Annotated in this window: 49 protein-coding genes and 1 tRNA gene (1 of these 50 cut by a window edge); 21 read left to right on the forward strand and 29 right to left on the reverse strand. The window is 42.5% G+C overall.

The features are described 5' to 3' along the window. The 3 genes from F4W09_RS07185 to F4W09_RS07195 form a co-directional block, all read right to left on the reverse strand. A protein-coding gene (locus F4W09_RS07185; RefSeq protein ID WP_151504423.1) for an AMP-binding protein crosses the window boundary here: on the reverse strand, positions 1-1,313 show its 5' portion. It extends 349 nt beyond the left edge of the window; only the first 1,313 of its 1,662 coding nucleotides appear in the window; its start codon is at positions 1,311-1,313; its stop codon lies off the left edge, out of view. Positions 1,314-1,398: 85 nt separating this feature from the next. Further along, positions 1,399-2,289, reverse strand: a complete 891-nt coding sequence (gene mmsB, locus F4W09_RS07190; RefSeq protein ID WP_044739130.1) for a 3-hydroxyisobutyrate dehydrogenase — start codon at positions 2,287-2,289, stop codon at positions 1,399-1,401. Positions 2,290-2,300: 11 nt separating this feature from the next. Further along, complete coding sequence (locus F4W09_RS07195) at positions 2,301-3,818, reverse strand: CoA-acylating methylmalonate-semialdehyde dehydrogenase (protein WP_151504424.1); 1,518 nt, start codon at positions 3,816-3,818, stop codon at positions 2,301-2,303. Between the two features lie 168 nt (positions 3,819-3,986). On the opposite strand from F4W09_RS07195, the gene F4W09_RS07200 reads away from it, so the two are divergent. Then, positions 3,987-4,868, forward strand: a complete 882-nt coding sequence (locus F4W09_RS07200) for a LysR family transcriptional regulator (RefSeq protein WP_016168775.1) — start codon at positions 3,987-3,989, stop codon at positions 4,866-4,868. A 23-nt stretch (positions 4,869-4,891) separates the two neighbouring features. Here F4W09_RS07200 and F4W09_RS07205 read toward each other — a convergent pair whose 3' ends face one another. Both F4W09_RS07205 and F4W09_RS07210 read right to left on the reverse strand, forming a co-directional pair. Next, the gene (locus tag F4W09_RS07205; RefSeq protein WP_151504425.1) at positions 4,892-5,356 is read right to left on the reverse strand and encodes a surface-adhesin E family protein; all 465 of its coding nucleotides are present in this window, start codon (positions 5,354-5,356) and stop codon (positions 4,892-4,894) included. A 160-nt stretch (positions 5,357-5,516) separates the two neighbouring features. Next, entirely contained in the window at positions 5,517-6,437 is a 921-nt protein-coding gene (locus F4W09_RS07210; protein ID WP_151504473.1) for a LysR family transcriptional regulator, read from the reverse strand. A 121-nt stretch (positions 6,438-6,558) separates the two neighbouring features. On the opposite strand from F4W09_RS07210, the gene F4W09_RS07215 reads away from it, so the two are divergent. The 3 genes from F4W09_RS07215 (at position 6,559) to F4W09_RS07225 (ending at position 8,370) form a co-directional block, all read left to right on the forward strand. Then, positions 6,559-7,803, forward strand: a complete 1,245-nt coding sequence (locus F4W09_RS07215) for an MFS transporter (RefSeq protein WP_151504426.1) — start codon at positions 6,559-6,561, stop codon at positions 7,801-7,803. Positions 7,804-7,841: 38 nt separating this feature from the next. Then, positions 7,842-8,168, forward strand: coding sequence for a gamma-glutamylcyclotransferase family protein (locus F4W09_RS07220; RefSeq protein WP_151504427.1), 327 nt, complete (start codon positions 7,842-7,844; stop codon positions 8,166-8,168). Positions 8,169-8,294: 126 nt separating this feature from the next. Next, positions 8,295-8,370, forward strand: a tRNA-Thr gene (locus F4W09_RS07225). A 56-nt stretch (positions 8,371-8,426) separates the two neighbouring features. On the opposite strand, the gene F4W09_RS07230 is transcribed toward F4W09_RS07225, so the two are convergent. From F4W09_RS07230 to F4W09_RS07240, 3 genes are all read right to left on the reverse strand, one after another. Further along, positions 8,427-9,266 carry an SAM-dependent methyltransferase gene (locus F4W09_RS07230; RefSeq protein ID WP_151504428.1) on the reverse strand — a complete coding sequence of 280 codons (840 nt, stop codon included), beginning with the start codon at positions 9,264-9,266 and terminating at the stop codon, positions 8,427-8,429. Positions 9,267-9,270: 4 nt separating this feature from the next. Then, positions 9,271-10,569 (reverse strand): FAD-dependent oxidoreductase, encoded by a 1,299-nt coding sequence (locus tag F4W09_RS07235; protein WP_016168781.1) that lies wholly within the window; start codon positions 10,567-10,569, stop codon positions 9,271-9,273. A gap of 433 nt (positions 10,570-11,002) precedes the next feature. Further along, positions 11,003-11,887, reverse strand: coding sequence for a pirin family protein (locus F4W09_RS07240; protein WP_151504429.1), 885 nt, complete (start codon positions 11,885-11,887; stop codon positions 11,003-11,005). 307 nt (positions 11,888-12,194) lie between these two features. Between F4W09_RS07240 and ycaC the strand changes: the two genes are divergently transcribed. Both ycaC and F4W09_RS07255 read left to right on the forward strand, forming a co-directional pair. Then, positions 12,195-12,821, forward strand: coding sequence for an isochorismate family cysteine hydrolase YcaC (gene ycaC, locus F4W09_RS07250; protein ID WP_044738922.1), 627 nt, complete (start codon positions 12,195-12,197; stop codon positions 12,819-12,821). Between the two features lie 74 nt (positions 12,822-12,895). After that, on the forward strand, positions 12,896-13,852 hold the full coding sequence (locus F4W09_RS07255; RefSeq protein WP_151504431.1) for a LysR substrate-binding domain-containing protein: 957 nt from the start codon (positions 12,896-12,898) through the stop codon (positions 13,850-13,852). Between the two features lie 91 nt (positions 13,853-13,943). On the opposite strand, the gene ahpC is transcribed toward F4W09_RS07255, so the two are convergent. The 3 genes from ahpC to gabT form a co-directional block, all read right to left on the reverse strand. Then, positions 13,944-14,507, reverse strand: coding sequence for an alkyl hydroperoxide reductase subunit C (ahpC, locus tag F4W09_RS07260; RefSeq protein ID WP_044738920.1), 564 nt, complete (start codon positions 14,505-14,507; stop codon positions 13,944-13,946). 218 nt (positions 14,508-14,725) lie between these two features. Further along, positions 14,726-16,183 (reverse strand): NAD-dependent succinate-semialdehyde dehydrogenase, encoded by a 1,458-nt coding sequence (locus F4W09_RS07265; protein ID WP_151504432.1) that lies wholly within the window; start codon positions 16,181-16,183, stop codon positions 14,726-14,728. Further along, positions 16,180-17,478 carry a 4-aminobutyrate--2-oxoglutarate transaminase gene (gene gabT / locus F4W09_RS07270; RefSeq protein ID WP_151504433.1) on the reverse strand — a complete coding sequence of 433 codons (1,299 nt, stop codon included), beginning with the start codon at positions 17,476-17,478 and terminating at the stop codon, positions 16,180-16,182. The genes F4W09_RS07265 and gabT overlap by 4 nt, the downstream gene beginning before the upstream one ends. A gap of 156 nt (positions 17,479-17,634) precedes the next feature. Between gabT and pdxR the strand changes: the two genes are divergently transcribed. Next, entirely contained in the window at positions 17,635-19,134 is a 1,500-nt protein-coding gene (gene pdxR / locus F4W09_RS07275) for a MocR-like pyridoxine biosynthesis transcription factor PdxR (RefSeq protein WP_215899322.1), read from the forward strand. A 72-nt stretch (positions 19,135-19,206) separates the two neighbouring features. Here pdxR and F4W09_RS07280 read toward each other — a convergent pair whose 3' ends face one another. The 4 genes from F4W09_RS07280 to F4W09_RS07295 all read right to left on the reverse strand — a co-directional run bounded on the left by F4W09_RS07280 (position 19,207) and on the right by F4W09_RS07295 (position 24,423). Next, a complete protein-coding gene (locus F4W09_RS07280; protein WP_151504435.1) occupies positions 19,207-20,646 on the reverse strand; it encodes an amino acid permease in 1,440 nt (479 codons plus the stop codon). 525 nt (positions 20,647-21,171) lie between these two features. Further along, positions 21,172-21,771: a single-stranded DNA-binding protein gene (gene ssb, locus F4W09_RS07285; protein WP_104441360.1), complete on the reverse strand. Its 600-nt coding sequence runs from the start codon at positions 21,769-21,771 to the stop codon at positions 21,172-21,174. Between the two features lie 51 nt (positions 21,772-21,822). Beyond that, positions 21,823-23,187: an MFS transporter gene (locus F4W09_RS07290; RefSeq protein WP_151504436.1), complete on the reverse strand. Its 1,365-nt coding sequence runs from the start codon at positions 23,185-23,187 to the stop codon at positions 21,823-21,825. A 150-nt stretch (positions 23,188-23,337) separates the two neighbouring features. Beyond that, positions 23,338-24,423, reverse strand: a complete 1,086-nt coding sequence (locus tag F4W09_RS07295; protein ID WP_151504437.1) for a DUF475 domain-containing protein — start codon at positions 24,421-24,423, stop codon at positions 23,338-23,340. A gap of 211 nt (positions 24,424-24,634) precedes the next feature. Here F4W09_RS07295 and tenA point away from each other — a divergent pair, with 211 nt between their 5' ends. The 3 genes from tenA to F4W09_RS07310 all read left to right on the forward strand — a co-directional run bounded on the left by tenA (position 24,635) and on the right by F4W09_RS07310 (position 26,652). Further along, positions 24,635-25,309, forward strand: coding sequence for a thiaminase II (gene tenA / locus F4W09_RS07300; protein ID WP_104441358.1), 675 nt, complete (start codon positions 24,635-24,637; stop codon positions 25,307-25,309). A 71-nt stretch (positions 25,310-25,380) separates the two neighbouring features. Continuing rightward, entirely contained in the window at positions 25,381-25,752 is a 372-nt protein-coding gene (locus F4W09_RS07305) for a MerR family transcriptional regulator (protein ID WP_151504438.1), read from the forward strand. A 93-nt stretch (positions 25,753-25,845) separates the two neighbouring features. Then, the gene (locus F4W09_RS07310) at positions 25,846-26,652 is read left to right on the forward strand and encodes an SDR family NAD(P)-dependent oxidoreductase (protein WP_151504439.1); all 807 of its coding nucleotides are present in this window, start codon (positions 25,846-25,848) and stop codon (positions 26,650-26,652) included. A 43-nt stretch (positions 26,653-26,695) separates the two neighbouring features. Here the strand turns inward: F4W09_RS07310 and F4W09_RS07315 are convergent, their stop codons facing one another. After that, the gene (locus F4W09_RS07315) at positions 26,696-27,037 is read right to left on the reverse strand and encodes a GlpM family protein (protein ID WP_016168795.1); all 342 of its coding nucleotides are present in this window, start codon (positions 27,035-27,037) and stop codon (positions 26,696-26,698) included. A 157-nt stretch (positions 27,038-27,194) separates the two neighbouring features. On the opposite strand from F4W09_RS07315, the gene F4W09_RS17115 reads away from it, so the two are divergent. Next, complete coding sequence (locus tag F4W09_RS17115) at positions 27,195-27,347, forward strand: hypothetical protein (RefSeq protein ID WP_171492407.1); 153 nt, start codon at positions 27,195-27,197, stop codon at positions 27,345-27,347. 68 nt (positions 27,348-27,415) lie between these two features. Here F4W09_RS17115 and F4W09_RS07320 read toward each other — a convergent pair whose 3' ends face one another. The 3 genes from F4W09_RS07320 to F4W09_RS07330 form a co-directional block, all read right to left on the reverse strand. After that, the gene (locus tag F4W09_RS07320) at positions 27,416-27,769 is read right to left on the reverse strand and encodes a DUF1304 domain-containing protein (protein ID WP_131324149.1); all 354 of its coding nucleotides are present in this window, start codon (positions 27,767-27,769) and stop codon (positions 27,416-27,418) included. Positions 27,770-27,838: 69 nt separating this feature from the next. After that, entirely contained in the window at positions 27,839-28,816 is a 978-nt protein-coding gene (locus tag F4W09_RS07325) for a zinc-binding dehydrogenase (protein ID WP_151504440.1), read from the reverse strand. Between the two features lie 3 nt (positions 28,817-28,819). Continuing rightward, on the reverse strand, positions 28,820-29,422 hold the full coding sequence (locus F4W09_RS07330) for a TetR/AcrR family transcriptional regulator (protein ID WP_151504441.1): 603 nt from the start codon (positions 29,420-29,422) through the stop codon (positions 28,820-28,822). Between the two features lie 246 nt (positions 29,423-29,668). Between F4W09_RS07330 and uvrA the strand changes: the two genes are divergently transcribed. From uvrA to F4W09_RS07345, 3 genes are all read left to right on the forward strand, one after another. Beyond that, positions 29,669-32,500 (forward strand): excinuclease ABC subunit UvrA, encoded by a 2,832-nt coding sequence (gene uvrA, locus F4W09_RS07335; protein WP_151504442.1) that lies wholly within the window; start codon positions 29,669-29,671, stop codon positions 32,498-32,500. A 113-nt stretch (positions 32,501-32,613) separates the two neighbouring features. Then, the gene (locus F4W09_RS07340; RefSeq protein WP_151504443.1) at positions 32,614-33,462 is read left to right on the forward strand and encodes an AbiJ-NTD4 domain-containing protein; all 849 of its coding nucleotides are present in this window, start codon (positions 32,614-32,616) and stop codon (positions 33,460-33,462) included. Positions 33,463-33,794: 332 nt separating this feature from the next. Then, positions 33,795-34,589, forward strand: coding sequence for a toxin-antitoxin system YwqK family antitoxin (locus F4W09_RS07345; protein WP_171492408.1), 795 nt, complete (start codon positions 33,795-33,797; stop codon positions 34,587-34,589). 34 nt (positions 34,590-34,623) lie between these two features. Here F4W09_RS07345 and F4W09_RS07350 read toward each other — a convergent pair whose 3' ends face one another. Together F4W09_RS07350 and blaOXA are read right to left on the reverse strand one after the other, a co-directional pair. Next, positions 34,624-36,327, reverse strand: coding sequence for a GGDEF domain-containing protein (locus F4W09_RS07350; RefSeq protein WP_151504445.1), 1,704 nt, complete (start codon positions 36,325-36,327; stop codon positions 34,624-34,626). Positions 36,328-36,529: 202 nt separating this feature from the next. Beyond that, complete coding sequence (gene blaOXA, locus F4W09_RS07355; RefSeq protein WP_418655082.1) at positions 36,530-37,369, reverse strand: OXA-1036 family carbapenem-hydrolyzing class D beta-lactamase; 840 nt, start codon at positions 37,367-37,369, stop codon at positions 36,530-36,532. Positions 37,370-38,430: 1,061 nt separating this feature from the next. Between blaOXA and omp33-36 the strand changes: the two genes are divergently transcribed. Further along, complete coding sequence (gene omp33-36, locus F4W09_RS07360) at positions 38,431-39,309, forward strand: porin Omp33-36 (RefSeq protein WP_044738904.1); 879 nt, start codon at positions 38,431-38,433, stop codon at positions 39,307-39,309. 51 nt (positions 39,310-39,360) lie between these two features. Here the strand turns inward: omp33-36 and F4W09_RS07365 are convergent, their stop codons facing one another. The 4 genes from F4W09_RS07365 to F4W09_RS07380 form a co-directional block, all read right to left on the reverse strand. Then, on the reverse strand, positions 39,361-41,334 hold the full coding sequence (locus tag F4W09_RS07365) for a glycine betaine transporter (protein WP_151504447.1): 1,974 nt from the start codon (positions 41,332-41,334) through the stop codon (positions 39,361-39,363). A gap of 168 nt (positions 41,335-41,502) precedes the next feature. Then, positions 41,503-42,186 carry an ion channel gene (locus F4W09_RS07370; protein ID WP_151504448.1) on the reverse strand — a complete coding sequence of 228 codons (684 nt, stop codon included), beginning with the start codon at positions 42,184-42,186 and terminating at the stop codon, positions 41,503-41,505. 200 nt (positions 42,187-42,386) lie between these two features. Continuing rightward, positions 42,387-44,102, reverse strand: a complete 1,716-nt coding sequence (locus F4W09_RS07375) for a cation acetate symporter (protein ID WP_104441345.1) — start codon at positions 44,100-44,102, stop codon at positions 42,387-42,389. Further along, the gene (locus F4W09_RS07380; protein ID WP_104441344.1) at positions 44,102-44,434 is read right to left on the reverse strand and encodes a DUF485 domain-containing protein; all 333 of its coding nucleotides are present in this window, start codon (positions 44,432-44,434) and stop codon (positions 44,102-44,104) included. Before F4W09_RS07380 ends, F4W09_RS07375 begins: the two co-directional genes overlap by 1 nt. A gap of 184 nt (positions 44,435-44,618) precedes the next feature. Between F4W09_RS07380 and F4W09_RS07385 the strand changes: the two genes are divergently transcribed. Together F4W09_RS07385 and F4W09_RS07390 are read left to right on the forward strand one after the other, a co-directional pair. Next, positions 44,619-48,110, forward strand: a complete 3,492-nt coding sequence (locus F4W09_RS07385) for a hybrid sensor histidine kinase/response regulator (protein WP_104441343.1) — start codon at positions 44,619-44,621, stop codon at positions 48,108-48,110. Positions 48,111-48,546: 436 nt separating this feature from the next. Beyond that, entirely contained in the window at positions 48,547-49,314 is a 768-nt protein-coding gene (locus F4W09_RS07390; RefSeq protein WP_104441342.1) for a hypothetical protein, read from the forward strand. A 64-nt stretch (positions 49,315-49,378) separates the two neighbouring features. Here F4W09_RS07390 and F4W09_RS07395 read toward each other — a convergent pair whose 3' ends face one another. Beyond that, positions 49,379-50,029 (reverse strand): response regulator, encoded by a 651-nt coding sequence (locus F4W09_RS07395; RefSeq protein WP_016168813.1) that lies wholly within the window; start codon positions 50,027-50,029, stop codon positions 49,379-49,381. A gap of 369 nt (positions 50,030-50,398) precedes the next feature. On the opposite strand from F4W09_RS07395, the gene msuE reads away from it, so the two are divergent. Further along, positions 50,399-51,133 carry an FMN reductase gene (gene msuE, locus F4W09_RS07400; protein WP_016168814.1) on the forward strand — a complete coding sequence of 245 codons (735 nt, stop codon included), beginning with the start codon at positions 50,399-50,401 and terminating at the stop codon, positions 51,131-51,133. 26 nt (positions 51,134-51,159) lie between these two features. Next, positions 51,160-52,257 carry a dimethylsulfone monooxygenase SfnG gene (gene sfnG / locus F4W09_RS07405; protein ID WP_044738897.1) on the forward strand — a complete coding sequence of 366 codons (1,098 nt, stop codon included), beginning with the start codon at positions 51,160-51,162 and terminating at the stop codon, positions 52,255-52,257. Between the two features lie 151 nt (positions 52,258-52,408). Here the strand turns inward: sfnG and F4W09_RS07410 are convergent, their stop codons facing one another. Then, entirely contained in the window at positions 52,409-52,744 is a 336-nt protein-coding gene (locus F4W09_RS07410) for a hypothetical protein (protein WP_151504449.1), read from the reverse strand. A gap of 211 nt (positions 52,745-52,955) precedes the next feature. Further along, entirely contained in the window at positions 52,956-54,905 is a 1,950-nt protein-coding gene (gene acs, locus F4W09_RS07415) for an acetate--CoA ligase (RefSeq protein WP_151504450.1), read from the reverse strand. 290 nt (positions 54,906-55,195) lie between these two features. Between acs and F4W09_RS07420 the strand changes: the two genes are divergently transcribed. Next, entirely contained in the window at positions 55,196-55,777 is a 582-nt protein-coding gene (locus tag F4W09_RS07420; protein ID WP_016168818.1) for a DUF805 domain-containing protein, read from the forward strand. A gap of 153 nt (positions 55,778-55,930) precedes the next feature. Beyond that, positions 55,931-56,866, forward strand: coding sequence for a mechanosensitive ion channel family protein (locus tag F4W09_RS07425; protein ID WP_044738935.1), 936 nt, complete (start codon positions 55,931-55,933; stop codon positions 56,864-56,866). On the opposite strand, the gene F4W09_RS07430 is transcribed toward F4W09_RS07425, so the two are convergent. Further along, positions 56,846-57,553, reverse strand: a complete 708-nt coding sequence (locus tag F4W09_RS07430) for a 16S rRNA (uracil(1498)-N(3))-methyltransferase (RefSeq protein WP_151504451.1) — start codon at positions 57,551-57,553, stop codon at positions 56,846-56,848. The genes F4W09_RS07425 and F4W09_RS07430 overlap by 21 nt on opposite strands. Between the last annotated feature and the right edge of the window lie 118 nt (positions 57,554-57,671).

The following is a 57,671-nucleotide window of genomic DNA, read 5'->3' on the forward strand; positions in this document are numbered from 1 at the left end:
CTGCGTCCGACAAAACTCATGCTGCCATCGGCATGTATTTCAGCGGTATCACCCGTTAAATAATAATGTCCGATAAATGGCGATTTACGACTTTCTTGATAACCGCCAAACCACATCATCGGAGACTGACTTATGTCTACAGCTAAAATTCCTGGGGTATCTGCACCTAACTCCCGACCCTGTTCGTCTAGTGCCACAACACGATAGCCGGGACTGGCAAAACCTGCCGAGCCTGCTCGAACCTCATGTTCCAATGCATGATGATTACACACCACCATCCCGACTTCGGTTTGGCCATAATGGTCATAGATTGGCGCATCTAATACTTGTTTGAACCAGCGAAACACTTCAGGATTCAATGGCTCACCTGCACTGCTGACCACACGGAATTTGCCATGTAATTTCGCCATTTGCTTCAAGTCGGCCGCCATCATCATACGGTAGGCTGTGGGTGCTCCTGCCAAGTTATTCACGCCATAGTCATTTACAATCTGGCATAGACTGTCGGCAGTAAATGCGCCTTCATAAAAAATGGTCGGATGACCCAATAAGAGCGGACCCGTAATGCCGTAATACAATCCATAGGCCCAACCCGGATCGGCAATATTCCAAAACGAATCTTCAGCTCTTAAACCAATCGCATCTTGCATATAGCCACCAAATGCAATCAGCGCTTTCAGTGGCACTTGTAAGGGTTTGGCAGGGCCTGTCGTCCCTGATGTGAACATCAACAAGAATGGATCTTGGATGTTCATCATCTCCAATTCACATTGATCAGACTGGCGGTTTACTTCTGCCCAAAAGCTATAATCCCCTTGATACAGCCCTGTGCCTTTGGCTCCCGTGACCGTCACAATTGCAGGGCAACCCTCTACGTCGTGCAATTTGTCACGATTGCCCACATCGGTCACCACCAGTTTGCTTTGTGCCAACTGTAAGCGGTGCTCAATGGCTTTCGGGCCAAACGCAGTAAATAGCGGTTGATAAACCGCACCAATCCGCCATGCAGCTAAAATGGTAATAATCAGCTCTGGGGTACGTGGCAATAAGCCCGATACACGGTCACCTTTAGACACGCCTTGAGACTTTAAAAAGTTGGCAAATTGGCTGGCACGTTGTTGTAACTCTCGAAAGGTATATTGCTCTTTACGAGCATCTTTACCCTGCCAAAACAAGGCAATCCGCCCCGGCAAAGCATGTCGATCGCAACATTCATAACATGCATTCAGGGCATCGATTGAACCTGATAGAAACCGTTGCGCAGCCTGTTGCAAATCAAAATTTTGCTGCGCTTGTAGATAATTTGAAGCCATCCTTTCACCTCAGTCACATTTTTGTTATTCACGACAAGGGTTTTTTTATAGGGTGCATTCATTGCACCCTTTCATTTCTTTTAAATCAATTTTCTCGGGGTAAATACTGCTGGATAATGCTAGAAAAATCTAAATGTGCATTGCCTTGCAAACACAATTGTTGATAGAGCTGCTGTGCCAACCCCCCGAGTAATACAGGTTGCTTGACTTGGCCTGCCGCTTCAATGGCCAAACCTAAATCTTTAAGCATGAGTTGTGAGGCAAAACCGTCGGTATAACCTCGTCCTGCGGGTGCATTCGGGCTAATATCGGGCCAAGGATTACAGATTTCAGAACTCCAGCAACGACCACTTGAACTATTGATCACGCCTGCCAGTGCATGGGTATCAATGCCCAATCGACTGCCCAAAGCCATGCCTTCTGCCACGGCCGCCATAGAAATACCGAGAATCATGTTATTGCAAATTTTAGCAATTTGCCCTGCACCCACTGCACCACAGTGCACCGTATTTTTGCCCATAAAGCTTAAAATCGGCTGCACACGCTCATAGGTCACGTCATCGGCGCCGACCATAAAGGTCAAGGTCCCTGCTTTAGCACCAATGGTGCCACCAGACACAGGCGCATCGCAGACTTGAACTTGATGCTTCAAGCCCTCAGCAGCAACATCTTTAATGGTTTGCGGGTCGATGGTACTCGAGTCAATACAGAGACTGCCTGCACGCATTACCGCCAGAATTCCCGTCTCACCCAAATACACGTCACGTACATGCTTAGCTGCGGGCAACATACTGATGACCACATCTGCCTGCTCAGCCGCAGCTTGGGGGCTGTCACAGACGATTCCGCCACTTTCGGAAAACTGCTGCAAAGCTTTTTCACTTAGGTCATAACCTAACACCGTTTGCCCTGCTTTGAGCAGGTTCTGTGCCATCGAACCGCCCATATTCCCTAAACCAATGAAAGCTATCTTCATCTCGCTACTCCTTAGCGTAAACTGATGGTGGTATTGACTTCCCCTGCTTCTTGACTGTCTTCAAACCAACGACTGGTAATGGTTTTGGTTTGCGTATAGAACTGTACCGCCTGTTTACCATAAGGGCCTAGGTCACCGAGCTTTGAGCCACGCGAACCTGTGAAACTAAAGAATGGCACAGGGACTGGAATTGGAATATTGATGCCCACTTGACCAATATCAATACGGTTTTGGAAGGTCCGTGCCACTGCCCCACTTTGGGTAAATAAGCCCACGCCATTGCCAAATGGATTGGCATTGACCAGCTCAATCGCTTCATCCAAAGTCTCCACACAGAGAATCGTGAGTACTGGCCCAAAGATTTCTTCTTTATAAATACGCATATCCGTGGTGACATTGCTAAACACCGTTGCCCCAACAAAGTTGCCATTTTCATAGCCTTTGACTTGAATATCACGACCATCCAATAACAATTCAGCGCCTTGTTCTACACCACTGTTAATTAAATCAATCACACGGGCTTTGGCACGCGGTGAAATCACAGGACCAATGTCCGTATTTGGCTCATGTCCCGCATTCACACTCAAGGTTTTGGCTTTTGCAACCAATTCATTGATCCAGTGTTTACTGTCACCGACCATGACTGCAACTGAAAGCGCCATGCAACGTTGCCCTGCCGCACCAAAGGCTGCTCCGACCATGGCATTTAAGGTTTGTTCTTTATTGGCATCGGGCATGACCACCACATGGTTTTTCGCACCCATCATCGATTGCACGCGCTTGCCATGTTGACCTGCCAAGTTATAGACATGTGTGCCGACAGCAGTCGAACCAACAAAGGAAATGGCTTTGATGTCTTGATGGGTACACAACGCATCGACCACATCTTTGCCACCATGCACCACATTCAGTACGCCTGCGGGAATACCTGCTTCGATTGCCAACTCGACCAACATCATGGTGGAGAGCGGATCTTGTTCAGATGGCTTCAAAACAAAGGTATTACCGCAGACGATTGCCATGGGAAACATCCACAAAGGAATCATCGCAGGAAAGTTAAACGGGGTAATCCCCGCACAGACACCTAAAGGTTGTTGCAAGGTATAAGTATCTACGCCACGTGCCACCCCTTCGGTATATTCGCCCATTTGCAAGGTGCCAATTGAACACGCATGTTCCACCACTTCCAAACCACGCTGAATATCACCTTCCGCATCCGCCAAGGTTTTGCCCTGTTCAGCAGTGAGTACCTGTGCAATTTTCTTGGCATTGGCACGAATGAGTTCCTGCAATTTCAACATAATGCGCATTCGGGCTTGAATCGGGGTTTCTCGCCAACTGGCAAATGCCGCTTTTGCCGAAGCAATTGCAGACTGTACTTCTTCAGGTGTTGCAAAAGGGACTAAACCAATGACTTCTTGAGTTGCTGGATTAACAATGTCTTGCCATTGCTGGGTTTTAGACTCGACAAACTCACCGTTAATCAATAATTTAGCTGTTGATAATTGGATTTTAGAAACCGTATTCATAACCTCTCCATAGGCATTCATTTTTATTGTGTTGCTGCTGAACCCTACGACTTAAACCGTATGTTCAATTTGTGATTTTCAAATCAGACTAGCAAAGAAAACTTTGACCACCAATGCAGATTGGTGCACGATGGTTGTGCAATTTTGCACAGGATGTGGAAAATAAAAATGAAAGTAGATTGGGATCATCTGCAATTTTTTTTGGTCTTGGCACGTGCCAAAACATTGACCAATGCAGCACGGATTATTGGGGTTGAACACAGTACTGTGGCTCGACGGATACAGTCTTTAGAAGTCGCGTTAGGTACACCCTTATTTAAACGTGAAGCCACAGGATATGAACTTACTGTCGATGGTATGGCACTGGTGCCGCGCGTAGAGCAAATGGAACAGGCTTTTTTGCAAATTCAAAAACCGCAACAGCCACTTGAAGGTCGCGTGCGAATTGGTGCACCCGAAGGTTTTGGCACAGCGTTTTTGACCCAGTTATTGGCAGAACTGTCGCAGCAATTTCCGCTGCTCACGATCGACCTGATTCCTGTTCCCAAGATGATGAAGCTGTCCCATCGCGAAGCCGATATTGTCATTTCGATAGACCGTCCGAAATCGGGTCCTTATATCATTACCCGACTGACCGATTATTGTTTAAAAATTTACGGCAGCAAAAGCTATCTGGCACAACATCCGCCCATTCAAAATATGGAAGATTTAGCACGCCACCGCTTTGTGAATTATATTGATGATCTGATTTATAGCTCAGAACTGTATTGTTTGGAACGCCTGCCGATTCCACTGACCGCCAATTTTCGCAGTAGTAGTATTTTAGCGCAGCAAATTGCGGTGAATGCAGGCGCTGGCTTGGCCATCTTGCCGCAATTTCTAGCCCATAATCAGCCCAATTTAGAACAAGTGCTGGCCGAGCAAGTGCGCTTTACCCATACCTTTTGGATGCTGACTTTTGTCGATTTACAACACGAGCCACGGATTAAATTGGTCTGGGATTATTTACGTAAACAGGCTGACCTTAAGCAAGGTATTCTTATGGATTAAGGCTGACGAAGTTGATTGCTTGATCAGTATTCTCCCATTGCAATACGTCGGGTGAGCTGTTCCAGACGATCGACTTTCTGACTTTGTGGCAAAACACGGCAGACCATTGCAGCAGTATAATCGAGTGCAGTATTGGGAATAATCGGGCGAGCCTGACTGGCAGCATAATTCTGGCTACTCATTAAGGAACCATTTTTCTTGAAATTAGCCGAGGAGCGAATGCTATATTGTTCACTCTCACAGCCCACACGGTACAAGGCCAAGGAATAATCACCCAGTTCCAAGCCATCTTTTTCTTTGTCATTTTTAATTAAATACTTGACCCAGTATTCAACTTCATTGCTTTTTGCATCAAGTACTCTCACCCGATTAAAATCGACATAAATATATTGCGAGTGATCATAATTTGCATTGACGTAGGTCCACTCGGTACATGCAAACACACTCCAAAATAAACTGACAAAACTGATCAGCACACGATTTAACACAATACTATCCCCCCAGATAGGCGCAAGGGATTATAGCAACTCCACCGCTTAAATCACATGATAAAATCAAACTAAGATACTGAAATAATTAAATTAATATAAATTTTATTTCAGCATTTTCAGCACAGATTCAGTGATATTACTATGACTGGTTGGCACTCTAAATCGACTCTGAGGAATATTTAGCACCCTGATGGCAAACCATTTGTAAAATGCTGGCGAAATTAATCGCCAGTTGGGTGGCTAAATGCTGCTTATAAATTACAGCCAGCCCAACTGTAGGTACAGGCTCGGCAAAAGGCCGATACACCACGCCCTGAATTTGTAATTGCTGCGAAGATTCTGGCACCATCGATACCCCCAAATTAGCCGCCACCAAAGATAAAATCGAGACAATCTGTGGTGCACTCTGACCCATTTTGGGTTCAAAGCCTGCTTGCTGACAGGCATCAGTCACCGCATCATATAAGCCTGCACTGACGCTGCGCGGGGACAAAATCATTTCATGTTCACGTAAGCAGGTCACCTGTAAAGGTTGTTCACCATGCGCTAAATCACGGCGTACAGAAACCGCTGCAATTAATGCTTCATTCAACAACTGTTGCATGGCTAAACTGCTATGAATTTGTCGAGGTGGACGAATAATGGCAATATCTAGGCGGTCTTCCAGCACATAGTCAATTAATTTGAGGGAATTGGCTTCTTCTAGTTTTAGCCCAACTTTAGGGTACTGCTGCTGATAACGGCGAATGCTTTCTGGAATTAGAGGGTTCAGCATTGAAGTGCCTGTAAAGCCTAAACGTAACTGTCCCACTTCACCATTAGCAACATGGCGTGCCAACTGAATCGCATCATCCAATTGATGTTGCAGAGGTTCCACCGCAGCGAGAAAAGCTTGTCCAACTTCGGTCAGCACCACTCCCTGCGAAGTTCGTAAAAACAGCTCTGCGCCAATACTCTCTTCCAAATCACGAATTTGCATACTCAAGGGCGGCTGACTCATACACAAGCGTTGTGCCGCACGGGTAAAGTTTTTTTCTTCTGCCACGGTTAAGAAGTAGCGAATATGGCGCAGCTCAATATTCATATATAAAACATATATTGCTATAGACTTAAATATATTAGAAGGATGACCTTCTCGCTGCTAGGCTTATTCTGTAAATGATTACGCTAGCCAAACCGTTTGGCTGTTGGAAATTCAAATGCTTAGCCCCGCTTCTTCAAGTCCAGAACTTGACCCCATCTCCCCTTTATCCAAATCATGGATTGAATCGGGTACGAGTACATATTACCGTGCAGGGCTGGCCCTGTTCTTGGTGGGATTTGCCAGTTTCTCCCTGATTTATTGTGTACAACCTTTACTGCCTGCTTTTACCCAAACCTTTGCGGTGAGCCCTGCCAATAGTGCACTGGCATTGTCGCTGACCACTGCTTTCTTAGCCATTTCGATTGTACTCTCCAGTGCTTTTTCACAGGCTTTAGGTCGGCGTAATGTCATTTTCATGTCCATGGCTTGTGCGGCTGGACTGAATATCTTGGCGATGTTTATTCCCCACTGGCATACCTTTCTTGCCACACGTGCACTGGAAGGATTTGTATTGGGTGGGGTTCCTGCCGTCACCATGGCATGGATTGCAGAAGAAATGGACCCCAAAGCCTTGGCACAAACTATGGGGCTGTATATTGCGGGAACGGCTTTTGGCGGCATGATGGGACGGGTGGGCATGGGGATGCTGATTGAATGGGTCAACTGGCAAACAGCCTTAGGTTTACTAGGCCTCTTGTGCTTGCTCTGTGCCTGTGGTTTCTTATATTTACTGCCCCCTTCTCGCCATTTTGTTGTAAAAAAAGGGCTAAATTTAAATTTCCATGTGCAAGCATGGTGGTCACATTTACGCAATCGCTCATTACTGCGTCTCTATACGTTGGGCTTTGTGTTGACCAGTATCTTTGTAACCCTATTTAACTACATTACTTTCCGTCTCGATGCAGCTCCATATTTTTTGAGTCAAACTCAAATCAGCTTAATTTTTCTCTCTTATAGTTTAGGTATGGTGTCTTCATCACTGGCAGGCCGTTTGGCACAGCGCTATGGTCGGCAAAGCATGATCATAGGCGGCTTTATCTGTATGGGATTGGGTATTGCCTGCACCTTGGCGGCAAACCTCTGGGCAATTATTTTAGGTGTGGCATTGATTACCACAGGCTTCTTTATTGCCCATGCCCTCTGTAGTGGTTTGGTGGGAGCTGCTGCCCAAGACAACAAAGGACATGCAACTTCGTTATATTTACTGTTTTACTACCTCGGTTCCAGCATCATCGGTTCAGCAGGAGGATGGTTCTGGTTATATGCAGGATGGTTAGGCGTTGTTCTCTTGGCAATGCTCTTGGTGCTTGCAGGTATTGGACTGAGCCTCATTCAAATTCGTCCACAACACCCTGCTTAAAAGTTCTTAATACATCTCAAAAAGAACACTTAGTCGTCATGTTGAGTATATTTTTTTATGGCAGCTTGGGACCGAATCGTCCCAATGCACACATTCTAGAAAATATCGGTGGAACATGGGCAGAGGCCTATGTACATGGCGAGCTACAGGACAAAGGTTGGGGCGCAGACTTAGGCTTTCCAGGCATTGTACTCAATGAAAATGCTTCTGCTGTACAAGGTTTTGTGTTTTTCTCAGAAAATTTATCCCAACATTGGGCAATGCTCGATGAATTTGAAGGCGAAGGTTATGTCCGTAGCCCAGTACAGGCCACTTTAATCGAGACAGGTGAATGTATTAACACTTGGATTTACAGTCTAAAATAGCTTTCTTTTTATACAAAAATAGCTAATAAGTCGAAACTTAGATTCAGTTCATAACGCTGAACATTCAATCGGTTATTTTTTGGCTTGCATTCAAAACAACTTAATGTAAAATGCACAGCACAAGATGCCGGCATAGCTCAGTTGGTAGAGCAACTGACTTGTAATCAGTAGGTCCACAGTTCGAATCCGTGTGCCGGCACCATTCACTTAAGCTCACTATTTATTAGTGGGCTTTTGTTGTTTTTGAACCTACATTTTTTATTTCTTCTGTGCTGTCACTTGCACATATTGCACTACACCTTGGGTCCATAATTTCTGACACAGTTTTGCTGTCAACTGAATCTTCATTACATCAAAAGCTGTATATTGCGCTTCAGTCTGCGGTGCTATGGTCTGCTGCTGAATATATTGGGAAAAACCACCCAATACAGCTTCAGAAAAATCTTCAATTTGAATCTGTTCAAAACCTGCTTGTACCAACTGTTGCTGTACAGCAACTTCATCAGACAAGTTTTTTAAATTCACATCGGCAGCTTTAAGCAACAAGGCCAACTGTATTTTTTCTGCGACATTTAAATTCAAAAACTTCGGGCTTAAAATTAGATAATGAAATCCCAAACGCCCTTTTGAATTTAAAACGGGTGCAACTGAATTTAAAAACGAATTCAAACTACTGTGATAAGCCGCATCGATACACAGCACCACATCAAAAGCTTGCTGAAAGGAAATTTGTTTTAAATTTAAAAAAGAGTGGCCATGAATAGCCTTTAGCTGAGGAATGGCTGTTTGAATTTTTTGTATATATTTAGGTTGTAATTCAACCGCTTCAATATGTTGTATCTGATACTGTTGTTGCCAATGCAACAGGCTCGCCCCCTGTCCACAGCCCAAATCCAGTACATGATCGGATGTAGTTAATTGCACATTGTGGGCCAAATGATCGGCAAGGGCACGGCAAGCGTCGGGATAGGTCTGATGAGTTTCAGACCAGTATCCCAGATTGCTCCAAGCCAGTTCGCTGCTGTCCCCTAATAATTTTGCATTGATGGCATATTTATGTTGGTAAACCTCTGTGCGAAGCTGTTGGAGCCATTTCATGAATTTAGTAGCCGAGTTGCGGAGCAACCTCTACTTTAGGCTTTAAGCCAACGAACGGCAATGGTGCACCAAAAATCTCAGCAATATTCATGGCAGAGGTCACTGCCGATTCCAAGATTGGCAAACCATCACACGACCAAGAACCACAATAGAATACTTTGCGATCAGGTTGCTTATGACGTTCTTGCAATTGCTTATTCAACGCGACTGTTTCCGAGTTCACTACCGCACGGGTTAACGTTACGCTTGAAATGATCTTTTTCGGATCAATTTCAGTCACAGGACGCCAAGTTTGGAACACAGGATTTTTACCCACTAGGCTTGGCTCAACTGCGTTTAACCAGACTGTGAATTGCTGACGGGTAAACTTGCGATCCATCATATAACTCAACACTGCCCAGTCTTTACGCTTCGGTGGCATAACAGACGTGTCGGTATGAATGACCAATTGACCTTGTTCAAATTTAAATTGCTTTAATAAATCAATGTCGTCTTTAAATTGTGCTTGATCAAGGAAAGTGTCAATTTTGTTGGTTGGTGTTGCAATCACAGCACGATCAAACTGGTAGGTTTCACCTGCCGAATTTTCAACCTGTACTTTATCGCCTTGTTGTTTCACATGGGTGATGGCAGAGCCACTGCGGATTTCAATACCTTGTATCAACTTATCAACTAAGGCTGGTGTACCACCCTGCATACGCAATAAGGCATCCCCATCCGTGAGTTGACGCAAGAAGGTCAACAACGGTTTTGCGGGCCAATCACCAATGGTTTTTGGATTACAAGTACAAATGGTATATAGCACTGGCATTACCGCACCATGCCAGAAGACTTCTTCAATATCATTCTGATTAATGAATTCTGCCAAGGTAATCTCTTGATTCTCAGATTTGAAAAATTGAGAAATCGCGGTTTTTAACTGCAACATGCCTTTAACCAAGCGCCAACCATATTGTTTGATGCCTTTACGGTTATTGATAATTGGAAAATTACCAATACGGGTACGTGTGGTGGTAAGCCATGTTTCAGTTTTATCTTCAAATAACCAGCTACATGCCATATAGGTTCGCACTGGATAAGTTTGAATACCTAAATACGTTGCTAAACTTAAGGTGTTTTTCCATAAATGCGGATTCATGACACGCAAAGGTGCATCAATCAACCCACCTTCAAACTCGGTACTGTGACTGTCCATTCCACGCCCTGGTAGGGCTTCAAAAATTGTAATGTTATGTCCAGCATCTTTAAGAATTCTCGCAGTAGCCAGTCCAGCCATGCCACTACCAATAACTGCAATATCCAAAGTTATTATCCGTCAGTTACACATTAAGGAAATTATGTACTACGGGGCGACAAAACAGACTATTAAAAAATGCCAGAATCCATGCTTTTAAAATTCGTTAACAATTTAATTTTAGCTTGCCCGCTTTATCCCACATTCATGATTATTTTTCAAACAAAGTCTTTTTTTAAAGAATGGATACTTTATTTTTTGTTTAAAATTAGTAAATTAGATTCATTCACTTTTCACAGCCAATTTTACAAATAACAAAAAAGTAGGTATCATGCACCACATAAAAATGACAACTTCATCACACTAACCAAAATATGGCACTATGCAAATTTAGATAACATCTGTGTCATCTACAACAAAGCTTAAAGCGCAAAAAGCCCCGAATGACTTCGGGGCTTCTTCTTTTTTCTAGCAGTTACTACATTAGGATTGGCTGAATTGCTTAGCGATGATGTTCCTGAACTGGAATCTCACCAAATTTACCTTGATTGAAATCTTCAAATGCCTGAATGATTTCCTGTTTGGTGTTCATCACAAACGGGCCATAACCCTGAATCGGTTCATTCAAAGGTTTTCCTGTCAAAATTAAGAATTTCGCATCAGTAAGCGCTTCCAATTGAATGTGTGATTCAGCATCATGTGCAAATAACACGATCGAGTTATCCAACACTTTTTGATGACCGTTCAGCAGCATTTCACCTTGTAACACCACCACTAAGGTGTTGTGATCGACTGGCACAAATACATCTTGGCGGTGACCTGCTTTCAGCATGCCATCCCAAACATTGACTGGACTAAAGGTTGACGCTGCACCTTGTTGCTCTGCATACGTACCCGCAATCACACGTAAATGCCCAGCTTCATCTTCAAAATGAATCACAGGAATCTCTTGAGCTTGAATGGCCTGATATTGCGGGGCTGTCATTTTATCGGCTGCGGGTAAATTCACCCACAACTGAACCATTTCAAACAAACCGCCTTGCTCCGCAAATTCAGTCGAGTGAAATTCCTCATGCACCAAGCCTGAACCCGCAGTCATCCACTGTACATCGCCCGTTTGGATCGTACCACCACCGCCACTAGAATCTTTATGTGTGACTGCACCTTGATAGGCAATGGTCACGGTTTCAAAGCCACGGTGCGGATGTGAACCCACACCATGCTGCTCTTTGGTAGGTGTAAATGGATACGGCGCAGCATAATCTAATAACAAAAACGGGCTAATCGCTTGTCCTAAACGGTCATAAGAAAACAGGTTTCTCACTGGAAAACCATCACCGACCCAATGCATATTTTGGTTACGGTACACACCTGTAATTTTTTTCATTTCAAAACTCCTATCTCTAGGATCTAACATGCAGCCATGTTAAGCATTTTAAAGTGCAGGACATAGTGAGCTTATGCGATACACCATCCTATTTTTACAACAATCTCTCCAGAGTATTGAATTTATATGTTTTTATTTTCGTATCGAGTGCAACAACAAAACTATCTCAAAAATAAGACAATCTTTCCCAAGATCATCCTTTAAGCTTAATTACAACTCTGCTTAATATAACAACAACGCAACCATGCGCTAAACATAATTATGAGCATGGCTGAGTTTTCTATTCATCCACTAAAGGAATAAGAAAATGGGTAAACCTTATACTCGCTTAGATAAAAATAATGCTGCCGTTTTGCTGGTCGATCATCAAACTGGACTGTTGTCCTTGGTACGTGACATCGATCCCGATAAATTCAAAAACAATGTACTGGCTTTGGCCGATGCTGCTAAATATTTTAATTTGCCTACCATTCTGACCACCAGTTTTGAAAATGGTCCAAACGGCCCTCTGGTACCAGAATTAAAAGAAATGTTCCCCGATGCACCATATATTGCCCGCCCAGGACAAATTAATGCATGGGACAATGAAGACTTTGTCAAAGCCATTAAAGCCACAGGTAAAAAGCAACTGATTATTGCAGGTGTCGTGACCGAAGTCTGTGTGGCTTTTCCAGCGCTATCTGCACTGGAAGAGGATTTTGAAGTGTTTGTCATTACCGATGCTTCAGGCACGTTTAATGCCTTGACCCGTGATGCCGCATGGGAGCGTATGTCACAAGCAGGTGCACAACTCATGACATGGTTTGGCATGGCGTGTGAACTGCATCGTGACTGGCGAAATGATATTGAAGGCTTGGGGACTCTCTTCTCCAACCATATTCCTGATTATCGCAACCTTATAAATAGCTATAATCAAAATACAGGGCAAAAATAAACCAGAATAAAGTACGTTACAGCATCGCATTCATGCTGTAACGTACTTGAAAACATCACGAACAGAGGTGGCAAATGCGTTCATTTGATGACTACTATTATTTTTATTTAGTGGTCAAGCATGGTGGATTCAGTGCAGCCAGCGAAGCCAGTCAAATGACCAAGTCTAAGCTCAGTCGACGGATTCTTGATTTAGAGCACCAATTTAACATTACACTGATTCAACGTTCGACCCGACATTTTAAAGTGACCGCGTTGGGACAAGCATTTTATGAAGAATGCTGCAAAGTAATTGCACAAGTCGAATGTGCTGAAAATGTCCTGCTTCAACAGAAAAATGAACCTCAAGGTTTAGTCAAAATCAGTTGTCCCTCCGTGATGTTGCAATACCAAGTCCGTCATATTCTCACCCAATTTCTAAAAGATTACCCACGAGTTGAGGTGGAACTCGAATTAACTAGCCGTCGAGTTGATGTCTTACATGATGATATTGATCTTGCGCTACGAACCAACTTTTCGGTCAATGAAGATGCCAACATTGTCGTACGTGATGTGATGCAAACCACGCATTGCTTGGTCGCTAGCCCCTCTTTATTACAAGGTCATCACATTCAGCTGATTACCGAACTTGGTGATTATCCCAGCGTTGTACTAGGGACACAAAAAAATCAGTATGCTTGGCATTTACATCATCGGGGTCATAATGAAAGCATTGAAATACCCTTACAGCCACGCCTGAAATGTAATGACTTGGCGGGGGTTTATTTTGCTGCACTGGATGGTTTAGGGATTGCAGATCTACCTTATTTAACTGTTGAACACGATATCGCTTCAGGAAAACTGATTCATATTTTACCTGAGTGGTGTTCCAACATTGGTACGGTACAATTGGTTTATGCTTCTCGTAAAGGACAACGTCTAGTTGTAGAGAAATTAATTCAGGTGCTCATGACAGGTTTACGCGCATTGGCACAGGAGCAACCAGGCTATCTATCCCCAATGAATCACCCTGTGCCATTTAGTAGACCGTAAACAGCAAGTTCAATTTGAATTGAATTATCTTTGAATTCAAAAAAAATCCAGAACCAAAGTTCTGGATTTTTTAAATTCAAAGTGCTTTGACTTAGATTTTACCAATCAGGTCAATCGATGGTGCCAAAGTCGCATCACCTTCTTTCCATTTTGCTGGGCAAACTTCACCAGGGTGTGCATGCACATACTGGGCTGCTTTAACTTTACGCAATAACTCCTGCGCATCACGCCCCACACCTCCCGCATTAATTTCAATAATTTGGATTTTCCCTTCAGGGTCAATCACAAATGTGCCACGATCAGCCAAGCCTTCTGCTTCAATCAGCACTTCAAAGTTTTTCGCCAAGACCCAAGTCGGATCACCAATCATGCTGTACTGAATTTTCTTAATTTCTTCTGAGCTGTCATGCCATGCTTTATGCGTGAAATGGGTATCAGTCGAAACGGAATAAATCTCCACACCCATGTTTTGGAATTCAGCATAATGATCGGCTAAATCGCCTAATTCAGTTGGACAGACAAAAGTAAAATCGGCAGGATAGAAAAACACAACCGACCATTTGCCATAAAAATTCTGTTCAGACACTTGAACAAATTCACCATTTTTATAAGCTGTTGCGTTGAAGGGTTTGATTTCAGTATTGATTAAACTCATGTACGGTTCCTCGGTATCAGTGACTGTATTTGTTTAACTTGAAACCAAGAATAAGAAATTTTCCCATATAGGTAAAACCGTAGTTTTTTATAATTTTAATCGGTTTTATAGATTTAAAATTTAGATGCTATTTTCCTTTTTAATGATTTTATCCGATACAAATAAAAATGCTGGTGACCACCAAAGCCATCACCAGCATTTTCTATCAACAGCAAAGATTATGCTGAAGGATCGGTCACATCGATACACATGTACTTCATTTCTAAGTACTCATCGATGCCCCACTCTGAACCTTCACGGCCTAAGCCTGACTGTTTCACACCACCAAACGGAGCAACTTCATTCGAAATCGCGCCTGTGTTTACACCCACCATGCCATATTCTAACGCTTCGCCCACACGCCATTGACGTGCAGCACTTTGGGTAAAGATATAGCTAGCTAAGCCAAACTCAGTGTCATTTGCCAGTGCAATCGCTTCTGCTTCAGTTTCAAAGCGGAATAAAGGTGCCAATGGGCCAAAGGTTTCTTCTTTCGAAACACGCATGTCTTGCGTTACATCACGCAGAACAGTTGGTTCAAAGAAAGTTTTACCCAAGGCATGTAATTGACCACCGATCAGTACTTTCGCACCTTTCGTTTTCGCATCATCAATATGTGATTGCACCTTAGCCACGGCTTTCGCATCAATCAATGGACCTTGCGTCGAGCCTTCGACACGACCATCACCCACTTTTAATTTTGCAACTTCAGCCACTAAGCGCTCACAAAGTGCATCATAAATGCCTGCTTGCACATAGATACGGTTGGCACACACACAAGTTTGACCGCTGTTACGGAATTTGCTCATCATGATGCCTTGCACAGCTTGATCAAGATTCGCATCATCAAAGACGATCACAGGTGCATTACCACCCAACTCTAAAGAGAGTTTTTTGATGGTTGGTGCACATTGCTGCATCAAAATACGGCCCACTGGCGTCGAACCTGTGAAGCTCAGTTTGCGTACCACATCGCTGTTACACAATGTTTGACCCACTTCAGCAGCATCACCCACAATGTTTAACAGAAGATCTTGTGGCAAGCCTGCTTGCAAAGCCAATACTTCTAATGCATAGGCAGATAACGGGGTCTGTTCTGCTGGTTTCACCAACATTGAACAACCCGCTGCAAGTGCAGGTGCTGCTTTACGCGTAATCATGGCTGCTGGGAAGTTCCACGGCGTAATGGCCGCAGTCACACCAATCGCTTGCTTGATCACCACCAAACGCTGATGCGCTTGAGTTGGAGGAAGAACCGCACCATCAATACGACGGGCTTGCTCTGCAAACCAACGAATAAACGAGGCTGCATAGGCAATTTCACCACGTGCTTCAAGCAAAGGTTTACCTTGTTCAGCCGTTAACAACTGCGCCAAGTTTTCCTTATGCTCGAGCATCAATTCATACCATGCCCACAAGATGTCGGCACGATGTAAAGCGGTTTGCTTTTTCCAAAGTGCTTGTGCTTGTTCAGAACGAGTAATGGCTGCTTCAACGCCCGCTTGGTCATAGGTTTTTACCCATGCCAGACTTTCGCCAGTCGCTGCATCTTGAACTTCAATAAAGCCGCTTGAAGCAGGTGCTTCAAGGGCAATATCAGGATGTGCCAATAAATATTGCAATCCTTGTTGAATCATGCTGATTGCTCCGCAGTTTGCGCCCCAACAGTTGCTGGCAATGCTAAAGAATCAAAACCTTGTTTTAAAATGTCTAAAGCTTGACGGAATTGTTCTGTTGGAATGGTCAGTGGATATAAGAAACGAATTACGTTACCGTTTTTACCACAAGTTAATAACAACAAACCTTTCTGCATTGCAAAAGTTTGTACAGCTTTTGCGATATCCGCATTTTCAACTTCAACAGCAACCATTGAACCTAATGCACGAACATCATTCACGATGGTCGTTTCTGATTGAATTTGTTTCAATACCGCAACTAATTCTGCACCTAAAACATTGGCACGGTCACAAAGCTTTTCTTCTTCAATCGCATCAATCACTGCATGTGCTGCTGCAACTGCAATTGGGTTACCAGCGTAAGTACCACCTAAACCGCCTGGGTTTGGTGCATCCATCACGTCGATACGACCCACAACACCTGAAATTGGGAAACCACCGCCAAGACTTTTCGCCATAGTGATCAGGTCAGCTTTAGTTTCGTAATGATCCATTGCGAACAATTTACCAGTACGTGCAAAACCAGTTTGTACTTCGTCTGCAATCAACAAAATACCGTGTTGGTCGCAAATGGCACGTAAACGTTTTAAGAAGTCAGCAGGAACAACGTTAAAACCGCCTTCACCTTGTACTGGCTCAAGCACAATGGCTGCTACATCATGTGCAGATACATCTTCACTGAAAATATTTTCAACGCTTTCAATGGCTGCATCAACAGAAATACCTTTAGATGCTACTGGGTAACGCGCATGGAATACGCCACCAGGCATTACACCAAAATCGCGTTTGTATGGTGCAGTTTTACCTGTCATTGCCATCGTCATGAATGAACGACCGTGGAAACCGTTACCAAACGTAATAATACCGTGACGGCCTGTATAAGAACGTGCGATTTTTACCGCATTTTCAACCGCTTCAGCGCCTGTCGTGAAAAATGCAGTTTTTGCTTGACCCGCAATTGGTGCGCGTTCATTGATACGCTCAGCCAAAGATACATAGCTTTCGTATGGTGTTACTTGGTAAGCGGTATGGGTGAACTTGGTTAACTGTTCAGTCACAGCCGCAATCACTTTTGGATGACGGTGACCTGTATTCAATACCGCAATACCACCCGCAAAGTCGATGTATTCGTTGCCATCTTTATCCCAAATTGTGGCATTTTCTGCTTTTTCCGCATACCACTGACACATCACGCCTACGCCGCGTGGGGTTGCTTGCTGTTTACGCGCATTGAGTGCAGAATGATTAGCATCCATTATTTTTTCCTCATTTTTTCATCGTCAATTACAGCTTTGGTCTATGCATCCGTTCGCCTAATTTCAGGATGCTTTACAATGACTGCCTATGACTGTAATTTCGCGCTTCTTGGGTCAACTGACCAGAGCCACTTTTTAACTGTAGGAGAGAGCCAATTGCGCAGTTTGTTAGGTGATCATTTATTACAACGTCTCCAGCAAGATACGGAGGGTAAGCTACATCAACGCCTATTCCGTTGCTTGAGAGGTGCGATTACCGAAGGTGTGATTCAGCCCAAAACGCGCTTACCTGCATCTCGTGATTTGGCCAATGAAGTCAAGGTATCGCGCAATACCGTGCTGTCTGCTTATGAGCAACTGCAAGCCGAAGGCTATTTGGAAGCACGTACGGGTCACGGTACTTGGGTTGCGGAGCACTTACCCGAAGTATTTTTAAATACCATTCATGGCAAGAAAGTTGAAGGAATTGCCAAAGCCAAAAAAAATGCATCTTTATCACAACGTGGTACACAAGTGATGGGACATGCCGCGGCATCTCCACATCAATGGGGTGCTTTTGTACCGGGTGCACCTGATGTGACTGAATTTCCACATCATATTTTTAGTCGGATTCAAGCACGTTTAAACCGTGAACCCAATATTGAACAATTAATTTACAGCAATGCTGGCGGCTGCCTAGAACTGCGTAGTGCGCTGGCCGATTATTTACGTGTCGCCCGTTCAGTTCAATGCGATACCGACCAAATTATTATTACCGAAGGGATTCATCAAGCCATAGATTTGGTCTCTCGTGCCCTGTGTGATATTGGCGATCAGGTCTGGATTGAAGATCCTGCTTATTGGGGAATGCGCAACACTTTGCGTATTAATGGCCTAGACATTCACCCCATGCCTGTCGATGCCGACGGTATTATTCCAGAACAAAACCCGAAAAAACCACCCAAACTGATTTTTGTGACGCCGTCACATCAATATCCGTTGGGATCACATCTAAGCCTAGAACGACGCAAGCAGCTCTTGAGTATTGCCAAGCAAAATAATAGCTGGATCGTGGAAGATGACTATGACAGTGAATTCCGCTTCTCGGGTCAACCCTATCCATCGCTGCAAGGTTTAGAATCCGATGCTCCCGTCATTTACATGGGAACATTCAGTAAAACCATTTACCCTGCACTACGTATTGGCTACTTGGTGGTGCCACGTTCGCTCTTTTCACCATTACGGATTTTGGCCGCAGAACTTTATCGTGGTGGACATTTACTCGAACAGAAAGCCTTAGCGGTGTTTATTCGTGAAGGGCATTATGAAGCACATATTCGACGTATGCGCCTACTGTATGGTAAGCGTCGTGCTTATCTGGTCGATTTGATCCATCGCTATTTAGGACCCGAATTTGTCCACGAATATAGCCATGATTCAGGTCTACATCTGGTTATGAAACTGCCTGAACAGTGCGATGATGTTGCGATTGCGTCTAAAGCTTTAGAACGTGGTATTAAAGTTCGTCCCTTGTCTCAATATTATATGCACTCGCATGCACGTGCGCAGCGTGGACTGCTGATGGGCTTTGCATGTGTGAATGAGCGCGATATGGTGATGTCTTTTGGTGTGCTATTACAATGTCTACGTGAAGCTGGTGTACCCACCGTAAATTAATTATCTGAATAGCATCAAAAAAAAAGAGTCTCCAATTAGAGACTCTTTTTTTTCAATTCAGATTAACGCAGCTTAAACCAGTTTTTCTGTATTGTGATGTGCTAAATGAGAAGCCCTACGCTCTTTTCCCCAACCCAATTTTTCCGAAAGTAATCCAAAGAATACAATCGTACCGAACAAGACCGTCGTATAAATCACTTCTTTAAAATAAGTGCCTTCAATCAACATGGTCAGAATTGCCCCAATAATGGCAATGATCACACCATAAGTCACATAAGGGAACATCCACATTTTAAAATCAATTTGTACCCCTTCAGCTTCAAGTTTTTTACGCATACGCAGTTGCGAATAAGCAATTGCCAAGTACACGTATAGCGTTGCTGCACCTGTAGTGAGCATGAATACATCATAAACATCCATACTCTTGGTTGCCGTTAAAATCACCGCAATCACAGAGAAGAAGCAAGAAACAATCACGCCTACCGCTGGACTGCCATGACGGTTCACCGTACCAAAATTTTTCGGTGCATCGCCACGTTTGCCTAGAGAGAACAACATACGTGAACAGGTATACAGTGCCGAGTTAAAGCAGCTACATACTGAAGTCAGTACGACAAAGTTGACAATATGACGTGCGCCAGGAATTCCAAGTGCCGTTAAGGTCACGCTATAGGTACCCCAAGTCGAATCTTTCAAAAGTTCATTGTTATGCGGAATCAAACATACGGCTACAAACATTGAACCCACATAGAATAAGATAATACGCCAAACGACTGAGTTAGAAGCCTTGCGAATTTCCTTAGAAGGATCCGCTGATTCTGCGGCTGCAACGGTGACAATTTCAGCGCCAATATAAGCAAACATTACCCCCAGTAAAGCCGTAATGACCGAGGATGCTCCATTGGGCATAAAACCTTGTGCGGTTAAATTGCTGATGCCTGATGCAGCAGGATTGCCCCAAGGCCATAAGTGCATAATCGCTAAACTGCCGAGCACAAGAAAGATTACAATCGCAATGACTTTGATGAGCGCAAACCAGAATTCAAATTCACCGTAGTTTTTTACGTTTTGTAAGTTGACCGCGACCAAAGCAACAATGACAACTGTCATATAGGCCCAGATCGGGATAAAGGGAAACCAATTATTTAAAATTTTGCCCGCAACATAAGCTTCCCAGCCCATGAGCATGGCGAGCGTACACCAATACAGCCAACCAATTGAGAAACCCGCCCAACGACCAATGGCACGGTCCGCATAAGTAGAAAAAGAACCACTATCAGGGTTTAAAACAGCCATTTCACCAAGCATACGCATGATGAACCAAACCAATAAACCGCCTAAAGCATAAGTGAGAAAGACCACAGGTCCAGTGTTATAAATAATACTGCCTGAACCGACAAATAAAGAACCACCAATGACACCTGCAATTGAGATCATGGTCAAATGGCGAGATTTAAGCCCGTTATGTAAGCCTTGAGAGCCGTTGGCTCCTGACGTTTGATGTCCAGCCATACAATTTTCCTTAACATGATAGAAATATAGCTGTCCCAAAGTCAGTTTACTCTAGGTCATCAATATTCCTAATTTTCTGGTGAATCTGCCCAATCGCCTAAGGAGAAAGATTGAGTGGGCAAATCCGACGTTTCCGTATGCATACTTCTATATAGGCTTAATTTGTCGTTTTGGCGCTCAAGAAACGAGAGCCATTTTTCTTATGAAGGAAAGAGCCAATTGTTGCTTTTATGCACCAATTTTGTGCGTTTATGTTATTTTTCAATATTTTCAACCGTTGAATACAACGCATATTTAATATAAAAATAGATATATATCAATTTGTTATCATTAAGATACAGTTAAAATAAATGCAAGTTAGAATAAACAATATGTTAAAAGGGATCGGTTCACCCTTCTCTATAACTTTGGTCTGACTTGACACTGTGTAGTCAGACTCAATAAAAAAACCTTCCTAGCAAAGCCAAGAAGGTTTTATCTGTTTTGGAGGCAATTGGATTAAAATATTTGCCTTAGATCTATGATCTAGAACGGTAAATCATCATCCAAATCTGCAGGTGCTGGTGCAGAAGGTGCTGCTTTAGGTGCAAAACCACCTGGATTATTGTTGCCATAACCACCTTGGTTACCGCCGCCCTGATTATTGTTAAAACCGCCTGCGTTGCCATAACCTTGGTTATTATTATTGTTGTTATAACCCGTGTTATTGCCATAACCACTGTTCTGGTTATTGTTAAAACGCGGTTGGTTAAACCCAGCGTTATCGCTTGGCACACCTTCACCTTGCTGACGGTTCGAATCAAGCATTTGCATTTGTTCACCACGAATCTCTGTGGTGTAACGTTCTTGACCATTTTGATCTGTCCATTGGCGCGTACGCAATGAACCTTCAATATAAACCTTCGAACCTTTACGTAAATATTGCTGAGCAATTTCACCTAAACGATTGTGCAAGACAATTCGGTGCCATTCAGTTTGTTCTTTACGTTCACCTGTGCTTTTGTCAGTCCAAGAATCGCTGGTTGCGATTGAAAACTGAGTAAGCGAGCCCCCATTTGGAAAAGTTTTCGTCTCTGGATCTCGGCCTAATGTGCCCACTAAAATAACTTTATTTACACCGCGCATCTGATGTTTACTTCCTATCTATTTCTATTATTTACTTTATAAGAGTTATGCTTAAATGGCTACCTCTTTCCCCAACAAGTGCGTTAAATGTTGTCGCGCAGCTTCATCAATCCGCTGCTTATCTACTTTCACATAGGCCACTTGTTGGTCCGACATCACCACAACTTCTTCAATACCACGAATCGCTAAAAGTTGAGAAGTCCACTCATCTGTTTGTTTATTTTCAGGTAAGCGCAATACCAACGATGAAAGATAACGTGGTTGAGCCAAGCCAAAACTGATGAGTAGCCAAATTATAGCAATTGCGGTGAGGATACTCCAACCGAATGCCGTGTTATTCAGCATCAATAATTGACCACCCAATGTACCGCCAAAAAATGCCCCTAAAAACTGACTGCTGGCATTTACGCCCATCGCAGTGGCTTTGGATTGAATCGGTGCAGCCTTAGACAGCCACGATGGCAATAAAGCTTCCATGACATTAAAGGCAATGAAGAATAAACCCAGTCCGATCAATAAGATATATTTAGATTCATAGCCAAAAATGAGGGTAATTAAACCTAAAATGATACCTGCAATGGCAGTGAGGAAAATACTGCGCATTTTGCGATATTTTTCCGCCACAATAATACTGGGGAAAGCAAAAAACAGGCTAATGACCAGCAAAGGCAGATAAATTAAACCATGCTTGGCTAATGGAATTTTTGCAAATTCAATTAATTGGGATGGCACATAGATAAACATTGCGGTAAGCAATAAATGCAAAGTAAATACGGACACATGCAGACGATTTAGATCTGACATTTTCAGCACTTGCTTTAACTGTGCCAAATAACCTTGTTGGAAATTTTTATGATGTCGAGTCACTTTAGGCACCAGCAACAACATGGCGATAGCCGCCAAGCCCATAATGGTCGTGACCCAGAACAAGCCCGAAATGCCCACTAGACTGGTCAGCCAAGGACCCAAACTAAAGGCCACCACAAAAGACAAACCAATACTCATGCCCATAGCCGCCATGGCCTTGGTACGTTGCTCTTCACGGGTGACATCAGCCAGCAAAGCCATCACCACCGCAGAAACCGCTCCCGCGCCCGCAATGGCACGACCAATAATCACGCCATAAATGGTGTCAGACATCGCTGCGACTGCACCACCAACCGCGAACAACAATAAACCCAATACCACCAAAGGCTTTCGGCTAAAACGGTCAGCAATTAAGCTAAACGGAATTTGTAAAATGGCTTGACTAAGCCCATACACGCCCACAGCCAAACCAATCAGCGCAGGTGTCGCATATTGATACGACTGACCAGCCACGGAAAAGACTGGAATAATCATGAACAGGCCCAACATGCGCAATGCAAAAATACTGCTTAAAGCAAAGGTCGAACGGCGTTCTAAGGAATTCATCATATCAATAGACTTAAATGCGTTGAATTTGGAGGTTATGCTACAACATTCAGATATGAATGCGTGACGATTCTGGAATTATCTCAAGAAAAAAGGGCGCAATTCAATGCACCCTGAACTCTACTGTGTGGACATTTCGTTCACACAAACAATTTAGCCTTGCTGCCCTTGGCGCTTACTATATTGAATGGAAGCAATAACGGCCCAAACAATAAAGGCGACACCAATTAAACCTGTGACCACTTCTGGAACATGAACACCTGTCCCACTGGCCAACATGATGAATGCCAAAGCACCAATCGCATAATGCGCACCATGTTCAAGGAAAATGTAGGCATCGAGGGTGCCTTTTTCAACCAGATAAATCGTCATTGAACGCACGAACATCGCACCAATTGCTAGACCTAGCATAATGATGACCACATCCGAAGTAATCGCAAATGCGCCAATTACACCATCAAAACTGAATGAAGCATCGAGGACTTCAAGATAAATAAAGCCCCCCAAACCTGCTTTGATCACACCTGTAGATGCACCACTGGCATCATGTGCCACGGCATTGCCCTCTTCATCAATTTCAGGCTCACCACCTAACAAATGACTCAGCACTTGCACACCGATATACACCACAATGCCCCAAATACCCGCCATCGTTACCAACAAACGTTCAGCATCTGAAACATTGGCTGCCATAATCAACAATGCAATCAGTGAAATAAAGACAGACATTGCAGGAACGTTGGCTAGGTTGGCTAAACGGTGCTCTAACCATCTGAACCAGTGCGTGTCTTTACCTTCATCAAAGAAGAAATTCAAAAACACCAATAACAAGAACGCGCCACCAAAAGCGGCAATTTCAGCATGATGGGCCATCAGTTTTTCTGAATATTGTTGCGGCTCATTCAATGCCATATTCACCACTTCGAGCATGCCCATATCGGCAGTCACAGCCACAATCACAATTGGGAACACCAGACGCATGCCAAATACGGCAATAATGATACCCACGGTTAAGAAGATCATTTTCCAAAAATGATCCCATCCGCGGAGGACCGAAGCATTCACGACCGCATTATCAAATGACAATGAAACTTCCATTACCGCCAAAATTGCAGTAATGGTCAGCGCAGTAAACATGGTCTTCAAGCCTGCTTCAGGACCATGCGTAAAGCCCCAATAAGCAGAAATGGCAAGACACACAATCGTAAATAAGATAGAGAAACCAAAATGTTTCATCATAACGAAGTGACCTTTGGATAATAAGAGCGCTATAGCATGACTACAGCATAAAAATTCATGCGCGATATTATGACGCTTTTACACGCTAAACCAAAATTGTTCTGCGATTTTTTCTGCGAAGAACTTTGCCCTATAAAAAATGGGTCGTCTATTGGGCATGCTTGGGTTAGTCTAGTCGCCATAATTTGTAAAGCTAGACCAGGAAACCCGCATGCTTTTTTCTGAACAATTGTGGCAGCGTAATCTCGACCTCTACCAAAAAACTTTAGCGCTTCCTTTCAACCAAGAACTCGCACAAGGTACGCTCAGCCGTGAAGCCTTTTCTCATTATGTCATTCAAGATGCGCATTATTTATTGGCATATGGCCGTGCTTTAGCGGTATGTGCAGCAAAAGCGTATGAAGCCGATGATGTCATGCAATTTTCGGATGCCGCCAAAATTGCGATTGTGGTTGAGCGCAGTTTGCATGACAGCTTTATGCAAGAATTCGATGTCTCTAAACAACAGTTTGAAACTACACCACTGACCTTGGCTTGTCATCATTACACGTCATTTTTAAGTGCAACTGCGTGGTCAGAAAGTTATCCTGTCGTGCTGGCTGCATTGTTGCCGTGCTTCTGGATTTATGCCGAAGTTGGTCAAGACATTGTGCAGCATTCTGTGCCGAATAATCCGTACCAAGCTTGGATTGATACCTATGCAGGCGAAGAATTTCATACCGCTGTGCGCAATGTCATTGCCACTGTAAATAAAGTCGCCGCACGTTGCGATGCCGACACCTTAGAAAAAATGCACGCGGCGTATCGCATGGGCGCCAAACTCGAATGGTTATTCTGGGACAGTGCTTATGATCAAAGACAATGGTTGGGTTTAGACCATCTATAATTGAAGTATCTATTAAACTGATCATGAGGGCTGTTGGCTCATGATCATCTTTTTAAGTGATGGGGAAAAATATGTATATTGGAGAATTGGCTGCGTTAACAGGCACCACCCCGAAAGCTATTCGGCATTATGAAAAACTCGGTTTATTGCCCGTCGCAAAAAGAAAAGGAAATTATCGTATTTATGAAGCGATTGATGTCCAATCAGTCAACATGATTCGTCTTGCCCAAGCGGTTGGATTTAGTCTTGCCGAGCTTTACGATCTTTCTGTTTTAAAATATCAACAAAACCGATTTCCTGTAGAAGTGGCGAAGGCTTTAATCGCCAACAAGCATCAGCAAATTTTAGAACACCAACAAGCCTTAAACCGTTTACAAGAAAACTTAAAGCAATTGGAAGATGAAATTACCCAAACCTATATGACCGACAACAGCGCTGTATAGCAGCATCAATTCACAAATCTGCAAATTAAAGCTTGACTCTGCCCCTAGGGGAAAGGTTTATGGTCATAACTCCTTTTATTATGGATTTATAAAATGAGTTCTCATCTTTCTATATTTAAAAATTCAACAGCATTAATTACAGGCGCATCTTCAGGAATCGGCAAAGCCTATGCGCAAAAGCTTGCGTCTTTAGGCATCCACTTAATTTTAACCGCGCGCTCTGAGCAAAAACTGAATGAGTTAGCCAATGAGCTTGAAAAAAAATATAATATTCAGGTTGAAGTCATTGGTCTAGATTTGGCTCAACCCCATGCAGCACAAAAGCTGTTTGATGAGGTGCAAGCACGAAAATTGTCGGTAGACATTTTAATTAACAATGCTGGATTTGGAAAATGGAGTCAATTTCTAGATCAATCTGCCGCAACCTACAACGAAATGATCATGCTCAACATGAATAGTGTAACGTCCTTATGTTACTTATTTTTGCCACAGATGCTGGCGAGCAAAAAAGGCATCATGATCAATATCGCATCGACAGCAGCTTTCCAACCTTTACCTTATATTGCGGTCTATGGAGCAAGCAAATCTTACGTGCTCAATTTTACTGAAGCACTTGCAGGAGAATATGCATCTTCAGGGGTTAAATTCTTGGCAGTTTGTCCTGGCAATACCGAAACCAATTTTACACAAGTGGCAAATGCTGATACTCGCGGCATGAAAAGCTCTTCAGTCGATGACGTCGTTTCAGCCACATTAGTCGCCCTTGATCAAAACAAAACATCTATCATTGTCGGGTGTAGTAACTATCTCACCGCTCAATTACCCCGTATTTTGTCTCGCAAGAAAATGCTTCGTATGGCTGAACGTATTCTCAGAGACCGCGTTCTGAAAGCATCATAAGTGCACCCTGCTTGAAAAGATTAAGACACTTGGCTTAATCTTTTCAGTGCTGAAAGATTTGCCACGCATAAATTAAACCTGCCGCCGCCACGACCCAACTGAGTGTCGCCACGCCCAAACATGACCACATCGACATGCGCGTCGCCAACACATAAACGGCAGCTAAATAAATGGCATAAGGAATCAGAGACCATAAGCCAAACAACGCAGTTTTTTGTAAGGCTTCCGCCCCTTTTTGCTGATACACAATTACATGTGCAATTAAGGCGAAAGTGGGAAACAGCGGAACCAAACCTGCAATATAAAAAGCCTTACTTTTGGATAAAATTGAAATCAGCAGCACGACTGCTGCACCCAACATACATTTTAAAAATAATGCCCACATACTTTGGTTCTATCCAATACTTTCACTATCTAACCCACTCCCATATTCTGCGCTCTAAAAGGCAGCTTTGCATGTAAATTTAGTGGAAATATCTAGGATAAAATTTGGATTTCGAGCCAATTCCACCTCATCTATCTGCTTCCAGATAGATGGGACGATGCTCTATTGGTGTAAACGTTTGCACAGCACTAAAGAGGTTCTACAGATTTTAGAAAAAGATATCAATGTTTATGCCCGCCAACATCAGGATCTTCCTCGGCAATATGCTGTCAAATCGGTTGAGTCTATTTTTGAACGTCCACTTGCCTGAGCTTGCTAAATCATCCCAAGCAAAGGGGTTATGCACAGGGTGCTAACACCTCGCTAGAGTTTTATTTTTTAAAGTAAATTGACTGCCAATAACGCCAATAACGCAGGCACCGCCTGAATATAAATAATCTTTTTACTGGCAGTTAAACCACCATAAATCCCTGCCACCAATACACAGCCTAAAAAGAAATTGGCCAAAGCTAAAGCATAGCTTTCAGGTGCGCACAACGACCAGAATAAACCTGCTGCCAAGAAGCCATTATACAAGCCCTGATTTTGTGCCATAACCTTGGTCAATTGGGCTTTTTCAGGAGTGTTGCCAAAAGCTTTCAAGCCGTAGGGTTTATCCCATAAAAACATTTCTAGCACTAAAATATACACATGCAAAACTGCAATGAGTCCCACTAAAATTTGTCCGAGCATTTTTATTTTCCTTGTTGTTTTATTTGCGATGGCAAAAGTGAGCCTTTCGGCCCACTTCAACCTTCAAAATTAAGCTTTAAATAACACTTTACCTTGGCGTGCTGCTTGAGTTGCTTTTTCCGCTGCTTGCGACACCTGATCAAAAGTATAAATTCCTTCGACAGGTAGGGTCAGTTTCTGCTGTGCCGCGAGCGTTAATAATTCAACCACCAAGGCTTTTTTACGTTCCGCAGGCATGTGCTGATTCACCACACTCGCCCAGAACCCCTTGATTGTGGCTTGTTTAAAGATTAAATCGCCTGACTCGATCTGCATGGTTTCACCCGTCATGCTACCGAAGGAGACCAATAAAGAGTTTTCACCCAATAAGCTCAACAACTCACCGCTGGCTTTACCCCCAATCGAATCGACCCCAGCCATCAATGGCTGATCCCCCTGAATGGCTTTGACTTGGGCTTTCCAATCGGCTTGATCAGTTGCCACCACATTTTGAATGCCTAAAGCAGTCATTTCGGCAACAGCTTCTTGACGACGGACTAAGTTAATCACATGAATACCACGTGCTTGTGCTACCATCGCCACGGTTTTACCCACTGCACCATTGGCCGTGTTTTGAATCATCCACTGACCTGACTCTAAGTTGGCAAAATCCAATAACATTAAAGAACTGAGAGGCATGGCAATCAACTGTGCTGCCAATTCGTCTGGAATCGCATCAGGTAAAGGAATGAGGGCTGCTGCGGGTGCTAGACAATATTCTGCCCAACTACCATGAATGCCCGCTACGGAAACACGCTGTCCCAATTCAAAGCCTGTTACGCCTTCACCCAATGCATCAATTACTCCAACTGCTTCACTCCCCCCAATGGCAGGTAATTCAGGCTTATAGCCATAGCTACCCCGTACCGTCCATACATCATGGTTATGAATCGGGGATAAAATCACTTTTAAACGGACTTGCCCTGCTTTCGGTTCAGGTTGTGGCATGTCTGCTTGTTCTAATACATCAACTGGTTCGCCAAAACGACGATGAATAATACTGCGCATGGGTTAATCCTTGTTGGGTTGTAAGAGGCTGTGTGTGGTTTCAAGTGCCAAATGCAAAGGGGCTTTGTCTTGTGCCAGTTTGGCCAGCAAGGCTGCGCCCAACCACAGTTGATACATCACTTGCGCCATTTTTACAGGCTGAATATGTGCAGGAATGGAACCTTCCTGCTGTCCTTCCTCAAGCAAAGTCGCAACGCGTTCGGTTAATTTATTTACGCCAAAATTCAGGATTTGACGCATATCTTCAGACAAGTCTGAAACTTCTGCCGCTAATTTCACAATCAGACAGTTTTCTGCCCAACCGCCATGAATCGGGTCTTCAATCCACGCTTGCCATAACGCCATCAATCGCGCATAGGCACTGCCATCGGTCAGTTGCCACAACTGCTCTACCTGATTTTTATAGTCCGTGATGTACTGCTCTAACAGTGCACAACCAAAAGCCTCTTTCGACGCAAAATAATGGTAGAACGAACCTTTCGGCACGTCACAGGCTTTTAAGATTTCTTGTAGCCCTACCCCGACAAAGCCTTTCTGTAATACCAGCGGAAAACTGGTGTCGAGAATATGCTGGCGGGTGGCTTCACTTTTACTTGATCGTTTCATGAGCTGACTATATTTTAATATTAGACCAGTCGTCTAGTTAATTTATGTAACTTTGATTGCATTACACTTTCGAGAAGTAGCCACTGTGGCAAATGAATGTTAATAATAGCGAGCTATACTCTGCTGCATTGTTCAGGGATAATTCATCCGTCATGATTTGTCGTTTAAAAATTCAGATCACCGACTTGAACAATTTTAAAGCGCTATCATATAAGTTTCTATTTGCACAATAATTGAGATGTTTTCATGAGCCAAAGTCATATCCGTATTCGAGGTGCACGTACCCACAATTTAAAAAATGTGAGCCTCGATATTCCCCGCGACAAGTTTGTGGTGATTACGGGACTCTCAGGTTCAGGTAAATCCTCTCTCGCTTTCGATACCTTATATGCCGAAGGTCAGCGCCGCTATGTAGAGTCGTTGTCTGCCTATGCGCGTCAGTTTTTATCGCAAATGGAAAAACCTGAGGTCGATTCGATTGAAGGTTTAAGCCCAGCGATTGCCATTGAGCAAAAATCTACTAGCCACAACCCACGCTCGACAGTAGGCACCATTACTGAAATTTACGACTATCTACGCCTACTTTATGCACGTGTCGGTACGCCTTTTTGCCCTGAACATGACCTACCAATGGTGGCACAAACCATTTCGGAAATGGTCGATGCAGTCAAAGCCCTTGAAGAAGGCACAGCCCTGATGCTACTTGCACCTGTGGTGCGTGAGCGCAAAGGTGAATACAGCAATCTGTTTGAACAACTGCAAAGCCAAGGTTTTGTTCGTGCGCGCGTGGATGGGGAAATTATTGATATTGATTCACCACCTGAACTGGACAAAAAGAAAAAGCACACCATTGAAGTGGTGATCGACCGCTTTAAAGTCCGTGATGATTTGGGCAACCGTATTGCGGAAAGTTTTGAAACTGCCCTACGTTTAGGTGGTGATATTGCAGTACTGTCATGGATGAAAGGCGAACACCCTGATCGTGTCTTTTCAGCCAAGCATTCTTGTCCTGAATGTGACCGTGCCGTGGCCGAACTGGAACCACGCCTGTTTTCATTTAATAATCCCTTTGGTGCTTGCCCTGTCTGTGATGGTTTAGGTACGCGTAGCCATTTCAGTGCAGACAAACTCATTCCAAATTCAGAACTGTCGATTAGTCAGGGCGCCATTCGTGGTTGGGACAGACAACGCCCGTATTACTACAGCATGATTCAAAAAGTTGCGGACCATTTTGAATTGTCACTCGATACCCCGTGGAATGAGCTAGATAAGGATACCCAGAAGAAATTTTTATACGGTACAGGCAAAGAAAAGGTCGATTTGAGTTATATCGATGAACGTGGACGCAAGCACAATCGGGTACAACCTTTTGAAGGGATTTTGCCGCATCTTGAGCGTCGTTACCGTGAAACCGAGAGTAACTATGTACGGGATGATTTGGCACAGTATTTATCCAATGCGGCTTGTGATGCCTGCGGCGGTTCACGTTTAAACGAAATTTCCCGCAATGTGCGAGTCAAAGACAAGACCATTGCCGAAATCACCAAAATGTCGATTGGTGATGCGGAAGCCTATTACCAAACCCTGAATTTAACCGGTGCCAAAGGTGAAATTGCCGACAAGATTTTTAAAGAAATTCGTGAGCGTCTACACTTCCTCGTTTCTGTCGGATTGAATTATCTTAGCCTGTCGCGTTCGGCAGAAACCCTGTCGGGCGGTGAAGCACAGCGTATTCGTCTAGCTTCGCAAATTGGTGCAGGCTTGATGGGCGTAATGTACGTGTTGGATGAGCCATCAATTGGTCTGCATCAACGTGACAATGACCGTCTACTGGAAACCTTAGTGCGCTTGCGTGACCTCGGCAATACCGTGTTGGTGGTCGAACATGATGAAGATGCGATTCGTGCAGCCGATCATATTATTGATATTGGTCCAGGTGCGGGCGTGCATGGTGGTACGATTATTGCCGAAGGTACGGCGGATGAATTGGCACGTCATGAAGATTCACTCACAGGGCAATATCTGTCTGGAAAGCTCAAAATTGCTGTACCTAAACAACGTACGCAACCGCCACGTCCTGACGAACAGATTAAACTCATGGGTGCTGCTGGACACAACCTAAAAGATGTTGACCTCACCATTCCACTGGGTGTGATGACCTGCGTCACAGGCGTGTCGGGTTCAGGGAAATCGACGCTGATTAACCGCACCTTATTGCCATTGGCTGCAACCCAACTGAATGGTGCAACCACCCTCACTGCGGAGAAGTTCGACTCGATTGATGGCTTACAATTCCTCGATAAAGTCGTAGATATTGACCAAAGCCCGATTGGACGAACCCCACGCTCCAACCCTGCCACCTATACAGGTTTATTTACCCCAATTCGTGAGTTGTTTGCCCAAACGCCAGAAGCCAAAGCACGCGGTTATGCGGCAGGTCGTTTCTCCTTTAACGTGAAAGGCGGACGCTGTGAAGCCTGCGAAGGCGACGGTATGATTAAAGTCGCCATGCACTTCTTGCCAGATATGTATGTGCCCTGTGATAACTGTCACGGTAAACGCTATAACCGTGAAACTTTGGAAGTCGGCTACAAAGGCAAAAACATTTCCGATGTATTGGACATGACGGTTGAAGATGCCATGCATTTCTTCGATGCCATTCCAGTCATTCACCGTCGTTTAGAAACGTTGAACCAAGTTGGTTTGGGTTATATCCGTTTGGGTCAGTCAGCAACTACGCTGTCTGGCGGTGAAGCTCAACGGGTAAAACTGGCACGTGAGTTGGCAAAGCGCGATACAGGTAAAACGTTGTATGTACTGGATGAACCGACCACAGGTCTGCATTTCCATGACATTGCTAAGTTGCTCGACATCCTGCATGAGCTTCGTAACAAAGGGAACACCATTGTGGTGATTGAGCATAATTTGGATGTGATTAAAACCGCAGACTGGATTATTGACTTAGGTCCTGAAGGTGGCGCAGGTGGCGGGATGATTATTGCCGAAGGTACACCTGAAGAAGTGGTGAAAAATAAAATTTCACATACAGCGAGATTTCTGAAGCCGTTGTTGAAATAAAAATCTCCCCTAGCCCCTCTTTTTAAAGAGGGGAAATTCCCTCCTTTCCCATAGGAGGGTTAGGGAGGATTTAAATAAGCATAAATAATTAAAGAAAACTTTTGGGGTAAATAATGCGGTTTTCAGAAAGATACGGTTATAAGCCTGTTCGTCAGATTATTCAAAAAGAAAGTATGGATCTAGAATTAAGAAATGGTATCTGGAGTATTTTCAATGATTGTTTTTGGAATAAAAAACATGACTATGGTCGCTGGAATTATTATAGAGATTCAAATTTAAAAAATTTGATATATTCCTATTGGTTTAATTTATTTAAAGAACCCACCGACACCATTCCTTTAAAAACAGTTGATGCAATCAAGCATATAAGGTCCTTTTTCTTTCGATGTGAATGGCATACCATTTATAGTTTTATTGAAGAAACTCTAGAAAACTATCCAGAACAATATACTGTTAAAGAAGAAATTTTTATTGCTCTAATTAATCAGCTGTTAGAAAAAGAAAATAGTGCCTATCGAATCGTCAATAATCAAATCATTGAAATTACTTCTGAACAAGAAATTCAATCAATTGAAGATGCTTTAGAAAATACAAATCAATATTCAGGTATTCAACAACATCTTAATCAAGCTTTAAAACTGATGTCAGATCGTCAAAAACCTGACTATCGAAATTCAATTAAAGAATCGATTAGCGCGGTTGAATCCATTTGCAAAATCGTGACTAACGATGAAAAAACAACATTAGGTAAAGCATTAAAAGTTATTGAAGATAAATTTGGACTACACCCTGCCCTTAAAAGCAGTTTAAGTCAGCTTTATGGTTATACCTCAGATGGTGATGGCATCCGCCATGCTATGCTCGAAGAATCTAATTTAAGTTATATCGATGCAAAATTTATGCTAGTTGCCTGCACCAACTTTATTAATTATTTGATTGAAAAAACCAAAACCCAAAACTGAAACCCAATCACATGACAGACGACATGGATATCGCCCGTTTGACTGTGCTCAAGGGACTGAGCATCAGTCAAACACATGGGTTTTGTCACTTTTGTCCAGTCAAAAGTGAGGCAACTCCTACGCAACTAAAATCAAAACTGCTACTTGAATACGAGGACGTGGTAAAGAATCAAACGGATATTCAAATCACTTAACACCAAAATCTAAATTCTATTTCTCAATTTAAATTCAAATCACGTAAAATCCGACTCGGCTTTTATCAAAACAGAAGCCCTATGACTTTTCAATAACTCAATTACATTATCAAAATCATGAAAGCATTTCTTCTCAGCATGTCTTTAGGACTTGTGTCCCTACACACCTTCGCCGATGGCTATATCAATGAAAATATGGTTGTTTTCACTTCAGAATCGGATGGCAGTGATGATCCATGGCAAGACCATCCCAAATGTACACCCAGTATTCAAGCAGGCGGTTCTTCAAAATCATGGCTAGTGCAATATTTCTACTCCGACCAAAGCCCCTTAACCTCTGGATTTATCACTACACAAAAGCCTTCGAGCAAAGCCAGCGAATGCGAACATCTGGTGCATTTTCCAGATCAGGTGCAAGGGTCAGGGACATTCGAAAGTTATTATCCGAATGGCAAAATACGCAGCCACATTGAATATGAAGATGGCAGTTATCATGGCAAACTCATTTTTTGGCATGCCAACGGCTTAAAAGAACAAGAGTCAACGATGAACTACGGCATTCCAGATGGTGAATATCGCATTTGGCACCCGAATGGACAATTAGCACTGTCCATGAAATACAAAGATGACATGCAAGATGGCATGAAACAGCGTTGGTATGCCGATGGTAAACCGTGGACCTATGTCCGTTTTGAAAATGGCGTGATGCGTGGCGAACTCAAGCAATGGTTTCACAACGGCAAATTGGAACGTCGCGGAGAATACCGTAATGGTCTCAGACAAAACCGTTATGAAATTTGGTATGAAGATGGTACACCTGAAGCTGTTTTAACCTATGATGCAGGCAGTATTATCCAAGCCCAATGTTGGAACGAAGCTGGCAAACCTCGTGCTCGCAATAGTTGTCTTAGCAGCTATCAAGATGAAGAATAATTCTAAATAAACACTTATTGATGCGGTGATAAGTCTAACCTTGTACCGCATTTTTCCCTTTCGCCTTCGCTTTAAATAAAGACTGATCGGCTTTATGAAATAACTCTAACCAACTGGCACCGCCAATGGCATAGCCCGCACTGACAGAGACATGTAAATCGGGGGCTAGACCCACCTGCATATTTGTCTTATCTACATCACGACGAATCTGATCGGCTATGCTCAGCGCTTCAACATCGTTCATTTGCTCAAGCAAGACCAAAAATTCATCGCCACCATAACGCACAATTAAATCCGTGCTACGCACATGGGCTTTTAAAATATTGGCCACCATCTGAATCACTTTGTCGCCAATCATATGCCCATACTGATCATTCACTTGTTTAAAATCATCAATGTCAATCACTATCAAACCCAGCTTTTCGAGTTTTTTTGGCTGATTTTCTAAGTGCCGAATATAACTCTCTAAAGCCAAACGATTCGCTACGCCAGTTAAAGCATCAGAATTGGCAATATTTTTTAATTGAAACTCTAAAGCATCTCGTTGTTGCAACATACTTTCTAATTTACGTATTGCGGTAAACAGTGAGTCTACCCCTGAACCATGCTGTAATGTTTCAGCTGTCTCAAGCTTTGAGCCTTGGGACAAATTTAAAATCGTTTCTCGCGCTTGAATTAACGGTTCAAAAACCCTACGACGCGCGTAGATCATGGTGAATAAGGCAGCAAACAAGGAAACAGTGGTCACAAAAAGGGTCAGAAAAAATTGACGTTGCGCCTGTAATTTCTCTCGTTCTGCCACTTGCAAACTATAATCTAAAATATAGGTTTGCAAATTCACAACAGAACTGAATTTATCGACGATTTTCTTGGTTAACTCAGTCCCCGACAGTCCATAAGGTCGACCCGAAAGGCTGTCTTGTATCAAATGTTGTACCGTACTAATCCCCTGTTCAAGAAAGTCCGTTCTGACTTTGTCATGTAATTGCATGAATTCAGCAGTTTTATCTTGTTCAGGCAAGACGGTATTCACCAAATCCCATAAATAATGTGCCTGATGCTGGGTTTGTAAAGAACGTGCCAAATTGGTATCTGGCATTTTCTGTTTAAACGTTACTGGGGCAATCACATTCGAAGCCACACGCCCCGCTTGATCACGTAAATCCGCTAAAATTAAAATCAGGGTATAATAATTCGAGGTATGCTCATCAAGGTTTTTTGAATGAATTACCATATTTTTCAATACATTATGACTTGCATCCCATGCCGAGAACATCTGTAAAATGGCGGCATCCAATTGTTCCATATTGCGTTGTGAACGGGGCAAAGCCGCATACGAATCTACCGCCTCACGCCCTTGTTGTAACTGTGGTTGTAATCGCGTCACAATTTCAATCGCTTCAGTACTAAATCCCGTTTCTTTCAGACGTAAAATAGTACTCTGAATATGCTGATCCACACCTCGACGATATTCAACTAATTCTTGTCGGTTTTGTGCATACTCTTTAGGGGTACTCGACATGACTTTGTTGCTGGGTGCACGTTCACGTGAAATTTTATTGGATAATTCGGCAACTGCACGGAGACTCTGAATCTCTGTTAAGGAAAGCTGTGCATGCTGGTAATTTTGGTGGCTTTTAAAAATAAGGGGTACGGAAATAAACAGTAACGAAAGTACAATGACCAACATTGCACCCAATAATCGCTGACTTATATTTTCTGCACGTAATCTTGCCATGAATATGATTAAATTTCTCTACGTTGCGTCTTTACAGTTAAACCACAACCTTTATAAAAGATGCAACTCTGAAAATGATATTTTAATTTGTTAGTTTGACTTCGTGTTGAGGTATTTAAATTTAACATAAACAATTAAGCACTCGTAAACAAACTTAGGCTGCTTTCATCTCATTACCTCGTCTATTGTATGTCTTTTATTTTTATAAATAAGGAAAGATACCAAGTTTATCTAAAGCATCTAGGGTGAGCTGTTTACGCATTGCCAATTGCTGCTCATTCTGTATATGCATATTTAAAGCAAAGGCCAAAATTTTGCCATTGGGCTGTTCCACCCATCCCACATACCAACCCACCTGAGGTTTTACATCGGCTCCCCATCCTGACTTAGCATACAACTTAGCAACACCACGACGCTCCACATAAAGCATTTGTTTCACCTCTTGTTGCACATGTGCATCAAAAGGTAAGGTCTGGGTCGCAAGTCTATAAGCAAATTCAGCTTCTTGTTGCGGTGTAATTTTTAAGGGTCCATCTAACCAAAAACGGTCGACCTGTGTACCAATCTGAGCATTTCCATAACCAACTCGATGAAGCTCTTTTTGCATCAACGGCAGACCAATGCGTCGAGCCAAGGTTTGATAGATGGGAACTGCTGAGACTTGCATCGCCTCAGCCAAAGTCATATCCCGTTCCCAACTTTTCATTGCGCGTGCTTTTCCATCCCATAAAAATACTTCAGTGGTCGTGGTTTTACGCTGCTGTAAACCAATTAAAGCATTTAACATTTTAAAAGTTGAAGCAGGTATATAGGCAGTTTCAGCTCTTTGCAAATCATTGCCAAAACGCTGCAATTTTTCCCCATCATAAGTAACAAAAACTACCGCACTGCCCACTGCTTGAAACATATGATTCAACTCAGCTAACCGTGGTTGTTGCATCATCAATGGCTGCTGCATTTGGTCCTTAAGAGGTTGCTGACTGCATGCACTTAACAGCATCCAGCTTAAAACTGAACAAGATATCGCTTTTAGCATCCACATCCTGACTTGTCCTATCACTTTTAAACCTATCATAGCCAGATTTTGACCAAACGGAATAAATTCCATTGAATTTGTTTACTTTTGATCCATTATGGTGCATAATGCACAACATTAGGGCGTTTTTAATTTCATCCTCAGCAGATATTTTTAAATTTCCCTGTTTTTTGGCAAAAAAATCCCAGTTTATTTATTTAAACTGGGATTTTTTTTGCTTATGCAATTAAATCTCAACATTAAATTCACGCAAATCAAAAGAATAACTGCATCATTTTGGTGCGAAAATAATTCAAAATACTGGCTTGATCTATCATATTCACACTCATTACCCTAGTTAAAATGTAATTAGATCATTTGACTGACTTGTAATCACTCAATCTATGGCTCATGCAATACCTTAATCCTTCTCTGAATGTTGATATTTTCAAATTAAAAATCATGTTTTTAAAAGAAAAAAAAGCCCAACCTTGGGGAAAGTTGGGCGATAAACTAAAAACTTTTTGTGGAGAATCAGGCAGGTATCACACTATTTCTATGAAACATGATCTGATTACTCAATTATTATGTCCCTCTTTTGTTCAGAAGTAAAGCCGATTGAATCGCTTTGTTTTATATAAAAACACATTTAATACAGATAAAGAGAACCATGTCACACTAATAAAAGAAAATAGCTTATAAAAAGTCCAATTGTTACATTTATAGTAATATTTAATTAAATTTTGAGCGAATATTTGAAATGAATTACAAAATTTTGCTTCAATTTAATGAAATTTATCATTGTTTTTGGCAATCACATATTAACAAATTATTCTTTTTTACAATCAAAGAGCCATCTAATTCCACACTGTTATTGTACCGAAAATTTAGGAAAGAATGCACTTATTCAATTGTTATCCTTGTCTTTTTTTAAAGGTTGACACATTTTTTTCCATTTGTCTAATTTCTATACATTTTCTTTTTAGATTAAAACCCACTGCACTCTGTAACATACACTTAATTGACTAAATAAATTGTTACAATACAATGCCACTTGTTTAATCCATTCTAACAAACTGGTAACACTCATGAAAAAACTCGGTTTAGCCACTGCTTTATTATTAGCCATGACCGGTGCTCAAGCATACCAATTCGAAGTACAAGGTCAGTCTGAGTACATCGATGCATCTGCAGCAAACGACAAAGACTTTACTGGCGGTGTGCAAGGTACTTACTACTTTAAAGATGTAGATTCTTCTAAAGGTCCTTTAGCTGAAGCAGCTTTCTTAAACCAAGCGTCTAATGTTTCTTTGGCATATAACTATGCTGAATTAGGTTCGAACGGTTTTGATGTTACTGCTCACAACTATGGCGCTAAAGCTGAAGCTTATGTACCAACTAAATTTGTACCTGTATATGCAAGCGCGTCTTACAGCCATACAATTCTAGACAGCAAAAACAACAATGCTTCTGACGATCAAGGCGACCGTTATGCATTAGAACTTGGTGCTTTAGCTGCTCCGAATTTCTTGGTTGCTGTAGGTTATACCAGCGTTGCTGACCAATTTGCTTTAGATGCATTTAATGTAATGAGCAAAGGTGTAGTTAGTGCTGTAGGTGAAACTGCAACTATTGGTGATGACCAAGATGCAATCACTGCACGTACTAAATATGTAGGTAACATTGACGGCACAAACATGGCTGTAGGTTTCGAGTCTGGCATCGTTTATGGTGATGACACAGCTTACCAATTCAAAACTGATTTATATGTAACACCAAAACTTAGCGTTGGTGCTTCTTATGTAAAATCAAGCTTTGACAACACACCTGACTCTGCTTGGGGCGCAAACGTAAACTACTTCATCACTCCAGCAGTTGCTGTAGGTGCAAGCTATGTTAATGCGAATGCAAAAGATGTTGATCTTGATACGCAAACTGTTGGCTTAAATGCTAAATTCCGTTTCTAATTGATTAGACACGGAATCAAAAAAGGACGCTACATGCGTCCTTTTTTATGCTTATGCATTCGGGCTACGCACCAAACTCAAGAAATGTAAATGACGTTCATACTGATCAATAATATCTTGCAGTAAATCTTCCAAGGTCCAGTCCATCACATCATAATTTTGACCACCTTCCCGCAAGAAAACTTCGGCTTGATAAAACGGCTGATCTTGCTCTCGTGTATCTGCCATAAAACTCGGCGGTTGAGTTTCATGTGAAACCACCTGATAAATAAAATTGATTTCGTTGTGATGATCAACACGCAGTTGCAATCCCTGTTCGACGGGTCGAATGGTCACTTCAAGTTGACGACGCTGAAATTCCTTTTGTACTTGTAGAAAAGCATTTTGTACATTTTGTTGTATAAATTGTTCAACTTCTTGTTGGGTATGCGGGTAATGCATTATCAGCCCCAAACGCTGTTGCCAACTGCGTGGATTTTGAATGGCTCGTGGAGTAATCCGTGCTTCTTGTAGTGCTTGCATTTTGGTCAAATCTAAACTGAGCGCTTTGATTAAGCCCCAACTCATCAATAGCATAATTAAGGTAAATGGCAAAGCACTCATAATTGTGGCCGATTGCAATGCCGCTAGGCCACCCGCCATCAAGAGAATAATCGAAAGCAATGCAATTAAAACTGTCCAAAATAATCGCTGCCATAAAGGTGAGTTCTCATTTTCAGCAGTTAAATAATCAATCACGAGAGAGCCTGAGTCAGCTGAAGTGACAAAGAACAGTACCACCAATACCGTGGCTATCAGACTCGAAATTTGAACAAAGGGAAGATGGGTCAAAAACTCAAACAATGCTACAGATGAATCACGCTGGACTGCTGCAATTAAGGAAGTTTGCCCATCATGAAGAATACTGAACAGCGCCGCATTCCCCATAAAACCCATCCAGATTAAAGTAAAACCCGTCGGAATAAACAACACACCAACAATGAACTCTCGGATACTGCGCCCACGAGAGACTCGGGCAATAAACATTCCGACAAATGGCGACCATGAAATCCACCATGCCCAGTACATAATGGTCCACCCGCCAATCCAGCCATTGGGTTGATAGGCATATAAATTAAACGTCATGCTAAACAGGTTAGATACATATTGCCCAGCATTTTGAATCGTGGTTTGTAGGATATAAATTGAGGAACTGGCGAAAAAAACGAATAAAAGCAAAACTAAAGCGAGAATCAAATTCAACTCAGACAGTCGCTTAATCCCTTTATCTAGCCCCAAACCGACCGATAAGGATGCTAAAAAGCTGACAAAGACAATCAGCCCCACTTGAATAGCCACACTTTGCTGAATACCGAATAAGTAATTCAAGCCAGAGTTAATTTGCGTGACCCCAAAACCGAGTGTGGTGGCTACCCCGAAAATCGTGCCCAAAGTGGCAAAAGTATCAACCGCGTCCCCTACAGGACCATATATTTTTTTGCCAACCAATGGATACAATGCTGAACGGACTTTTAGCGGCAAATTATGCCGAAAGGAAAAATAAGCCAATGATAATCCCACCAGCGCATAAATAGCCCATGCATGCAAACCCCAATGGAAAAAAGTAATCCGCATCGCTTGCTGTGCCGAGGCTAACGTTTCCCCTTCCCCAGTCGGTGGGCTGACATAATGCATGACGGGTTCAGCCACGCCAAAAAACATCAGCCCAATCCCCATACCAGCGGTAAACAGCATGGCAAACCAAGAGCCTTTACTGTATTCGGGGCTACTATGCTCAGGTCCCAGTTTAATTTTACCCATGTCCGATATGGCAATGAAAATCAATAAAATCAGAAAAAAGGCAACGGCTAAAACATAAAACCAGCTAAAAGAATCAATAATCCATTGATTCAAATGCTTGGTTAAGCGTTCAAAACCGCTTGGATCGAATAAAATGAGCGCCAAAAATAGCGCGATAATCGCAACAGTACTTAAAAATACATTCCGTTTGACATTGGCAAATGGAGACGTCTTGATGGAAGGCATAATTTCCCCCAGAAGATTTTTATAGATGTAAAAAAGATGAAACCAATTCGGTTAATTTCGCGGATCTTATTAAGAAATGAATATGTTAAATTTTAACGATTCTTGATAATGATAATAAATTCTGTCTGTTGGGGCAGTTCAATTCCTGTAACGATTTATCGCGTTGCATTATTCATTATTATGTCGTGGGTCATGCCGAATATATTGTAGTGCAATCAGTCTGGAGACAATTAAGGCTAAATACATGACACCACAAAACATTTGCAATATCGCTAAAATACGTGCGGCGGGCGTCATGGGCATAATATCGGACAGTCCTGTCGCCGACTGTAAACTAAAACTTAAAAATAACAGGTTCAACCAAGATTGCAGACCCGACGTTGGACTTTGGAAACTATGGGGAATCAGAAGTTGACAAATGTTATATAAAAATGCAAATCCCCAAGCCATTAGGGTAAACACAGCACCTGCTGCAAACATTTCATCTTTGGTTAAATAACGGTCTGCAAACATATAGCGTACCAAACCATAGGCAGCCAAAAAATAAGCCAAACTTTCAAAACTGTGTGCAATTACCTGTATCGTGATGGTGTCAAAGCCCAATAAAATCAGAAAGGAAAAAATAAAAGCCCCTCCAACAAAGCTTAAGCCCAGAAAAGTATAAACGGGCGTTTGTCGAATCACTTTGGCAATAATCAGTAAAGCCAATACCCCCAGACACCACATAAATGCCCGATATGACAACCCACGGTATCCCATGATCGACAACCACAACATACAGAATTGAACCAACAATAACCATGCCGATGGCAATAAACGAAGTCCTTTCCAGAAGTCGATCATCACTTGCATATCCACCTGCCTTATTCAATTGATGGGAACACTTCAAACATTTGTTTGTACTTATTTTTGAGAAATCTTTTATTTTGCTTATTCTGTTTTAGCGTATTTAGTGGGCTGGGTCTAGCAGGTATTCGGTATTCATTATTTGACAACTTTGAGTACACAATAAAAAAGCCCCTGACGGAGCTTTTTTATTATTTGATTCAGAATTAGTGATCAGACGCGCCTGAAATACCAACACCTGTCATCGAACGTACATACTGTGCATCAAATGCTTTACGTTCTGCTTGGGCACGTGCAGAATTATCTGTCACAGAGAACAACCAGCAGCAGAAGAATGCCAATGGCATAGCAAAGATTGCAGGACCATTGAATGGGTTGATTGGCGTATCAGAAATACCCAAAGTATCTACCCAAACTGCTTTCGCTAAGACAATGAGTACCACCGCAGTGATTAGACCCACCAAACCGCCAATTACTGCACCACGTGTCGTTAAGCCTTTCCAGAACATTGATAATACAAGCACTGGGAAGTTCGCACATGCAGCTACAGAGAATGCTAAACCAACCATGAAGGCAACGTTTTGTTTTTCGAACAAAATACCCAAAATCATGGCAAAAATAGCTAAACCTAAAGTTGCAATTTTAGACATGCGAAGTTCAGATTCAGGAGTCGTTTGACCTTTCTTGAATACGTTTGCATACAAGTCATGAGAAATTGCTGAAGCACCAGACAATGTCAAACCTGCAACTACTGCAAGAATCGTTGCAAATGCTACTGCTGAAATGAAGCCCATGAACAAGTCACCGCCCAATGCATCAGACAAGTGAACCGCAGCCATGTTGTTACCACCAACAAGCTCAAGCTTGCCAGTCATTGCCATTTTCGCAACATCAAGGAACTGTGGGTTGTTCGATACATAAAGGATCGCACCAAAGCCGATGATGAAAGTTAAAAGATAGAAATAACCAATGAAACCTGTTGCCACAACTACTGATTTACGTGCTTCTTTTGCATCTTTAACGGTAAAGAAACGCATTAAGATGTGTGGAAGACCTGCTGTACCGAACATCAATGCAAGACCTAAAGAAATCGCATCAATTGGATTCGCTGCAAGTTTACCAGGGCCCATGATGTTACCTGCTTCAGCTACAGTAATTTCATGTACTTTTGCAAAAACATCAATCGATTGAGAGAACATTTCAGCGAAGCTAAAACCTACGCCTTTCATGACCATGAATGCCATAAATGAAGCGCCAGATAAAAGCATTACCGCTTTAATAATCTGTACCCAAGTCGTTGCCAACATTCCACCGAAGATTACGTAAGCCATCATCAGAAGACCAACAATCACTACAGCAATGTTGTAGTTCAAACCAAATAAAAGTTTGATCAACTGACCTGCACCCACCATCTGAGCGATCAGATAGAATGCAACCACAACTAATGAACTGATTGCTGCAAGTGTACGTACTGGTTTTTCCGCCAAACGGAATGACACCACGTCAGATAAGTTGAACTTACCTAAATTACGTAGACGTTCAGCCACCAAGAACAATACAACTGGCCAACCCACCATGAAACCCAATGAATACAGCAAGCCGTCAAAACCTGAGCTGAAAACCATTGCAGAAATACCCAAGAATGACGCCGCGGACATATAGTCACCCGCAATCGCTAAACCATTTTGGAAACCTGAAATTCCGCCACCTGCTGTATAGAAGTCTGCAGTGTTGGTGGTTTGTTTTGCCGCCCATTTGGTAATAAACAAGGTAAAGCCGACAAAAATGGCAAACATGATGATGGCATGCCAGTTAGTTGCTTGCTGTTCTGCTGCACCTAAGTCTGGACTTGCTAGTGCGACACCTGAAGCCATTAGGGTTGTTGCAGCAACTGTAAGTGCTTTCAATGAATTCCATTTCATTAGTGCTGTCCTTTCTCATGCGCAATTGCTTCGACTTCACGCATTGCTTCTTCATTTAATGCATCAAGTTTGTTATTCGCGATATACGAATACACACCACATAAAACAAAAGATAATACAATAATGCTTAGACCCAATGGCATACCAATCGTGGTAACACCACCACTAAAGGAAGTCATTAAAAACTCTTTGTTATAGCCGACCAACAGCATAAAACCAACGTACACAACCAACATAATGACCGTCAGTGTCCAGCTGAGTTTACTTTTGCGACTGACCATTTCCTTAAATTTGGGATTTTGCAGAATTTGGTTTACCTGAACCTCATCCATAATCTTGCTCCTGTGAAGCGTCCAGCCATAGACGCATTTTTAATTTGAATTATTTCGTATACAAACTTAACAATGTTGTAGGGTTCTTGTAATTTAGACTTTGGTCGTTAAATTTTAAGCAAATCAAACTGACACGAACTTGAATAGGCTATGATAAGCCCGTAACTCGGGACAATTCAGCACTATGAACAGTTGGCTTATTATTGGTGTTCTCGCACTTTATATCGTATTACTTTTTATTTGCGCTTTCTATGGGGAGAAACATGCAACTCGTCTAAGCACACGTGGCCGGATGCTGTTGTTTAGCTTAACTTTAGGAGTGTATTGTTCTTCATGGACATTTTACGGTGCAACAGGTGCCGCAGTTCGTGAAGGCATTATCTTCCTGCCAATTTATTTAGGCCCTTTACTGTTTGTTGCGCTGGGTTATGACATTTGGCGTAGACTTGGTCGTGTGCGTCAACACCATGCGATTTCTTCAATTGCTGACTTTATGGCAGCACGCTATGGTAAAAGTGGACCTTTGGCTTCACTGGTCACCATTTTAGCAGTAATTGCTATTATTCCTTACCTCGCGCTGCAACTCCGTGCGATTGCTTTGAGTGCAACCGTTATTTTGCAGCAAAACACAGGGCTGGAAAGCACCACCAATAGTGTGCTTTTTCTGACGGGCATTCTGGCTATTTTGGCCATGATTTTCGGAACGCGACAAATCGCCAATACCGAGCAGCATGGTGGATTAATGCTGGCTGTAGCGTTTGAATCTTTCGTCAAATTATTCGCCTTGCTGTGCGTGGCCATTTTCTTCGTTTTTGCTGAACCTGAAAACCTTGGGCAAATTTCACATGATGTCGGCAAAACCTTCAAAGATGTCCAACTCTTTGGCGTACCCGAAACCTTCTGGATTCAAACGCTATTAGCCGCCTTAGCCATCATCTGTTTACCCCGCCAATTCCATGTTGCTGTGGTCGAACTACGGGATGAAAAACATATTCGTGGCGCGCGTCGCTGGTTTGCCATTTATCTTATTCTCACCACACTGGCAATTATTCCGATTGCCAGTTGGGCATTACATGCTGCACCTGAGTATTTAGCAATTCCCGATGTTGCAGTACTCTCACTGCCAATTAGTTATCAGCAGGATTGGCTCACTATCTTGGCATTTTTGGGTGGATTTTCTGCCTCAACAGGCATGTTGTTAGTATCTTCAGTTGCCTTGTCTATCATGCTCAGTAATGACCTGATCATGCCAGCTCTATGGCGCTTCAATTTTCTTTCTCGACATGATAAACGCATGCCTTTGGTGCTGAAATTTACCCGTCGGGTCTGTATCTTAGCGGTCATGCTGTTGGGCTTTTTATTCTTTCATTTCTTCAACGATATTGATCAGCTCTCTGTATTTGGTTTATTGGCTTTTAGTGCGGTAGCACAATTTGCCCCAGCCTTAATTGGAGGTTTGTATTGGCGTGGTGGGAGTAAACAAGGCGTTTATGCAGGCTTAATTGTTGGTTTTATGATGTGGGCTTACACCCTACTGCTGCCCACCATATTACGCAGCTTCCCTGAAGATTATACCACCTTCACCATGCAGTTCTTACTCCATGGCCCATTCGGTCTAAGCTGGTTACGCCCTGAAGCCCTACTGGGTTTTGAATCTTTTGCGCCCTTAACCCATGGCGTCATTTGGGCTTTGGGTCTTAACATTCTGTTATATATATGGATTTCTCGTATTTTCAGACCAAGTATTGCAGAACAAATTCAAGCAGAAAGTTTCTTTTATTATGAAACCAAACCACTACCTGCTCAAAATACATCTTCTGAAATCAACTATTTACATCATGATGTCGCACGCTTAAAAGTTGCAGACTTAATTACCTTAGCTAAACGCATTACTGGAGATGGGCCTGCAACCCGAGCATTTGAACAATTCTGTCAACAAAACAATGTCGTTTTAAATGCCAACAGCAGCGCCAATGGCATGTGGTGGCGCTTTACGGAACAGTATTTGGCTGGCACCATTGGTGCAGCATCTGCACGTACCTTATTGACGACTGCAATGGTCAATAATGGCTTAGCTTTAGGGCAAGTAGCGAACATCTTAGACCAAGCCTCTCAATGGCAACGTTTTAATCAAAACCTGATTATGACCATGATCGACCACATGACCCAAGGTGTGAGTGTGGTGGATGAAAACATGTGCTTAGTGGCATGGAATAACCAATATCTTAAATTATTTGATTATCCTAAAGATCTGGCTTATGTCGGTTGTCCAATTGCCGATTTAATTCGCTATAACGCAGAGCGTGGTGAATGTGGACCAGGGTCGGTGGAAGAACATGTGCGTAAACGTATTCACTGGATGAAAGTCGGCAGTGCACACGAGTTTGAACGAATTCGTAAAGATGGTCGTGTCATTCAAATGCGTGGCAATCCGATTGAAGGCGGGGGATTTGTGACGACCTTCGCCGACATTACTGCATTCCGAGAAAATGAAGCGATGTTAGAGGCACGGGTGCAAGATCGTACCCAACAGCTTGCCGATGCTTTGACAGAACAACAGTTGGCACGGGAGCAGGCCGATAAAGCCAATATGTCGAAAAGCCGATTTATTGCCGCAGCCAGTCACGACCTGTTACAGCCCATGCATGCTGCACGCTTGTTCAGTACGGCGTTGGAACAAAGTGTTCAATCTGAAGAAGACCGTAAAACCTTACAACAACTGGACCGAGCTTTGCATGGAGCAGAAAGTATGTTGTCGGCATTATTGGATATTGCCCGCTTAGAAGGCGGTACGATTCAACCGAAACGTCAAGCCTACCCACTACATGACTTGTTAAGCGACTTAGAATTACAGTTTAAGTCGATTGCAGCACAACGCGGTATTCAACTACATGTACATGATGCTCAGTTCTGGATTGATACTGACCCGCAATGGATTCGCCGTATTATTCAGAACTTTGTCAGTAATGCACTACGCTATACCGCCAAAGGACGTGTCATTGTGGGTGTACTGCGCGATTCAGAACGTCCACAGCATATTCGGATTGGGGTTTGGGACACAGGGCCAGGCATTGCCGAAGAACAACGAATTAAGCTGTTTCAAGAGTTTGAGCGTTGCGGACATACCTCCCCTTGGGGTGAACAAGGTCTGGGACTAGGTTTGGCTATTGTACAACGCATGACGGGGCTATTAGATTATCCAGTACATGTCTATTCCGAGCTGGGCAAAGGTTCTTGCTTCATGATTGAAGTGCCTGTGGTCGCAGCACCTAAGGTCATTGCAACTCCTATACAAGCGGTGCCCTTGAAAACCAAAGCCTATAAGATTCTATGTTTGGATAATGATGAAACCATTTTGGAAGGTATGAGTACCTTACTGACCAAATGGGGCTATCAAGTGTTTAAAGCCACTGAACCCGAACAAGCTTTTGCCCTGATTCAACAAGAAAACATTCAAGTCTGGTTGGTCGACCAACATTTAAATGACGATAAAATGGGGTTGGACTTTATTTTACAAAATCGTCAGGAAAAAGTACCTGTCGCACTCATTACAGCAGACTCTGATCCAGAGTTGCCACAGACCTTAAAAGAACTCAATATTGTCTTGTTAAGAAAACCTTTAAAACCTGCATCTCTACGATCATGGTTATCTGGGCTAAAAATTTCCAGCGACTAAGCGTCTTAATACTTACAGGATGGTGTATTCAGAGCATTCTGAATACACCATTTTGCTTTAAAATGCCAAATATGACCTTAAGTAAGGACAAAAACTTTTAACTGACTTCATATGCTGCTCTCATATATAAAATTAACTCAATGAAAATAATAAAATTATAAAAAATTAGGGAGTCATTCTCGCATTTTATTTTTTTGGCTATGGCAGATTCATTCAGGTTACATTAATGCACAGTTGTACACTTAGTTACAAAATTTCAACTTCATCATTTTATTGATATTTATTACTTATTTTCCACCATATACGACTTTAGTCTTATACATTTTCCAAGGCAGAAATTCCATAAATGAGGACATCCCTCGAGCAAAAAATTCACAAGACCAATAGTTCAATTGTCAATGCTCGCCCACATTGCACAAGCTTTCAGGAGACCTCAATGAATATTTCTGAAATGGTTCCACATGATTTACATCAAGCACAACAGTTTCATCGACTTTATGGTGTAAATGCACTATTGCCCGATATTGATTGGAATCATGTTTTTGAACAAAGTAAAATTACCCCCACTCATGTTGAAGCACTAAATACCCTCTATCAAAATGCCGTCCCACTTGCGCTACAAGTTTTTGATGAACTCAATTTTGATGTATTTACCCCTGCCGAATATAAACCACAAGGGCTAGGACTCTTTGAAAAACTAACTCAACAGGAAGAAAAACTGTTGCAGTTACTTCAAACCGAGACACGTAATTTAAATCCTGCTGTTCGTCACCAAATTTGGAGTATGTTACTTCGCGGAGGTGCTGTACTAGTATTCAAAGCATGGTTAGGTAAAGTCAAAACCAATTTAGACCAATTAGACACCAGTCAATTCGATGAACTGTCCGATCTACTGTTTATTAAAACGCCACCAATGGAATTAGCAAATTGGCTGATGGTCGATGTAAATGATCCATATGATCACATCTTTTTAATGTATGACAATCAAATCTATCTCGACCGCTTCAACAGTTTGGAAACTGCTGCATTGTTTGTAGATTTGGGCGTCTATGACGCTGCATTTTTGAGTCTACGCGATGATCGCGTCGCGGAATATTTAAAATCGAAAGGTTATATTAACCAAGAACAAATTGATGAATTGGAATGTGCACTCAACCCACTTTATTGTGACAATACCATGCACAAACAAGACTTTTTAGCTTAAAACCATTTTATACAGATAAAAATAAAGACCTCTAAAAGGTCTTTATTTTTTGTACTTCACAGCATTACATTTTCTTTTCATCAATATTCAGCGCATTAATGGCCAAGACCGCCTGAGTACGATTCTGCACGCCTAATTTACGGAAAATGGCAGTCACGTGCGCTTTAATCGTAGCTTCTGATACATCTAGTTCATAGGCAATCTGCTTGTTGAGCAAACCTTCCGCAACCATCATTAACACGCGGAACTGTTGTGGCGTAAGCGATTGAATACGCTCTGCCAATTCAGTTTCATCTGCTGCACGAGGGTCAAAACTCGTATTGGTTGGCAAATTTGGTGGTAACCAAATTTCACCTTCTAGGACTTGGCGAATCGCCTCACCAATGTGACTCGGATGTGCTGACTTCGGAATATAGCCCATAGCACCATGCGCAATGGCACGCTGGATAATTGACACTTCCTCATGCGCAGAAACCACAATAATCGGCAGCGATGGGTATTGTGCACGAACATGAACCAATGCAGAAAAACCTGAAGCACCAGGTAAATTTAAGTCTAATAAGACCAAATCAGGTTCAGGACCTTTTTCTAAACGTTCATAAAATTCATTTACTGCGGCAGTCTCATTAATTTGGGCTTGAGGTAAGCTATAGCGAACGGCTTGAATCAAAGCATGACGAAACAACGGATGATCATCAACGATTAAAATATTCATAAGCAGCGTAAGAGATCTAGTGCACAGTAATTCTTATTCTAACCATACATGTGCCCTTAAGGATATGCAAATATTAACTATTTTTTAAATAACTACAAAAAATAGGGAAATCACCCGTATAAAGTTTTTCAAAAAAGTCGAAAAACAAATCTGAATTTACTATAAATCTAATTCTCAGGTTAAAAATCCTTATTCATTTGCAATATAAATTGAAAATTCAAATAATTAATCAGGATTGTTGCGACAAATCTCACCCTTTTTAGATATATCTTAAAATCAGATAATGAATCTGTTTTTCCTTATTTTACAGCGCCTTTGCTCCTGTTGATAAATAGTAAACATTCTAAGACTGCTTTTAGGTTATTTACTATGTCATCTTCTCATCAACCCAAACCCCTCAATATTGTCGCTGTTTCAGGTGGTTTAAATACACCTTCTAAAACCGAAGCTTTGGTTCAAGAAATTCTGAATGAACTGGGTGAAGCCACGCCAATCAATGTACATTTTATTAAGTTCAGCGAAATTGGACATTTATTAGGGGGCGCTATTTATCGCCATCAGTTACCACAACGTATCCAAGATGATTTAGCGGCAGTAGAAGCAGCCGATGCATTGATTGTGGGGACTCCTGTTTATCGTGCTTCATTTACAGGACTTTTCAAACATTTCTTTGACTTTGTCGAGCAAACCGCATTAGTGGATGTCCCTGTATTACTGGCTGCATCAGGCGGAAGTGACCGTCATGCCTTGGTATTGGAGCACCAACTACGTCCGCTGTTTAGCTTTTTCCAAGCACAAACGCTTCCAATTGGCGTGTATGCCACAGACCGTGATTTCACTCCAGAATACACCATTCACAGTGAACTGTTGCGTGACCGTATTACTCTGGCTGTTGCACGTGCCTTACCAATTTTGGAATGGGCGCCAGCCAAAGGACAACGTGCCGATGTCATCAAAGAAAAATCCCAACATGCTAATCAAACTTTGGGCATTAATACGCAAATTGAACAGGCCGAAGTTTTACCTTCTGCCGCAGTACCAAGTTTAGATGCGGCTGAATCTCGGCTCCATGCAAAAAAACCGCTACAAAGCCATGTTGCATAAAAATTAAACCTTTTGAGGGTCTCCGCATGACACAACATAATGACGTTCTTTTTGCTTATTGGGTGCCCAATGTCAGTGGTGGCTTGGTCGTTAGTGACATTGAACAGCGTACTGACTGGAGTTATGAATACAATGTCCGTTTGGCGCAAACGGCTGAGCAAAATGGTTTTGCGTATGCACTAACTCAAATTCGCTTTACCGCTGGTTATGGTGCAGAAAATCAACATGAGTCGGTGAGTTTTAGCCATGGTCTCTTGGCTAAAACAGAAAAACTCAAAGTTATTGCTGCGATTTTACCTGGTCCCTGGAAACCTGTTTTAGCTGCGAAACAATTAGCCACCATTGATCACTTATCGCAAGGACGCATTGCGATTAATGTGGTCAGCGGATGGTTTAAAGGTGAATTCGATGCCATTGGGGAAGAATGGCCCGAACATGATCAACGTTATGCACGTTCAGAAGAATTCATTCGGAGCCTCAAAGGAATTTGGACACAGGATCATTTTAGTTTTCAAGGCCGTTATTACCAATTTAATGACTACACTTTAAAACCAAAGCCTGTGCAGCAACCTCATATTGAAATCTTTCAAGGGGGAAGCTCTCGTGCCGCACGTGATATGGCTGCCCGTGTTTCGGACTGGTATTTCACCAATGGCAATACCGTCGAAGAACTGAAAAAACAAATTGATGATATTCGCGAGAAAGCCAAACTAAATGGTCATCAGGTCAAAATTGGGGTAAATGCCTTCATTATTGCCCGTGATACAGAAGAAGAGGCTCAAGCGGTATTACAGGAAATTATCGCCAAGGCCAATATTTCAGCCGTTAATGCCTTTGGTGATGCCACACGTGAAGCAGGGGCCGCAACGATAGAAGGCGAAGGCAACTGGGCAAAATCGACTTTTGAAGACTTAGTTCAATATAACGATGGATTTAAAACCAATCTGATTGGTACACCTGAACAGATTGCCCAGCGAATTATTGAGTTAAAACAAGTGGGGGTAGATCTGGTTTTATCTGGCTTCTTACATTTTATTGAAGAAGTCGAATACTTCGGCGCAAAGGTGTTGCCTTTGGTCCGTGAACTTGAAGCACAACATCGTGTACAAGCAAAGTCTGCTTAATTGTTGCATTACAATTTAAGCAGACTGATTTCATGTACCTATAATAACAATAACATGGCAACACCAAATTTCCCCTAAGGCTCGGCTTAGGGGATTTTTTTTGGATAAAATAAGATTTAAATCACCGTGATATCCGTTTGAATACTCGGTCTTAAAATACTCTAGAACTTTGCATATATTCTGCGGTTACCTGATTCAAACTGTCCAAAATCTGGTCTTTTTGACCCGTCTGAATTGCATTGTCTAGTTGCAACATATAGTCCAATAGCTGCTGTTTGGCGGCTTGGGCAAACTCAGATGTGACCGCTTGATCTTCGTAGAGTAAAACGTAATTTTTAGCAAATCCGTAAATTAAGAATAAAGCGGTTTGTTCAGATGAATCTGTGGCAAGCGGAATATTTTGCTCACAAAGCTGTTTGAGTTTTTTGAAGGCATCAGTGCCAGAAGAGAGCGTTTGGAATTGGGTCAAAATAGATTGAAAAATCATTTGAAAAGATCCTCACAAAAAGAAAATCTACAGATTTCAATCTAACTCGTCAACTTAAAAAATTTATATTTACATCTTCTTTACAAAATCTTAAAAATGATTCGTTTTAACCAGACGTTAAATTATTATTTAACCTGATCGGCAAGAAGCAGCGTATTACACGACTTCTTGCCTTAGATTTTTATATATTTAGAACCCAATCCAAGCGGACTTAAGAGGGGGCTTTCGAGTAAACATTGGCGATCAGAACCTCTACCACCTGTGGGTCAGCCAAGGTTGAGGTGTCACCTAGACTATCCAATTCATTCGCGGCAATCTTTCTGAGAATTCGTCGCATAATTTTACCCGAACGGGTTTTGGGTAAAGCAGGTGCCCAATGTAACGCATCTGGCGTAGCAACAGGACCGAGCACTTTGCGTACCCATGCCACCAACTCGGCTCTCAGTTCTTCAGATTCAGGAACATCTGCTTGTAAAGTCACAAAAGTACAAATACCCTGCCCTTTAATCTCATGCGGCATACCCACTACGGCAGCTTCGGCAACCGCCTCATGTGCCACCAAGGCACTTTCAATTTCTGCCGTGCCTAGACGATGCCCTGCAACATTCAACACATCATCCACACGTCCCGTAATCCAGTAATAACCATCTTTATCTCTTCTCGCCCCATCTCCTGTAAAATAACTGCCCGGATAAGTCGAGAAATAGGCTTCAATAAAGCGTGCTGGATCACCCCAAATGGTACGCATTTGCCCTGGCCAAGAATCCTTAATAATCAGATTGCCTTCGGCCTCACCTTCCAGTTCTTTGCCCTCTGCATCAACCAAAGCGGGTTGAATCCCAAACAAAGGACGGGTCGCCGAACCCGGTTTTAAATCCGTTGCACCAGGTAAAGGGGAAATTAAAATACCACCCGTTTCTGTTTGCCACCATGTATCCACAATCGGACAGCGGCTTTCGCCGACAACGGTGTAATACCAATTCCATGCTTCAGGATTAATCGGTTCACCTACTGAACCCAATAAACGTAAACTACTCCGATCACTCTCTCGCACAAAGGCATCACCCTCACGCATCATGGAACGAATAGCCGTAGGTGCAGTGTATAAAATAGTGACATTATGCTTATCGACGATATGCCCCGTACGTGCCCAACTTGGATATTGCGGGACACCTTCAAACATGACCGTGGTTGCACCATTCGAAAGTGGTCCATAAATCACGTAGGAGTGTCCTGTAATCCAGCCCACATCAGCAGTACACCAGAAAATATCATCTTGTTTTAAATCGAATACTTCACGGAAAGTACTGTTCACATAGGTCAAGTAACCCCCTGTGGTATGCAATACTCCTTTTGGTTTCCCTGTCGAACCCGAGGTATATAAAATAAATAACGGGTCTTCAGCTTTCATGGGTTCTGGCGGGCAAATATCATTCACCGACATAATTTCCATGTGATACCACAAATCACGCTGCGGTTTCATCTCAATTGGATTACCTGTACGGTGTACCACTATGACATTTTGCACCGACTCCGTACCCGCCAGACTCAAAGCAGCATCGACATTCTCTTTCAGAAAAATCGGTTTGCCACCTCGCATGCCAGAGTCAGCAGTAATCACGACTTTGGCCTGACTATCCTCTATTCGACTGGCTAAAGAATCAGGAGAAAAACCACCAAAGACCACACAATGTACAGCACCAATACGTGCACAAGCCAACATTGAAATTGCTGCTTCAGAGACCATCGGCATATAAAGCACCACGCGGTCGCCTTTTTTTACCCCATTTTTCTTTAAGACATTGGCAAAACGGCATACTTCATCGTGCAATTCCATATAAGAAATTATTTTATGCCGTGAAGGATGATCTCCTTCCCAAATAATGGCAGGTTTATACGGATGTTCTTTTAAATGTCGGTCTAAGCAGTTGGCACAGACATTCAATTCACCATCGGCAAACCATTCAATTTTAAAGTTCTCTTTATCAAAATTGGTATTTTTGACTTGGGTGAATGGGGTGATCCACTCCAATTTGTGAGCCTGCTCTGCCCAAAAATCTTCGGGATGCTCAATGGATTGCTGATAACGTTCAAAATATTCGGCTTCATTGGTCCGCGCCGTTTTCTTAAATTCTTCTGGAACAGGATAGACTTCTTTCATATTCATACTTCCTTGATCTTCTCCATCTCATCACGAGATGCATGCCACGTTATATATTTTTTATTGCTGCATCTGGGCAGTATTACGGCTCTTTTTTAGACACTGCAATCATGCTTTGGTCGTATATTATTTATACAGCTTAAATTCAAAAGATGAAATCTAAGTTCTAGAAAAACTTTCGATGAATCAGTGTTTGGCGCTTAAATTCATCTTATAATTTTCCTGAAATGCCACGTATCTTCTTTTGCAAAACGCAACATTTCATTACCGAATCCACACTAGGAAAGCCTATGAGCACTCCGCAAACATCACCATTTTTCTCACGTAATGTCTCACCTCAAAATGAGAATCCTTTGTCTATGCAAGGGCGCTTTGGTCGACTGAGCTTGATTGCTTGGAGTGGTTTTCTCAATCTAATCACCTTTTTTGCCACATTGGCGTTAAGCCTGTTCCTTGGAATTTTTAATTTCAGTACCTATTCTTTAGAAAGCAATGTCTTACAAACCTTTTTAAGCGTGGCTGGACTTGGTTTTTGGGTCATTTTCATTCTGTATTTTTATTTCAGTTTGGTGATTATGATCCGTCGCCTTCATGACCTGAATAAATCAGGCTGGATGCTGTTGTTGTTCTTGATTCCGCTTGTTAATTTTTTTATGGCATTTTATGTATTATTGGCTTCGGGTACAGCAGGATTAAATCAATACGGTGCGCCACGTACCACACCTGTTTGGGAGAAAATTCTAGCGTGGCTGATGATCATTTTGTTTGTGTTAAGTTTTATGGCTTCAGGCAGTTTCATCTCTTATATGATGGGAGCTGGTGAGCTCGAAACCCCACAAGAAGTCATTCAAAAAGGGACTGAATATTTTTAACGGTGATCCACATCGTTAAAGCTGTATAACTTCAGTTCTATTTGGTTATCTTTCTGGCACTTTTCAGGCAAAATAGCGACAAATTTAAATTGTTTCGGATCTCCTGTGGCAGAACAACACAACCTGAGCGAAGTTGCTCAGGGCACTTCTCAAATGATACAAGAAGCAGGTGCAAAAACGGCTGAAACCGTGATTGCACATACTGCGAAATATAATGACGCCTACACCACCATTGATAAAATCATGGCCAGTTTTTGGGAGCGTGTGCCCTATTTCTGTATTGCCCTGATTGTTATAGTTATTTTCTGGCTATTGTCTAAGGTGTTTAAGTTCTTTGTTCGTAAAACTTTAGAAAATCGCTCATATACGCGACAAAATCTGGTGCTGGTACTGAATCGTGTCGGAACCAGTATCATTATTTTCTTTGGTTTTCTAATTGCCATGGTCATTGCCATTCCGGGCTTTACTCCAGGGCAACTGATGAGTGCCTTGGGAATTGGTTCGGTGGCGATTGGTTTTGCCTTCAAAGACATTTTCCAGAATATGCTGTCAGGTATTCTGATTTTACTCGGTGAACCGTTCCGTATAGGTGATGATATTATTGTTAATAATATGGAAGGGACCGTTGAAGATATTCAGATTCGCGCAACCTTCTTACGCTCTAATGATGGACGCCGCATTGTGATTCCAAATGCAACCGTCTATACCAGCCCTGTTACGGTGAATACCGCTTACCAACGTCGTCGTTGCGAGTTCATGGTGGGGATTGGTTATGAAGATGATGAGCAAAAAGCCAAAAACATTATTACAGCCATTTTAGATAAAAATCGTAATGTCCTCAGTCAACCTGGCTTTACGGTTAATGTCAGTGCATTGGCTGATTTTTCGGTGAATCTGACCGTACGTTGGTGGATTGATACTACTGAAACCAATATTGCGGCATCAATCAGTGAAATTCAGGCCGAAGTCAAACGTGCCTTTAATGAACACAATATTAATATTCCTTATCCAGTACAAGAGGTAAAAGTCCACCGTGACCAGAACCTTCCTTACATGAACGCAGAAACTTCAGGTAAACAAACGCCCTAAAATATAGGGAATTGCGGTTTCCGTTCTTAAAATTCGGTTGCCTAAGCTCACCGCTTGGCAGCCATTTTTTTCAAGTAGATCAATTTCATAAGGAATAAAGCCGCCTTCTGGCCCAATCAGCAAGGCACAGGCATGTGTAATCGCATTCGGCATAGTCATGCCTGCATAAGGATGCGCCACATAAGCAGGTCTTTCAACCGTAATCCACGTCGGTAATACATCTTCCACAAAAGGTTTAAACCGCTTATAAATTTCGATTTTCGGTGCAACTGTATCGCCAGCTTGCTCTAATCCCAAGGTCACGTATTGATCAATCTGCTGTAAAAAAGGGGTTTGCCAATAGCTTTTATCTACTCGGTAACTGTTTAGCAATACAATTTTTTCCACCCCTATCGTCACGCTGTCCATGATTAAACGCCGCAGTACTTTCGGACGTGGCATCGCCACAATTAAGGTTACTGGCAATTTAGCAGGAACAGGTTCAGTCTGAATGGGTGTCACTTGAATGACACTATCACTGACCATCAGGACTTCGGTTAAATAGCGTTGACCTTCACGGATCCCGACTTTCAAGCGATCACCAACTTGTACATTCAGATGGGTACGTAAGTGCGCTAACTGGCGAGTGGATGTAATTGACCAGACTTCAGATAGGGTTTGGCGAGGGTCTAAAAGAACGATATTCATAATAAAGAGAACAAATCCAATCAGTAAAGGCTCAATCAGCACATGCTATCGCAGAGGGTGACAGGGATGTCGCCCGCGGTGCTGAGGTACAGGACGTACCTTCAGCACCGCAAAAGAT

This window comes from Acinetobacter tandoii (assembly GCF_008867985.1).
In the GTDB taxonomy this organism is placed as follows: Bacteria; Pseudomonadota; Gammaproteobacteria; order Pseudomonadales; family Moraxellaceae; genus Acinetobacter; species Acinetobacter tandoii.

Bases quoted from the DNA above. Each gene is read 5' to 3' on its own strand.
- mmsB (WP_044739130.1), bottom strand. From the start codon at position 2,289: ATGAAGATAGCTTTCATTGGTTTAGGGAATATGGGCGGTTCGATGGCA.
- F4W09_RS07195 (WP_151504424.1), bottom strand. From the start codon at position 3,818: ATGAATACGGTTTCTAAAATCCAATTATCAACAGCTAAATTATTGATT.
- F4W09_RS07200 (WP_016168775.1), top strand. From the start codon at position 3,987: ATGAAAGTAGATTGGGATCATCTGCAATTTTTTTTGGTCTTGGCACGT.
- F4W09_RS07215 (WP_151504426.1), top strand. From the start codon at position 6,559: ATGCTTAGCCCCGCTTCTTCAAGTCCAGAACTTGACCCCATCTCCCCT.
- F4W09_RS07220 (WP_151504427.1), top strand. From the start codon at position 7,842: ATGTTGAGTATATTTTTTTATGGCAGCTTGGGACCGAATCGTCCCAAT.
- F4W09_RS07230 (WP_151504428.1), bottom strand. From the start codon at position 9,266: ATGAAATGGCTCCAACAGCTTCGCACAGAGGTTTACCAACATAAATAT.
- F4W09_RS07240 (WP_151504429.1), bottom strand. From the start codon at position 11,887: ATGAAAAAAATTACAGGTGTGTACCGTAACCAAAATATGCATTGGGTC.
- ycaC (WP_044738922.1), top strand. From the start codon at position 12,195: ATGGGTAAACCTTATACTCGCTTAGATAAAAATAATGCTGCCGTTTTG.
- F4W09_RS07255 (WP_151504431.1), top strand. From the start codon at position 12,896: ATGCGTTCATTTGATGACTACTATTATTTTTATTTAGTGGTCAAGCAT.
- ahpC (WP_044738920.1), bottom strand. From the start codon at position 14,507: ATGAGTTTAATCAATACTGAAATCAAACCCTTCAACGCAACAGCTTAT.
- F4W09_RS07265 (WP_151504432.1), bottom strand. From the start codon at position 16,183: ATGATTCAACAAGGATTGCAATATTTATTGGCACATCCTGATATTGCC.
- gabT (WP_151504433.1), bottom strand. From the start codon at position 17,478: ATGGATGCTAATCATTCTGCACTCAATGCGCGTAAACAGCAAGCAACC.
- F4W09_RS07280 (WP_151504435.1), bottom strand. From the start codon at position 20,646: ATGGCTGGACATCAAACGTCAGGAGCCAACGGCTCTCAAGGCTTACAT.
- ssb (WP_104441360.1), bottom strand. From the start codon at position 21,771: ATGCGCGGTGTAAATAAAGTTATTTTAGTGGGCACATTAGGCCGAGAT.
- F4W09_RS07290 (WP_151504436.1), bottom strand. From the start codon at position 23,187: ATGATGAATTCCTTAGAACGCCGTTCGACCTTTGCTTTAAGCAGTATT.
- F4W09_RS07295 (WP_151504437.1), bottom strand. From the start codon at position 24,423: ATGATGAAACATTTTGGTTTCTCTATCTTATTTACGATTGTGTGTCTT.
- tenA (WP_104441358.1), top strand. From the start codon at position 24,635: ATGCTTTTTTCTGAACAATTGTGGCAGCGTAATCTCGACCTCTACCAA.
- F4W09_RS07305 (WP_151504438.1), top strand. From the start codon at position 25,381: ATGTATATTGGAGAATTGGCTGCGTTAACAGGCACCACCCCGAAAGCT.
- F4W09_RS07310 (WP_151504439.1), top strand. From the start codon at position 25,846: ATGAGTTCTCATCTTTCTATATTTAAAAATTCAACAGCATTAATTACA.
- F4W09_RS07315 (WP_016168795.1), bottom strand. From the start codon at position 27,037: ATGTGGGCATTATTTTTAAAATGTATGTTGGGTGCAGCAGTCGTGCTG.
- F4W09_RS17115 (WP_171492407.1), top strand. From the start codon at position 27,195: ATGCTCTATTGGTGTAAACGTTTGCACAGCACTAAAGAGGTTCTACAG.
- F4W09_RS07320 (WP_131324149.1), bottom strand. From the start codon at position 27,769: ATGCTCGGACAAATTTTAGTGGGACTCATTGCAGTTTTGCATGTGTAT.
- F4W09_RS07325 (WP_151504440.1), bottom strand. From the start codon at position 28,816: ATGCGCAGTATTATTCATCGTCGTTTTGGCGAACCAGTTGATGTATTA.
- F4W09_RS07330 (WP_151504441.1), bottom strand. From the start codon at position 29,422: ATGAAACGATCAAGTAAAAGTGAAGCCACCCGCCAGCATATTCTCGAC.
- uvrA (WP_151504442.1), top strand. From the start codon at position 29,669: ATGAGCCAAAGTCATATCCGTATTCGAGGTGCACGTACCCACAATTTA.
- F4W09_RS07340 (WP_151504443.1), top strand. From the start codon at position 32,614: ATGCGGTTTTCAGAAAGATACGGTTATAAGCCTGTTCGTCAGATTATT.
- F4W09_RS07345 (WP_171492408.1), top strand. From the start codon at position 33,795: ATGTCTTTAGGACTTGTGTCCCTACACACCTTCGCCGATGGCTATATC.
- F4W09_RS07350 (WP_151504445.1), bottom strand. From the start codon at position 36,327: ATGGCAAGATTACGTGCAGAAAATATAAGTCAGCGATTATTGGGTGCA.
- blaOXA (WP_418655082.1), bottom strand. From the start codon at position 37,369: ATGTGGATGCTAAAAGCGATATCTTGTTCAGTTTTAAGCTGGATGCTG.
- omp33-36 (WP_044738904.1), top strand. From the start codon at position 38,431: ATGAAAAAACTCGGTTTAGCCACTGCTTTATTATTAGCCATGACCGGT.
- F4W09_RS07365 (WP_151504447.1), bottom strand. From the start codon at position 41,334: ATGCCTTCCATCAAGACGTCTCCATTTGCCAATGTCAAACGGAATGTA.
- F4W09_RS07370 (WP_151504448.1), bottom strand. From the start codon at position 42,186: ATGCAAGTGATGATCGACTTCTGGAAAGGACTTCGTTTATTGCCATCG.
- F4W09_RS07375 (WP_104441345.1), bottom strand. From the start codon at position 44,102: ATGAAATGGAATTCATTGAAAGCACTTACAGTTGCTGCAACAACCCTA.
- F4W09_RS07380 (WP_104441344.1), bottom strand. From the start codon at position 44,434: ATGGATGAGGTTCAGGTAAACCAAATTCTGCAAAATCCCAAATTTAAG.
- F4W09_RS07385 (WP_104441343.1), top strand. From the start codon at position 44,619: ATGAACAGTTGGCTTATTATTGGTGTTCTCGCACTTTATATCGTATTA.
- F4W09_RS07390 (WP_104441342.1), top strand. From the start codon at position 48,547: ATGAATATTTCTGAAATGGTTCCACATGATTTACATCAAGCACAACAG.
- F4W09_RS07395 (WP_016168813.1), bottom strand. From the start codon at position 50,029: ATGAATATTTTAATCGTTGATGATCATCCGTTGTTTCGTCATGCTTTG.
- msuE (WP_016168814.1), top strand. From the start codon at position 50,399: ATGTCATCTTCTCATCAACCCAAACCCCTCAATATTGTCGCTGTTTCA.
- sfnG (WP_044738897.1), top strand. From the start codon at position 51,160: ATGACACAACATAATGACGTTCTTTTTGCTTATTGGGTGCCCAATGTC.
- F4W09_RS07410 (WP_151504449.1), bottom strand. From the start codon at position 52,744: ATGATTTTTCAATCTATTTTGACCCAATTCCAAACGCTCTCTTCTGGC.
- acs (WP_151504450.1), bottom strand. From the start codon at position 54,905: ATGAAAGAAGTCTATCCTGTTCCAGAAGAATTTAAGAAAACGGCGCGG.
- F4W09_RS07420 (WP_016168818.1), top strand. From the start codon at position 55,196: ATGAGCACTCCGCAAACATCACCATTTTTCTCACGTAATGTCTCACCT.
- F4W09_RS07425 (WP_044738935.1), top strand. From the start codon at position 55,931: ATGATACAAGAAGCAGGTGCAAAAACGGCTGAAACCGTGATTGCACAT.
- F4W09_RS07430 (WP_151504451.1), bottom strand. From the start codon at position 57,553: ATGAATATCGTTCTTTTAGACCCTCGCCAAACCCTATCTGAAGTCTGG.